We start from the raw sequence: 53581 nt of genomic DNA, 5'->3' as shown, positions 1-53581 counted from the left end.
TTCGGGGGTGAGCAGGAACAGCGCGAACGGCGCGGCGAAGCGCGTACTGATGGTGCGCAGCAGGTGGTCGGCGGGAGCGCTGTGGGCGAGCCGGGCCCAGACGATGCCGCCCGTCAGGCTGCCGAGGGCGAGGGCGGTCGGCAGCGCTCCGGCGAGCCATCCTGTGCCGTGGCGATCGGCGGCGGCCAGCGCGTAGACGTTGAACGATCCCAGGCTCGCGCCCAGCAGCGTGGCGGATCCCAGCAGGACCAGAACACCAGGCGAGTGCAGCGGCCCCATCCAGTGGGCGTCCCGCCGCGCCGGGCTGAGGACGCGGGCCGGGCGGCGGGAGGCGAGCAGCGCGGTGCCCGCCAGACCGAGGACGGCGCATCCGGTCAACGCCGCAGCAGGTGAAAGGAGTTGGCACAGGATGGTGGTCAGGGTGGGCCCGGCGACGTAGACGACTTCCTGGGCGGTGGCGTCCAGGGCGAACGTGGCCTGCTGGTTCTGCGGGGCGACCAGGCGCGGCCACATTGCTCGTAGCCCAGGTTCCAGCGGCGGGGTGGCGAACCCGGCGAGTGCGACCAGGGTCCCCGAGAGGACCGGGTAGCGGCCGATGCCGACAACGGCGAGTGCCGTGAACGCGATGCCCGCAACGGTGGCTGCGGCCAGCGCGACGCTGGCCAGGCGTCGGCGGTCGACGGCCCGGCCGAGCAGCGGCTGGCCGACGGCTCCGCACAGGGCGTAGAGCGCGGCCAGCAGGGCTCCCAGCGTTGTCCCCGAGTGGTCGGCGCGGGCGGCGAGCAAGAGCGTGAGCGGGGCCATGGCGGTGGGCAGCCGTCCCACCAGGGTGGCGGTGAGCAGCACGGTGACGTACGGGGTGCGAAGGACGCTGCGGATCGGGCGATCTGGGCCGGACCGCTGGGCGGTGTCATTGAGGGGCGTGGTGGTCAGGGCGGAGCTTCCGGTCGAGGACGGGCGGTTCAGCGCCGCAGGCCGGCGGCGGCACTGTGCAGGAGTGCCGGGGGCTGGGGGCCGGGCGCGTGGGAGAAGTGGATCCGCAGGGTGTCCCGGCGCAGCCGGGCGGAGTCGGTCCGCGAGGTGGCGGGGCTGGGCGCGGCGACGACCACAACGTCGGTGCCGGATCCCAATGTGATGGAGGAGGTTACCTGCCCGGCAGAGGCCGGGTGGGCGGCGCTGGGCAGGCACCGCTCCGCCCACCCGGACAGCTCGCGGACCATGGCGCCGGCGTGTATGCCGGCCTCGCTGATCCTCCACCGGTAGCTCCGCCGGGTGCCGCTGCGCGAGATCAGGCCATGCTCGGCCAGCATGGACAGGCGGTGGTGAAGGATACTGGCGCCAACGACCGGGAGCCGCTCCGAGAACTGTGGAACCGTCAACGGCTCGCCCGCCACCAGCTCGAACAAGACGGCCCCGGTGTGGGGGAGGGCGAACAGGCTCATGGCGTCGTCGATCGCCTCCGGCGCCTCCAGGTCCGCGCGGCCGACCAAGTGGCGGTCGGCCCAGTCCAGGGCTGCGGCATGGACCGGTCCCAACGTCCGGCCGGCATCGGTCAGAGCCAGCACGGAGCGGGGGCTGCCGGGAACGGGCAGGCGGGTGATCGCGCCCGCGCGCTCCAGCAGACCGGTCACCCGGTGCAGGCTGCCTGCAGGGACCAGGGAGGAATCCGTGATCTCGACCGGGCGCAGCGGGCCAGAGGAGCCCAGCATGCGCAGCACGCGGGTCGACCAGCGGGTGGAGATCCCCTCGGCGGCCAGCTGGGCGCGGTCCAGGACGGTGACGTTGGCGGTGGCGGGCATGGCGAACTCCGTTGTGGCAGTGGGGTCGTGTCGGGATCAGCGCCGGATGGCGGGGGGAGGGGCGGCGACCACGGTGGGTGGGGCTGTGCCGGGGGTGGTCGCGGTGGCCTGTGCCGGGGAGGGCCGGGAGGCGGAGGAGGCGAGGGCGGCCTGGAACCGAGCCGGCATGCTCGGGCGCGGAACCTCCTGGGCGGCGGCCTGCTTGAGTCGTTCGGCCTGGAGCCGCTCGGCCGCCGTCTTGTAGACCTCGATGTTGTAGCGCCGTCCGACGGCGACAAGGTGGATGCCGAGCAGTCGGCGTGGGTTGCCTGGTGCGCGCTGCTCGGTGTAGACGAGCCGGAAGGCGTTGCGGTCGTCGAGGTAGAGCTTGCGGGCTCCGCGCAGGTCGCGGTCGTCCTGCTGGTCCAGCAGCGGCCCGCGGACCTCGGCGCGCAGCAGCCGGTCGAGGTACTCCAGCGCGAGGTCCCGAACGTCCGCGGGTGCGTCGAGGAGGTCGGCGAGCGCCTCCGGGTGGGCGGAGAACCCCACCGGAGGACTGCTCGGCCGCTGCTCGCTCACCGCACGGCCCGCCGCCCGGCCGGTGCCGGGAGGGGGGTGGGGGCGGCCTCGGCTGCGGTGCCCTTGGCGGGCGTTGCGATGATGCGGGCGCGCGCCGCCAGGGCCTTCGGGCTGTAGACGACGGTGGCCTCGCCCTGGGCGACGGGCGGCAGCGCGGTGCGCCGGGTCTCCAGCCACTGCTGGACCTCCTGCGGGCTGGTGAAGCTGCCCTCGCGCAGGGTGTAGCCGCGTTCCGGATCGCCGGTCTCCAGTTGCAGGAGGAACGGGCGAGTGGCACCGGCTGAGGTGGTGTCGCGCAGCATCACCCAGGTTTCGTCCGGCTCGACCACGTGCTCGACATGCTCGTACCGGGCGTGGTCGGCGATGAAGCGGGCGGCGACGGCGGCGCTGCGCTCGTCGACCGGTGTGCCGCCGTGGCCGGCGGGGTGGAGGAAGGCACCCGGGTCGGCGCCGCGGGCAACCAGCCAGGCCGCCGCGATGGCGAAGGTGGGGGCCGGGTGGGTGGCCAGGGCGAAGGTGCCGTCGGTGCCGTAGTGCAGGTGGGCGGCGAGCGCGGGGTTGGAGGTCTCGTAGTAGGCGTCGAGGTTCTCGAACAGCAGGAAGTTGTCGCTGTCGGGCTCGGGGCCGTCGAGGTCTTCGGGGTCGGTCTCGATGAGGAGGTCGTAGACCCCTTCGGCTTCCAGGAAGTGCTGCTGGGCTCGGGCGGAGGCGGTGTCCGCGGGCTGCCACTCGGGCAGGCTGAGGTCGGGCATGTCGGCCTCCGGTCAGGTCGAGGGGGGAGGAATGAGGGAGTCGGGGTCGGTCAGCGCCGGGTGCTCCAGCAGGCGGTGGCTGACGTGGCCGCCGGAGCTGGTGCACGCGCCGAACGGGCCGTCGGCTGAACGGAGCTTGAGCAGCGCGGGCTCGAGGTGGTCGCGCTGCCAGGCACTGGGGCCGTTCGGCCCGGATTCGGGATCGATCGCGGCCTGCCAGGCCAGCCAGAGGGCGTGCAGCCGGGCCACGGCCTCGGGATGCTCAGGCCAGCGCACGCACCACGGCCGCGACGCCGTGGTTTCGGGTCCATAGATCTTCGTGAAGATCTCGTCGACCCACGGGACCATGAGTTCGACCTCTTTTACAGTAGGCCGGGTCCTCGAAGGCGACGATGAACATGGGCTCGACGGCGACGCTGTCGTCCTCGGGATCCAGCGCGGTCGACATGGTGGCCAGCTGTTCGGCCTGCGCGTCGAAGCCCGCGGCCAGGGCGGTCAACTTCGCGGACAGGGCCTCGATCTGGGCGTCGCTGTAGCCGGAGTTCGGCTCGGCGCCCCCGTCGGGCTCGGATGCGGTCAAGAGAGGTAGGGGCCTTTCGGTGCGGTCGCGGGGTCGTGAGACAAGATTCCGCCGCGATCGGCCGGACGCGTCCGGCCGATCGTGCGGTATAAGCGGCGCCCGGCTCACCGCTGCTCGCCACAGCAGGCGGCGGCGAGAAGACCGGGGGCGTCGAGCAACTGCAGCGCCTTAGCTGCCTGCTGGCGGACGACGCCGTTGCCGAGGGCGGTCAGCTGGGCCGAGCGGGACAGGCCGGGAACACCGGTGACATGGCCGGCATCGAGGCCCATGATCCACTCGACGAACTCCGGGGCGAGGCGACCGTTCCTGTCGACCGGCTCCGGGGCGGGCCGGGTGACCCGCTCCCACCGGGCGACGGCCGAGGCGTACGGGCCCCACCGGCTCACTCCTCCGGAGCCCGCTCCCACAGAGGCAGCAGTAGCACCGACAGCGGCGGCCCGAACCCCTGCCCGGTCCTGCGGCCCGGTGTCCCCGTGTCCGAGGTCCGCGGTGTGGGCAGCAGTTGAGCCGCCGCCGAGGGAAGCGTCAGATCGCCTTTGGAGCCACGGGAGTTCGGGCCCCCGTGCGTCCCGTCGCTGGCCTTCGGGGTGGGAAGAAGGTGCTCCACCTCGTCCGACAGGTTCGGGCCGTGCCCACCCGAGCGGCGCTTGTCCGGGTGCTGGCTGCCGCCGATCTGCCCCAGGTTGGAGGTCGGGGTCTTGAGCAGCGACACCGTGTGCCCCAGGTCCGCCCGCCAGGCATCCGGGCCCTTCGCATCGCGTGCCCGTGGTGTCGGCAGTCCCAGCTCCGCCGGGCCAGGCCGCGAGGAACAGGCGCTCCCGGCGGTGAGGGGCACCGACGGCTGCTGCGGATAGCACCGTCCACCGCGCATCCATCCCGAGGTTGGCCAGACTTCCGAGTACCGCGCCAAGTGCCCGCAGAGCAGGCTCACCTCCGCCGTCTCCCAGATCGCACCAGGGGCATTCCAGGTCGCCATCGGCTGGCGAGGCAGCGGCTGCGGAGAGGATTCCGCGTACGTTTTCGATCACCACCAACTTGGGCTTGAGGACGTCGATCGCGCTGGCGATGGTTAGCCACAGTCCGGAGCGGGTGCCCTCCATCAGGCCGGCACGCTTGCCCGCGACCGACAGGTCCTGGCACGGGAAGCCCGCCGTCAGGACGTCGATCGGGGGGACGCTCGACCAGTCAACTGCGGTGATATCGCCGAGATTTGGCGTCTCTGGGCCAGTGGTGGGCCAGGATCTGCGCGGCAGCGGGGTTCATATCGGCGTGCCAGACCACCTCGCCGCCGAGCACGTCCTGAACTCCCATGTCCAGGCCGCCGAATCCCGAGCACATCGACCCGATCCGCGGCCCCGCTCGGTTGGGTGCGCTCATCGGCGTGCCCCGGTGCGGGCGCTGGTGGCGCGGCTGTGCGGCGCGGCGACGACCACGGCACCGGGCCCGGCCGCCTTGCGGGCGGTGTTCGGCTCGGCAGGCTTGGCGATCACCGCGGCCGAGCGGACCATGCGGAAGGCGGCGTCGCCGGTGAATGCCTTGAGCAGGTCAGGCTCCTCGGGGGCCGTCAGGTGCTCCGCGACCTCCCGCAGCTTCCAGACGGCCTCGTCGAGGACCTCCCGGCCGGCGGACAGCGACTTGAAGTAGGCCAGGCGGTGCGGCGAGGCGTAGGCGGGGCCGGGCGTGAGCCGGGCGAGAGTGGCGGAGACGAGGGCGGGCTGCAGGCGCAGGATTGCCTTGGCATTCAGCAGACCGGCGTAGGCGTATGCGACGGTGCACCGCCGCCAGGCGATGTCCGCGGGCTGGGTGGAGTCGGGCGCGACGGTGTCGTACTCGTCGGTGGTGTTGGGCAGCAGCGTCTCCTGCGCCTGGGTCATCCTCTCCAGCAGCGCGCCGAGACGGGCGGTCTGGGGGTCGCGGAAGGTGTACAGGCGCCACAGTTCTTCGCGGAAGGCGTGCAGGTTGTCGGCGGTGCCGTGCAGCCACTGGGACTGGAGTTCGACAGGGGTGGTGTAGGTCATGGCGGGGCCTCGGTTTCAGAGGCGCGGCTTGGCGGCGCTGCGGGGAAGGGCGGTGAGGGGGGTGGGCTCGGCCGGGCGGCGGGTGAGAACACGGCGCAGCCTCTGCGGCAGGCTCACTGCTGCGGGCTGTCGAGCCTGGGCGGGCAGGTACGAGACGCCGGCGGACGGAAGGCGGTCAGCCTCGGTCCGCAGCTCCCGTGCTGCGGCAGCGAGTTGGTGCCGGGCGGCGGCGTAGATCTGGCGGGGGTCGACCGGCTGCGCGTCGGGCACGGCCCACACGTCCGCGCTGACGGAGTGCTGGAACAGGTGCGCGAGGTGCCGAGTCGCCTCCGTGACCCGGGTGTGGGCACCGGCGAGGGCGATGGCGGTCAGCCGCGCGGCGCTGGTGGCGGAGGGGTCGAGCGGAATGTGGTTGGCGTAGTCGGCCGCGCCGAGCGTGCTCGTCTGGACGAACTGGAGGGCGCTGAGCTGTTGGGCGACGACGCGGGCGTCTGGAACACCGGGGTCGGCAGCGAGAGGGCCGGGGAGCTTCTCGGCCAGGGCCTCGGCCTGGCCGGCGACCAGGCGAAGGCGCTGCTGGTAGTCACCCAGAGTCGGTGTGGGTGCTGGTGCGGGCGTGGTGGGCTCCGAACGGTGAGGGTGATGACCGGGCGTTGTCGCCGGGTCAAGGACGGCGGAACGGCAGGACGGTTGTGGTCGGCTGCGGCGCATCGGCGGCCGTGGCGGGCGGTGACACGACAATGAGCAGGTGCCGTGTCCGCTGACGTGCCGCGCCGACGCGTGGCTCGTACTCGCCTGCGGCGGGCGGCGTCGGTGCCGGTTCCGGTGACGATGGGGCGCCGAACGTGACGGCCGCTGCGGGGAGGGGCACACTCGGCCACGGCGGGCCCGCCGTGACGGCCGCGCCGGCGGTGAGGAGATCGGCCGACAGGGCTTGCAGGCCCAGGCGCGTGCTCTCCAGCCCCTGGGCGACGACGCCCTCCAGGACCTTTAGCTGCTGGGAGTTGAGGGACGCGGCGTCGGGGTCGAAGAGGTGGGCCGCGGCCTCCAGGGTCTCTCCGAGCACCGCGCCGACCAGGCCCAGCCTGGCCGCCGCCCAGGCGAACACGAGCGCACCCATACGGGCGGCTGACTGCTCGGGAGACGCCTGGGTGAACCGTGCGACGGCGGCGGCAGCGCGCCGCTGCAGCGCGAGCACCTCTTGGAGCTGGTCGGCGACATCAGCCGGTGCAGCGGGCCCCGGCCGCCCCAGCGCCGCCCGCTCGGCGTCGGACGCCATGTCCTGCAGGAGCCGCCCCACCTCCTGCGGGTCACCGGTCATCGGCGCCCCCGGGTCGCGGGCTCAGCGAGGGGCTGAGCGGCTGGGGGCCCGGCGGCGTCGGAGGCGATCCGGGCGGCGAAGCCGAGGACTTCCTGGTGGCCGCGGTCGGCCTCCTTCTCGGCTGCGGTCAGGGCCTCCCCCGCGGCCTTGCGGCGACGCTGGTGCAGTGACTCGGCCGCACTGCGCGGTGCCCCGCGCACGGTCAGGGCGCACTTGACGGACAGGTCGAAGGCGACGCCGAGGTGCCGGGTGATCGTGGCGGCACGGACGGCCGCCGCAGCGTACGCGACGGCCAGCGGCGGGTCGGCAGCGCTGTCGGTGCTGAGATTCCGCAGGTGCCGGGCGTTGTCCGCGCACTCGCGCTCGAAGGCGAGGGCCTGGGCCATCCGCTGAGAGATGGCGGAGGGGTCAGGAGCCAGCTGACCTGGCCCCGGTGGCGCGACGGTGACGCGACCGAGCAGGCGCAGCATCCCGGCGACGGTAGCCAGGTCGTGCGTGAAGGCGGTGGGTGTGCTGGTCACGGCGACTCCGGGTTCAGCGTCGTCGGCCGGCTGCGTGCGGGGGCAGGTCGGCGGGCCGAGCGGGAGGGGCGGCGACGACGCGGGCTCCGCGAGCGGTCGAACGCGCCACCGCTGCGGGGCCTCGCCCGGCTGGCGTGGCGAGCGACAACCGTGTTGCCTCGGTTCGCAGTTGCTCCGTGGCGTCGCGGAGGGCGATGCGGGTGTGTGAGAGGGACTGGTTGAGGTACCGGGTCGCGTGCTCGCGGGTTGCCTCGGCGCTCCGTCCGCCGACGCTTGCGACGTCGTGCAGTCGGGCGGCCATCTCAGCGGCACGGCTGACCGACGCGCCCGCCCGAGCCAGTTCTTCGGCTGCGGCGGCGAGCGTTCGAGCCTCGGCCCGTTCGGCGGTGGCCGGGTGCGGGCGCGCGGTCAGGACGGCGGTGATGTCCAGGACGGCACGGTGGTGTTCGTCGATCGCCTCGGCGTGACCGGCCAGTTCGGCCAGGTCCGGCACGCCCTCCTCCCGGTAGGCGCGGGGCAGGGCGTTCTCCAGCGACTCGGTGTGGTCGGCCGCACCGCGCAGCCACTGGGCGGCGCTTGAGTTGGGGACGGGTAGAGGCATGGGTCTCTCTGCTGGGTGTCAGCGGCGGGGAGGGGAGGGTGCGGCCTGCTCGGCCTCCAGCTGAGGACTGAGGCCGGGGCTGTCGGCGCTCAAGGGCGCCGCCCGGGCGAGGCGGCGGGAGCGAGGAGCGCGGCGAGCGCCTCCAGATCGCGGGTGAGGGCGTCGTCCTCGATCGGGACGTGGCCCCGGCCGACGGTCAGATGCCAGCGCCCGTCGATCCGCCGGATCGGGAGAGCGCCCGGCACGTCGGTGTCCGTCCCGGGGAGGGGGCGGGGCGGGGCTCCGATGGACAGCAGGGGGGAGTTCATGGTGAACAAATCCGTTGCCAGTAGGAGAGGTTGACGGGCCAGTCGAGGCGGGAGGGTTCAGCGCCTGAAGCGTCGGAGGCAGCGCGCCAGGAGGGGGCGCGGAGGCTCCACGGAGGTCTGCCTGCTCATGCGGAGCGCCTGGCGGATGGCGGCCTGGCGGGCGGCGTAGCGAGACAGCGCGGACTGGTAGGTGGACCAGGCACCAGCGCCGGAGAACTGGTCTGGCACGGCGGGCGGGTGGTCAGGCAGGCGGTCGATGGTGAGGCTCCCGAAGTAGTGGAGGGGCAGTGGCCTCCCCGGCTCCGGCGCGCGGCCGGTACCGGAGCCGGGGAGGGGTCACCGCGGGCGGGCCGCCCGGCTGCGCGCGGTGGGGGCGGCGGCGACGAAGAGGTCGTCGAAGCCGGGCAGCATCTGTACCTGGGCGGTGCCGCTGGAGGTGGCGGCGGTCGCCCGGGGTGACACGGGCTCGGCTGCGGCAGGTGCTGCCAGGGCCCGGCTCTCCGGGCTGTAGATCGTGTCCAGATACTGGGAGACCGGACGCTCCCACTCCTTGCGCAGGATCGCGCCGCCGACCACGCGCGCGGCCTCAGTCGGGATCACAATGTCGGCGAGCTGTTGGCAGGCGGACGAGCGGGAGCCCGTCCACGGGTAGTCGGCCGGCATCGCGACGGTGAGAGCCGCCTCCGGCACCGTGTACTTGCGATCTTTGTCGTCGGCCCAGTACCAGCCGCGGATCTTGCTGGTGGTGCCCGGAGCGGTGCGATCGGCCGGGAACTCGTTGCCGCCGGACGTCCGCCTGGTCCCACGGGTGTTGACCCGTACCCCCTCCGGCCAGCCGAGGGCCTCGGCGAGGGTGCGCCCGGGGACCGGCTCGGAGGGCTGCATGGCCTGCAGGTTGACGTAATGGTGGCGGCCGGCCACGAGGTAGACGCGGCGCCGGTGGGCGGCGACGCCGACATCGGCCGCATCCAGAACCTGGTAGTCGGCCGAGCACCAGTCGGCGATCTGCAGCTCCTCCGAGATGGCGTCCAGCACCACCTCCGGCAGGGCGCTGCTCTGCTCCATCGCCATCCAGCGCAGGTTGTCGTAGCGGGCGGTGAGCGCCAGCGACCAGATCAGTGACTCGGCGATCAGCCCGATGCGCTCGTCACTCATCTGCGGCACCAGGGAGCGGGCCTCGTCGAAGGTCAACAGCGGTCCGGTGAAACCGTTGTAGCCGTCCCAGCCCGGGTCGGAGCAGATGCCGCAGATGTCGGCGTCCTCGCATGCCCCGGTGTCGTGGTAGTGGCCGAAGCTGGCCTCGCATGCCAGGGTGAAGGTGTCGAGCAACAGCTCGATGTTGTCCTCCTGGTGGCCCGCGCGCTTGCCGGCCGGAGACCAGACCTGGCACGGTGCGCTGACCGTGAGACCCTCGACGTACCGCAGCGCGGGGTGGACCGGGTCGAGGGCCCGCACGTCGGCGACGATGCGCCGGTGCCCGGCCGCGACGGCGGTCGCCGAGGCGTCCCAGCCGATCTCGACGCCGACCACGTCGAACCCTGAAGGGTCCAGAACTCGCAGTCCCTGCTCCCAACCACCAGGACCCGCAAACAAGTTGACAACTCGCTGGGGATCGCCAGGGCGGGGCGGGAACAACCAGGCCACGGGCCAGGGGTGAGCGAGCGCGACGAGCTGCTCGTGCGTCCACGGCCCCATCTGCGGGCCCTCGTCGGGCCACCGCAGGTCACCTGCGGTGGACAGCCGCGGCTGGTAGTCGTGCGGCGGGATCTCTGGGTACCGGTAGCTCAGCGCCGTCCCCTCTCCGCCGCCCGGTCCGGCGTAGAGGCGAAGGGTGTGGTGCTGGCGCCCGACCGGTCGGCCCCTGATGTGGCGAGGGCAGTCGGGGACGTGCTCACCGCAGCGCTGGGGCGGGCGCCCTCCGCGGCAGCACGGTCCGCTGCCAGGTCGGTGGTGATCTCGTGGTCGATCCCGTCCAGGTTCGCCGCGTGGCCCCTGAAGATCTCCCCGTAGCCCGAGTGGTCGCCCAAGTCGGCAGAGTGGGCGAGAGCGGCCAGCGCCGTACGCAGCTTGCGGAGATCGGCCAGACCCTCGGTCACCTCGACCGGCGCGCTGTCGGCCGCCTGCCGCTCGCCGGTGAGCGGCAGCAGATCGAGGTGGATTTCACCCGCGACATCCCGAAGGACTTCTGCATGGGCGAAGGCGCGTCCGGCCAGGATCTTCGGCTTGATGGAGCCCAGGTGGTCGAGTCGACGGGCCATGCTGAACAGAGCGCCCAGGTGGGCGGCTGCGGTGAACTCAGGCGCGGGCGGCGGCGCGAAGGCGGCGGTGTACTCGGCAGCCGCGTCCCGGAGGCGGCGGGCATCGATGCCGTCCGCGACCAGCATGACGTGGGCGTTGTAGCGAGCGAGTTCGCCGCAGTCGCGGGCGGACGGTGCGTGGTACCTCCCGTTGAAGACGTCGTACTGGGAGAAGCCGAACCAGTTGGCGTCGACCGCGCCAGCGGATGGGGAAACGATACGGATGCGGATGCCGCTCCAGGTGTCTTCCCGGATGGTCTGGGCCAGTTCAGCAGTGATGACCACGTCGCCGCGGCGAGCCACCTGCCGCAGCCCGACGACGGCGCCGTCCGGCAGGGGGCAGATCAGACGCAGGGCCTTGGCCTGGTCGACGGACTCGATCCGAGCCAGGGGGTACCTCCTGGTGAGTGAGGGCACGGTCAGCGATGGCCGGGTGCGGAGGGTGTGAGGCGCTGGTGGACGGGGCGGTCACGCGACCGCCTCACCGGAGCGGCAGCTGAAGGGGGAACAGCCGTCCTCGGGCCCGTTCTCCAACTCGTCCTCGACCAGCGGGAGCTGCTGTTGCAGGGCGGCCAGTTCCGCGCGGCTGAGCCGGTCGATCGGAGCCTCGGCCAGCGGTCGCCGAGAGCGGTGCAGGTAAGCCTGCCCGAGCAGTGGCCGGCCCTCGGAATTTGCCCGAGCGTTTCCTGCGCGAATCGCGGCGTCGAACTCGACGACGTCCGCCCATTCTTCCGGAGACTCGTCGCGGATCTGCCTCCATTGGGCATTTCCGTGAAATGGGCATCCGAGGCAAGCGGACTTCGGGGTGGATTCCCAGCCGTGATCGGCAAGGAGCTTGAGGCAGTCCTGGCGCGACAGTCCGAGGTCGATCAGCGGAAAGCTGTGACGGGTGTACTTGACGTCCGAGTCCTTGGCGCGATGGAACTCGTCGGTCGAGATGCCGATCCACTGCTCGGCATACACCCCGCGCGGGACTTGCGCCGGATAGGGGTAGCCCAGAATTCGGCGCACTTCCCGCTTGATCGGCTTTATCTTATATTCGCCTGTGCATTGGCGTCGGGTCATTCCCGGGCTGCCGTCCCTGTTCAGGATGTACAGGGGCATCGAAGCGAATCGGTGCCCCGGGTCAAGGGCATCCGACCGTATGTTTCCCGAGGACACCCGAAGAATCGGGATGTTCGCCGGTCGGGCGACTCGGCGCTCCACCTCGTCCAGATGTCGGTAAACGGCTTCCGGTTCCCAACCAGTGTCAGCGAAAATCGCGTAGTCGAGTTTCGGAAGCTCACCGATCGCGGACAGCAGGAGAAGGGTAGTCGATTGCACGCCGGCACCTAGCGACAAAATGCGGTTTGCGGTTTCGGAGGAGTAATTCACTCGGTCTCACCCGCCGCAGCGAGCGCGCGCTCGGTGATGAGATCGGTCTGCCGCGAGGATGCCTTGCCGATTGCTCCCGCGCCGGGCTCCTTGTACCAGGGCCGCAGGTCGAGCATGGCGGGGCGCATGCCAGTGGCGAACAACAGGGCGGTGCCCTTGCGCAGGGCGCGGATCTGGTCCGGCGGCAGGATGCGCTCGTGGCGCATGCTGGTCGAGGTGGACCGTCCGGATTCCGAGGTGGAATGCGAGACGGTTTCCACGTCGTGCTCGCCAACCAGTCGGGAGAGCTTGTCCGCGAAATCCGCGTCGTCGATTCCGGAGCCGACGACCTTGACCGTGGCGGCGGACCACATCGCGTCCATGCCCGCCTCGCCCCAGACTTTCTGGCCCTGACGGTAGGACTGCAGGATGGTGATCGGGATGACACCACGTGATCCGAGGTGGGAATACAGGTCGGGGAGGTCCGAGATTTTGCAGACGTTAGCGGCTTCGTCGAGGATTGCGAGCAGCGGGGGATCGAGTCGTCCGCCGGAGCGTTCGGCCTGGATGACCGCGGTGCGCATGACGGAGTCGGCTGCTGCCGCGATCAGGGCACCCGCAGATCCACCGCCGTCCTTGGACAGCAGATAGAGGGTGTCTTCGGCGGTGACGAATTCCTCGGGCTTGAACTGCGGCAGGTCGGGATTCGGGGTGACCCATCGGGATATCTTCGGGTCGAGCAGGCATGCCGCGTACTGGCGGGCGGTTTCGTAAATTCCGTCGCGAGTTTCCACCGCTCCGGAGACTGTGCCCTGCAGTTGGTCCGCGATGGCGATCAGCTTGTGGTCGCGGAGAATGTCGATCGGCGTGCGGTTGGACGGCACGGCAAGCCACGTCAGAACGTCCGTGATCGGGCGGCGGTCGCATCCGGCGGCCAGGAAGAGAGCGCAGAGGGTGTTCTGGGCGGCGGTGCTCCAGAAATCCCCCTGGGAGCTTTCGTCAACTGCCGCGGCGACGAAATGGCCGGCAAGGCGGCGGGCGCCGGGGAGGTCCTTGGCGTCGGCCAGGATGTCCCACCACATGCCCTGCGGGGTGTGCGCGATGCCCTGCGGGTCCATGGTCCAGACGCGGCCGGCTTCGGACCGCGCCTCCAAGGTCGCGGTGTAGGCGTCTCGGGCGGCCTTGTTGCTGGTCAGAAGAACGGGGCCGGGTGCGCGCAGAATCGCGGGGACGGCCAGACTGGTGGTCTTGCCGCTTCGCGGCGCCATGATGGCGACGCACACGTCCTCCCAGGAGGCGCGGACCTCCGGGCCGGACGGGGCGAGGTTGCCGAGCAGCAACCCGCTGTCATCGGGGCCGATTGCCCGGTCTTTTACAGTCCGCGAGGCTCGGCCGCAGGTCGCGCGCCTTGGCGGTGATCTCGGCGGGCAGCAGCGGGGAGAGGTCGCGGGAGGTCGCCAGGCCGCTGGGCTTGCTCCGGTGCCGGGACCACAGCCACAGGCCGGCGGCGGCCAGGGCGAGAGCGGAGATCGTGGGGATGACGCGGGTGGCGATCAGCAGCGCCAGCGACGGCAGGTGCGGGTACAGCTCAGCGGGATGCAGCGCGGCGGTGACCGGTTCGAACGGGGTGCGCCAGGGACCGTTACTGGTAAGGGAGTTGGCGGTGTTGCCGCCGATCCAGGCGAGGGAGCCGAAGATGGCGAGAGCCGAGCCTGCACCTATGAGGGCGTAGAGCAGGGCATCGGTGCCCGGACTCGGTGAGGGGCTTTTCGGGGTGGCGGGCAGGGGGTGGTTCCTAACGGGGGAGTTGACGGCGGGCGCGGCCAAGGCCGGCGGCAGGTGGCTGCGGTGTGGTCGCCGATGGGCATCGGCCGAAACCTGGATGTCCGCCTGCTGAGGCCGGCGTCAGGCGGGCTGCCTCAGCGCGAGGCCGCGCTGGCGAGGCGGGCCGGTGCTGGGGGTACGGCTGCCGGTGGGGGCTGGCGACTGTGGCCGGGGGCGGTGGTTCGGGTGTGAGGGCGGCGACCCGCCGGGAGGTGGCTGGTTCCTCGGCGACCGGGTCGACGGCGGAGATCTCGCTGAGCCGCTGGGAGGTGGTGTTCAGCAGCGCGGTCATCCGCCCGAACAGGCTGTACTCCGGGTCCATCAGCGGGCGGACGAGGAACTCGTCCTCGGCTGTGGGGGGGTATTCGCTTCTCCGGAGTCAGCGGTGGGGCGGTTCGACGATCCGGGAGTGCGGGGTGACGGCGGTGGGGGCGGCATGGATCTGCGGGCCTGGGCCGGCAGCCCGGATTGCTGGGGAGTTGGAGGTGGCCGCGTGGTGGCGGGCGGCTACGTCCACGAGGCCGTCGGTGGCGTAAGCGACTGGAGCGGCGGCGCGGTACCCGGCGGCGGCGAACCGGGCACCCGCGTCCAGGACGGGCTCCCAGACCTCGGGCTGGTCGCCCAGTTCGGTGCCCAGCTGGTTGCCGAGGGCGGTCATGGCGGCGGCGAGCCGGTGGGCCGGTCCGGGCCGCAGTCCGATCCACTGCACGACGTTGGCGGCCTCTTCCGCGGTCAGTTCGGGGGCGAGCTTCTCGATCTGCCGCAGCGCGTCGCTGGCGCGGGCGACCGCGGCCTCCACGAGGGCGAGGGTGGGGTCGTTGGGCACGGGGCTCCTACGGAGAACGGTGGAGGGGGCGGGCCGCCTGCGGAACGACGGCCGGTGGTGCGGCGACGACGGTGGCACGCTGGGCGGGGGCCGAACGGGCAGCCGTGAAGCGCGGGTTGCGGTCCTCGTGCTCGGCCAGCTGGCACACGGCCAGGGCGAGGGACCGGTCGCGCGAGGTCGCGGCAAGGGTCTGGTCTGCACGTACCAGCGGGGCCAGGAGGCGGGCCTCGTGCGGGTCGGTGCGGATGAGGACCCAGCGGCAGGCGGCGGGGTCGCCCGGTGCGGCGATCCCGGTGGCGGCCAGGATCCGCCGGGCGACCTCGGCGAACCGGTAGTCGGGGGCCGGGGCCCGGTCGGGGTCGGTGCGCAGCGTGCACTGCCACACCACCCGGGACCTCATCGCCTGGGCCGGGTTTGCCGTCCGGGAGAGGTGGGCGGTCAGCTCGGCGACGAACGCCTGTTGGCCAAGCACGGAGAGTTCGGGGACCGGCCGCCAGGCGTCCAGCAGCCGCAGCGGCTGTCCCCGGTTGGCTGCCGCCGTGACCAGGCTGGCGATCAGGTCCTGAGCCGAGAAGTAGCGGGAGATCACTGGGTACACGGTCACCTCCCCGGCGCGGTCGCGACGGGCGGGGCCGCCACGACCGGAACGGGTTCTGCGGCCGGCGGCGGGGCGGTGGCAGGCCGGGCGGCCGATCGGGCGAGGGCCGCCTGGTCGCGCTCGGCGGCTTCGAGGGGGCCGTCGTAGTCCCAGGGCCAGCGACCGCCGATCCGGTAGAGCCCGCGCTCGTCCGGGGCGACGATCTGCTCGGCGGTGCGCCGGGAGAAGGCGGGAGAGCAGTAGGGGCCGATGTGCCCGAGAGTGTCGCGGGGGTCGGCCAGGCCGGGGTAGGGGCCGTGCTCAGAGCCCTCGACGTAGAAGTGGAAGAGACGCTCGGTCACGCGGCTCAGTACGGGTTCTCGGTGGTGCGGGCGTCGTGCGCGGCGGCCACCAGCTCGGGCAGATCGCCGGGGGCGGCGGCGCGCTGATCGATCCACCAGGTCGCCGTGTCGAGCAGGCGCACCTGGTCCTCGATCTTCTGCCAGTCGGCTTCGTCCAGGTCGCCCTCCTCGACGAGCACCCGGTAGGCGCCGGTGACCAGTTGGTGCCGACAGCGCTCGCCCCACGGCACGGCCTTGGGTGGACCGTCCAGGTCGGGCATGCGGAACTGCTCGGCCCACTCGGTGGCAGCCTGCTGCTCGGCGGCGCGGCGCTCGGCCAGCCAGGCTTCGCGGGAGGCGGTGTCCGATTGGCGCTCGGCCAGCCAGCACTCCTTGCAGGAACGTTCCGCCAGCCAGCGGGCGAAGCCCGCGCGCTTGTCGGCGGGGCGTTCCGACAGGTCGTGGTCGACGCTGTGGCCGCAGGAGTGCTCCACGGACCAGATCTTCTTGACGGCCAAGTTGGCTCTCCTTAACGCGAGTTCGAGTGGCCGGCAGCCCACTGGATGCGCGGGTCGACGGCGGGGACGGCAGCAGCGGCGGAAGCGGCGCCCTGCGCGTGGAGGGCGGCGCTGGAGCGAACCCGGCCGCTTGTCGCGAGCGCGGCGCGGGTGCGGGCGCTGGTGGGACCCGGGCGGGAGGCGGCGGTAGCGGGCCGGGTGGCGACGGCGGCGAGGTCCCGGCTGTTGCTGGCCAGGACGGTGTCCGCCTGGGCGATCACGGATTCCACGCGGGAGAAGTCGACGCCGGCGGGGTCGGCGCGCAGTTGGGCGTCGATGGCGCGCAGGCTCGCGGCGACCTCGCTGTTCATCGCCACGCGGTCGTGCAGCAGCGCGTCGGCGCCACGGTCCTGGGCGCTGGGCCCGGTGTGCACGACGGTGCCGAACGGGTCGGACTGGGCAGCGGCGCGGGTGAGTGATGCCGGAGTGCGGTCCTGCGGGGCGATGGGCCGAGTGGCGAACGGGTCCGTGTGCTCGGGTGCCGGGCTCTGTGCCGGGGACTGCGGGGTGCGGTCCATGGCCGCGATGAGCCGGGTGGCGAACGGGTCGGTCGGTACGTACGGGCTGCCAAGCGGCTCGAAGGCGAGGTCGGTCGCGACACGCACGCTCTGGTTGCGCAGCTGGGCGACCGCGCGGGTGGCACGGAGATCGCCTTCGTGTTCTGGCTCGTCGAGCGCGAACAGGTCGGAGGTCGGCGATGTGCGCACGAACCCCGCCTCGGTGAGCGCCTGCCGCATGTGCGGCTGGACGAAGGGGATGCGGGCGATGATGCCCAGTTGTGGATGCCGACCGATGGCCACCTCGGGCGCCAGGGGCTCGGCGGGCGGCGCGAGGCGGACGACAGGGTCCGCACCTGCGGCTGCTTGTGCCTGGCTCGGCAGCGGGGGTTGGCTGGCGGCGGTGTAGTCGAACTCCGGGGCGGCCTCGACCTGGACTCCGCTGTGGCGCAGCAACGCGACGGTCTGCCGCACGTGGAGGAACAGGTTCTGCTGGTCGGGTGCGGTGTCGATGGTCAGACGGCCGTCGGCGAGCGGCCGGAACCCGGCGCGGAGGAGGACCTCGCGCGCGGCCGGGTCGGCGTCGGCGCCCAGGGAGGCGGCGACGCCGTACTGCGGGTCGCGGGTGATGGCGATGTGATGGGGGTTGATGCGCAACTCCTGTTGGCGGTGCGGGGGAGGTTCAGCGGCGGCGCCTGGTGCACCACCTGGTCCCGGCTGGCCGTGGTGGCGGTGACGACGGCTTTCCGGCGCCGGAAGGTGACGCGTGAGGGGAGGGCCGATTCGCCGTCTTCGTGCACGAGTTGGCTCCGTGGGCTCGATGCTCAGCGGGTGCGGGACACCCTGGGCAGTGGGTCCGGGGGTACTCGCGGCGGCGGAGTGGACGGGGCCGCGCTCATCCGGGCCAGCGGAGTGCGGACCGCGGCGGCGGCGCGCAGGCTGGCTTGTTCCGGACGCGCGGTGTCGCGCTGGTAGAGGAGGCGGAAGTCCCTGCGCGGCAGATCTCCGTAGGAGGGGTTCCACCGGTCGGTCTCAGACAGGTACCGGTCGCGCGAGTTGTAGCGGATCATCACGAACGGCCGCTCTTGGTCGGGTTGTTCGCCGAGCCGGGCGAGCCACCAGTGGTCGTCGTTGAACCTCTGGATCGCCTCGACGACGATCCGACCGGCCTGGACATCGGCTGCGATCTCGCGGCTGAGCGGGTTCGTCAGACCGGCGCGCAGCTCGTGTTCCGCAGTGCTGCGGGCGGTCACGGCAGCCAGGTCGGCGTCCGGGAACGGCTCGGCCGACTGGAGCCACTCGTAGTACGCCAGGACCTGCAGCGGCGTCTGCTCCGGCCGGTGCCAGTTCGCCACCTGCACGCCGGTCTTCATCAGAGCCCGCAGGGCCTCGGCAGCGGTGCTGGACCTGGTCGTGTGCTTCGACGCCGGGGTGTTGGCGCCAGGCGTTGTTCTCGACGTCGGCCGTGTGGTACCAGAACCCCGACTGGTAGAGGATCTCCCCGGCGGCCTGCGGGTTCTGTCCGCGGATGACGACGAATTCACCCGCGTCGTAATCTCAGCCGAAGGCCACGTGGGGCGTGGTCATCGCCGCCGGGGTGCGCCCTGGATCACCAGGACCGCCCGGGCCGGGGCGTTCGCCGCCGCCCGTTCGCGTTCGGCCGCGCGCCCGGCCTCCTCCTCACGGGCCTGGATCAGGAGCAGTAGTTCCTCCTCCAGCCGGTCGCGCTGGTCGGCGGCGGTCTCCAGGGCCTCCAGCTGGGCGTCGAGCTGGTCGAGGACGGCGTCGTCCACCCGGCGGCGCGCCGCCGCGACGTTGATCAGCTTCACGCGCAGGAAGGAGACGCGGGTCTCGGCCGCGACCAGGGCGCGGTGGGCCTCGACGAGGCGGGCGGTGGTGGCGTCGGCACGGGCCTCGCTGGCGGCCAGCGCGGAGAGCGAGTTGCCGGCTGCGGCCTCCAGGCGCTCGTCCAAACGGGTCAGGGTGTTCGGCATGGATCTCCAAGCAGCGAAGAGAAGTTGAGAGCTGGGCCGGTCAGAAGGGGCGTGGTACATGGCCGCTGGTAGGCCGGGGCGGGCGCTGTGGTGCCGGACCAGCGGAGGACGGCGCCGCAGAGGTGGCCTGCGGTCGTGAAGGCGACGAGCTGAGGGCCGCGTTCCGGCGAGCGCCGTCGGCGGGAGGTTGTGTGGCGTAGCCGGAGGCCGTCCACGTCGTGAGGGCCGAGTCCAGGTCCTCGTGCCGGTTGACCTTGTAGTAGGGCCGCCTGCCCTTGTAGAAGATGGCGCCTTCCCCGGTGGCGGCGTAGAGGCCGAGCAACTCGCGGCCCCCGTATGGTGAATGGTGAGAGGCCAGCAGCGTGAGGTGTCCGTTGCAGATGTCAGCGGTGAGCATGTCCCCGTAGACAATCCTGTCCAGTGCAGTCCGCACCCCGCCGTCACCGACCCACGAGGGCCGGTCCTCGATCCGCGCACGCTGCTCGGCCTCGCTGAATACCCTGGTGACGCCGTACTCGGCGGCGGTGAGCAGCCGGATCGCATCCCGCAGCTGCCGCTCGACGGTGGCGGGGCTGTCGTGGCGCGGGCGGTGAAGGTCGAGCGCGTCGTCGCGGACGAATCCGGCCTGCTCCAGCCACTGGGCGCTGCGGCGGTCGACTGCCGCAGCGACGAGGAAGCCCAGGTCCGGCCGGTGCCCGACGGTGACCGAGGGGCGGCTCACGCCGGACGCCCCGGATCGTGCATCCGAGCGTCGGTGTCGAACAGCTCCAGCTCGGCCTTGTGGAGAAGATGTTGAACAATGAACGAACGGCCGGCCACCTTCCACAGGCCGCGCCCCCGGCCGAGCTGGGAGATCGCGGCGGTCTCCACTCCGGTCAGGCCGAGCAGCCCAGCGGTGGCGGCAAGCTGGTCGGCCTCCTGCCGGTAGATCACGCGGGTCGCGCAGTCGGTCATCAGACCCTCGGCCAGTGCGCGGGCGCGGGAGCCCTGGTCGCCGGCCGACAGCAGATCGCTGAGCCGGTGAATGATCAGCATGTTCGCGATGCCGAGGCCACGGGAGAGCTTCCACTGGGCCTGCATCCGCTCCAAGAGCGCGGCGTGCCGCATGATGCGCCAAGCCTCGTCGTAGATCACCCAGCGCCGACCGCCGTTGGGGTCGCTGAGTGCGGCCTCCATCCACGCGGACGCGCAGGTCATCGCGAGCGTCAGCGCCGTGTCGTCACCGGTGGACCCGAGCCGGGACAGGTCGATGGTCAGCATCGGACTAAGCGGATCGAAGACGGCGGTGGACGGTGCGTCGAACATCCCGGCGAGGTCGCCGGTGATCAGACGACGGAAGGCGTGGGAGAGGTCCTGGGAGGCTTCGCCGACGCGGCGGGACGGGTCGCCGAGCGCCGAGTCCAGCAGGTCGGGCCGGCCGAGGACGGCGGCCACGTCGCCGAGCAGCGGAACCCGGCCCGCAGCGGCGGCCTGCCGGACAGCGGTGTCCAGCGCGACGTCGAGACCGGTGTACTCCATCGGCCGCATGTCACGGCGCAGGACGGTCCGGGCGAGACTGCCGAGGAGCAGCAGGCGCCTCTTGCGGACCTCGCCGGCCCACGCCTCCTCGTCGATGCCCTCCGGCGCGGCGGTCGCATCCAGCGGGTTGAGGCGGCCGGGAAGTCCGGGGCCGAGAGCGATCGTCGTGCCGCCGACTGCCTGCGCGACGCTCGTCCACTCGCCCTTCGGATCGGACGCGACGTAGACACGGTAACCATGGGCGGTGGAGCGCAACGCGATCGACTTCGCCAGCGCTGACTTGCCCTGGCCGATCACGCCGGCGATCAGGCAGTTGGGGTTCGTGAAGTTCTCGACCTTGCCGTACAGCGCGAAGGGATCGAAGACGAACGACGCCTCGGCGTGGACGTCGCGGCCGACAAGGACACCGGAGCTGCCGAGGCCGCCCTCGGCCAGGAAGGGGTAGGCCCCGGAGGCGGTCGCGGTGGTCATCCGGTGCGCGGGGAGCTTGAGCTTTCCGCCACGCAGGGAGGCGGGACCGGGGCGCCCCCCAGCCGGGTAGAACGGGCGCAGCTCCTCGTTCTCTTCGCGGCGGGTGCGGGTGCGCGTCGGCCGGGAGTTGTCGCGGGCGGTGCGCCGGGCGGCGGTCAGGTCGCGGCGGGCCTGGCGGCGGGAGGCCCGGTCGGAGCGGCTGGGCGTGAACAGAGGTGAGGCGGAGGAGCGCAGGAACTTCTCCCGTCAGGATCGGAAGGCGGGGGCGGGGGCGCCGCGCAGCTCGGCGGGGGTGGAGATGCGCCGCATGCGGGCGGAGGCGAGGGTGTGCCGCTGGCAGATGACCAGGTCCGGGGTGCCCTCGGGCAGTCGCAGAGCGCAGGCTTCGCGGGTGGGGGCGCGGCCGTCGGCCCGGGGGGCGCGGTGGTAGGCGAAGTGGAGGGCGTCCGCGGTCTGCCACAGGCGGATCCGTGCGGCGTGGAGGTGCTCGGCCTCGGCGGCCTGGTGTGGCCGGGCGGTCGCGGTGTGGGTGTCGAGGAGCTGGAACAAAGCGGTGCAGTGCGCGTGGAGCGCATCCAACTCGGTTCGTGACGCCGGTAGTTGGTCCGGTGCGCTGGTGTGATGGTGGACGTCCACGGCGGCGGTGGCGAACCGCAGCAGCCGGGGGCTGTCGGCCGGAGGGTGGTGCACGTGGTCTCCCGTCACAGACGGGCGAGCGGGAGGGCGGCCCGGGAGAACGCCTCGGCCTGCTCGAACTTGAGGAGGCGCAGGTCCAGGCTGGTGCTCGCCGCGGCGGTCTCGATCGTGGCGCACTGGCGGCGCAGGTCCTCGGGGGTGTCGGCGCTGACGACCACGAGGCCGGTGAAGTCCACGTCGGCATGGCCGGAGATCAGCTCGCGCTCGTGCTCCTTGGCGTCGGCGTACTCCATGGAGTCCGCCTCACTGTCCACCTGGCCCTTGCGGACGCGCTCGGCCGCGTCGGCGACGATCGACGCCTTGCGCCGCTGGACGGCCTTGAGCGCGGCGTCGAGGTCTTCGGGTCCGTAGTGGAGGGACAGGGTGCGACGCACGCCGGCGGAGAAGACGAGGCTGTGGAGGAAGCCGTGGCTCACCTCGCTGCGGGGCCACTGCTCGATCCAGTAGACGGCGTGGCAGGCGGTGTCGCTGGTGATGCGCTCGCTCTCCTCGACCAGGACGACCGGTCCGGCGGCGGCGGGGTCGGCTTCGGCGCGGCCGGTGTCGGACCACTGGTCCATCGCGGCAAGGGACTTGGGGTCGTAGGCGCTGCGGATCACGGCGGCGAACTCGCGGCCGGTGAGCCAGCCGGAGGGGGTCAGGCCCGCGTTGCGCAGGGACTGCTCGAAGCCGGGGGTGAGCTGGGACAGGACGGTGAAGGCTCCTGTGAGTCCGCCGCCGGCCTCGCCGATCAGTCGGCGGGCGGCCTTGAGGTCGAGGGCGATGGCGATGTACGCCTCGTGCGGAGCGGCGGTCGGACCGGCGGCGTCGAGGAGTTCCTGGTAGACGGGCCCGGCGACCGGGGCGTCCGGGTCGCCGTGCTCGGCCCAGTAGCGCTGCAGCGCGTCGCCCGAGTCCGGCACCGTGCGCTCGATGACCTGGACCGCGCTGATGTAGCCGGTGCGGGCGAGGGCTGCCAAGGCACGGCCCCAGCCGCTCACGTTGGCGGACTGTGCGGGAGCATCCAGGAGAGCGAAGGCGCGGGAAGTGACGCGGACGGCGGCGATCAGGGTGCCGTGCTCGGGGTCGTGGACGGCGCCCATGGTCCCGCCAGGGGCGGTGACCGCGCGCAGGCTCGCCGTGGTTCCGGGCAGGTGGAGGAGGCCGTCGCGGCGGGGCCGGGAGCTGGGGCGGGCGAGCCAGATCAGCTGGCCCTTGGCCCGGCGCAGGTAGTAGCGGATGACGATGGGGGCCCAATCTGCCACGGAGCGGCTGTGGAAGCGGATGAGGACGAGTGCGGCGGCCAGCGCCCATACGGGCGTCAGGAGGACGGCGCCGACCAGGCCGCTGGCGACCATGGTCACCAGCAGCAGGGCGCCGGCGAGGCCGACGACGGTCAGCTGGGCGGGGCTCAGGCCGAGCAGGATGCCGCGGCGGGAGCGGGTCGGGAACCGCACGGTGGAGAGGAACTCGGTGGACAGGGGCGCCTCCTGGCGTGGGAGCCCGGCCGGGGCGATGGGGTCGGCGCCCCGGCCGGGGCGGGATCAGACGAGCGGCGTGGACGGCGGACCCGCCGCCGGGGCCGAGGGGCCGGTGACCGGTGCGGTGGAGGTCGCCGGACCGGCCGGTGCGGGCGAGGAGGCGCGCGGCGCGGCCGGGCGGACGCCGCGGACGACCGGAACCGGAGCGCCAGGGCTGCCGGCCGCTGCGGCAACGGCCGCCGAGGGGGACACCCCGCCGGTGCTCTCTCCGCCCGAGGGAGATGCAGACCCGCCGCCCGCCGGGCTGCTCGCGGAACCGGCTGGGCGATTGATCAGCGGCTGTCCGGTGCCGGAAGCGCGGCGGGTGATCAGCGGCTTGGAGACGGCGCCCTTGCTGCCACCGCCGGTGCTGGTGCCGGGGTAGGCGAAGCTGGTCTGCGCCGTGGTGTCGGAGGGGGTGCTCGATGGGGAGGAGGTGCTGCCGATGGCGCTGTCCTGGCCGGGGATCTTCGACGGGCCTTGCGGCGCGGCCGTTGCGGCAGCTCCGGCACCGCCGGTGCCCGCACTCATGGCCATGGTGCCGGCCTTGCGGGCGGCGCCCGCAGCGGTCTGCATGCCCGCGTTGACGGTGCGGTGCAGGTCGGCGGCACTGCCGTCGGCGGCCCAGTGGATGAACTTGTAGGTCATCATCGGGCAGAGCAGGACCAGGATCATGACGACGATGCCGGCGAGGATGTCCGACAGGGCGGCCAGGCCGTCCTTGCTGTTGGTGTTGCCGATGGCGCTGATGCCGATGAGGAAGACGACGGTCATGATCAGCTTGGAGAACACCAGGGCCGCGGTCGCCTCGATCCAGGCGCGCCGCCAGCGAGCCGCCGGTTCCCAGCCGCCGCCTGCTCCTGCGAAGACCGCCAGGGTGACCAGGACCAGGATGGCGACCTTGCGCAGCACCATCGTGCCCCAGTACATGACGGAACCGACCACGCAGCCGAGAGCGACAAGCGCTGGAACGGCCCAGCCGAGCTGGGACGTGCTGGCGATCATGCCGACCTTGATGACGCGGGTGACGGCATCCGAGGTGCTGGTGTTGGCGACCTTGAACAGGCCGTTCGACAGCGCGTCCACCACGCTCAACGCGATGCCCGTACCGGCGACGGCGACGAACGAGAACAGCACGCCTGAGATCGTCCCGGTCACGGCCTGGGACAGGGCTTGGCCGTCGCGCCTCCAGGCCGCGCGCAGGAGCTGCAGGCAGAAGGTGGCGACGATCGCGACCAGGCCGATCGGCAGCATGATCGCGTAGTTCTCGCGGAACCATGAGGCGCCGAGGTCGACCGACGTCGTGGAATCCACGGCCTGGGAGGCGAGGTTGGCGGCGCTCTGGGCGAGGTCACCGCAGGAGCGGGCGATCCAGTTGCCGATCGAGCCGGTGATCGAGTCGGTGATGCCGCCGGGGGTGACGTCGCACAAGGCGCCTGCGAGAGGGAGGTCACAGAAGCCGATGAGGCACCCCCTCCTTTCTTATAGGGGGCAGGTCAGGGGTAGACGGTCGGGGCGATCGACGCGAGCGCGCAGTTGTGGCCGGGACGGCACTGCACGGCGAGAGTGATCGCCCGCTGCTCGTCGCCCCGGCCGCCACCGGTCCAGGTGATGGACTGGGAGCCGTTGACGGTGACCGCGTACATGTAGGCGACGGTGAGCTTGGTGGGGTCGGCGGCCACGGCCTGGTTGAACGCGGTCGGCAGATGCGCCTCGTTGACCTTCCCGGTGGCCCGCTGGCCGTTGTCGCGCATCCGGTCCCACAGGGTGGGGTCGGGGACCTGGCCGGCGAGGGCGGCCGGGTCGGCGTACGTGCTCTCGCTGGTCAGCCAGGCGCGCAGGCCGGCGAGTTGCTGCGACTGGGACGTGGTGCGGGTGTCGTAGGTCCACAGGACCTGCGCGAACGCCTTCGCGAAGACGACCGGGTCGCTGGTGTGAGGCGGCGGGGCGACCGGATTGGTGGTCGACGTCCCGGGCTGCGTGGTCGGGTCGCTGCTCGCAGCGGCGGTCGGCGCGCTGCTGGGCGTGGAGCCGGGGGCGGCGGTGCTGGTGGCGGAGGGGGCTGCCTGGCTGCGGTGGCCGCCGCCGGTGAACCGGGCGATGAGCCCGGCCACCAGGGCGACGACCACGAGCGCCCCCACGCCGACGAGCACGCGGCGGACCATGAGGGACTGGCCGCCGGGCTTGAACGGCTGAGGTGAGGAGGACATCAGTGAACGCTCGTCCCGACGTTGGAGAAGAACGTGACGATGCCGTTCGCGGCGCCGAGCAGAAGCGCGCAGCCGGCCGCGACCAGCGCGCCCTGCTTCCCCTTCTGCTCCGAGCCGTGGGAGCCGGTGTGGTGGCCCCACGCCCACACGATGCCGGAGACGCACAGCGCGCCCACGACCGCGATGATCGCGAAGAGGTTGATCGAGCCGACGGTGCTCTTGAGCACGTTGAGGCCGGGCAGGCCGCCCTCGGAGGGCTTGATGCCGGGGTCGAACGCCAGCTGCTGGACCTTGGCGGCGGCGTTGGCGAGGTAGGTGGTCAATCACACTCCACGAGCTAGGGGGCGGGGTAGACGCGGCCGGGCCGCGGCAGGGCGAAGGAGAGAGAGGCGCGCGAAGTGCGCGGAGAGGGGGCGAGTTGGCGAAGCTCGGTGTGCCGCCCGCCGACCAGGGGTAGCCTGCCGAAGAGGCAGGATGCCCAGGTGGTGGACCGTCCCGAGTCAGAAGGGCGGGGCAGCCAGCGGCGTCCCCAAACCGACGAGTTGCCGGCAGAATGCTCGGACACCGACAACTTGAATTGGAACCTGCAGCGTCAGGGGACGATGCGGCGGGCGGCGACGATGTCGGACCGCCAGGAGTCCAGGGTCGAGATCTTGACCACGTCGCCGGTGTGCGGAGCCTGCGCGATCAGGCCCTGCCCGATGTACATCCCGACGTGTCCAGGTCCCTCGGGCCCGGGTTCGGTGAACAGCAGGTCGCCCGGCTTGAGGGCGTCGACCGAGACGGCAGTGCCCTCGGTGACCTGGGTGTACGTGGTGCGAGTCAGCGCGATGCCGCCGGCCTTGTAGCTCTGCTGCATCAGGCTGGAGCAGTCACAGCGGCCCATCGGGTCGGGGCCGTGCGGCGCGGTGCAGGAGCCGCCCCACTGGTACGGGGTGCCCAACTGCCCGAGCGCGTACCGGATCGCGGACTGCACTGCGGGCGGCGCGTCGGTCGGGATCACGTACCCGGCGGGCAGTGTGCCCGGCGGGATCGTCCCCCAGTCGATGCCTGAACCGTCAGTCCCGCACCCGGTCGAGGCCGGAGGCGGTGAGTCGGGTGAAGGCGATGGTGACGGGATGGCGGAACTCCCGCCCAGAGCCCTGGAGACGGCCTGCTGCAAAGCGGCGGCCAGGCTCTCCCACTTGGCGTAGGCGTCCGGGTAGCCGGACTTCTGGACGGCCTGGGCCGCCTCGGTGAGCGGTAGCTGCTGCCACCCGTCCACTTGGAGCAGCGCCTTGTAGAAGGCGGTGCTGGCGTAGACGGGATCCTGCAGCTGGGCCGGGGTGCCCCAGCCTTGGCTGGGACGCTGCTGGAACAGGCCCAGCGAGTCCCGGTCCCCGTATCCGAGGTTCTGGAGGCCGGACTCCTGCAACGCGGTGGCCAGGGCGATGACTTGGCCGCGAGCGGGAACCTGCATCGCGATGCCGGTGGCCACGATGACCTTGGCGTTCGGGATCTGGGTCGTCGGCTCGTCCAGGCCGGACACCGGTGCGGTGGGCCCGGCCTTGCCGGAGAGGATCTGCTGGACCTGAGCGGCGACGGCTGCGGCATCCACCTGCTGGGCGCCGGTGTTGCAGCTGGCCTTGGTGGCGGCGTCGTTCGCCATCACCGCCACGGCCGGGAAGCCGATCGCGATGGGAACGCCCAGAATGAACGCGGCGCAGCCGCACGCCACCTTCTGCCAGCTCATCGGACGGCCGGCTGACCGCCTTCGACGGCGGCCGGGAGGTCGGTCGGGGGTCGGGGCAGGCAGGGGTTCAGGGAGCTGATGGGGGTCTCCATTTCAGGTGGGAGCGGGGGCGCCGTTCCGGCAGCGAAGGCGGGGCCGGGACGGGGCGGGAGCGGCAGCAAGCCGCCCTCGTAATCTGCGAAAAGGCATGGCGGTGTCCTTTCCGTGGCATGACGGAATTCGGCGGACGTGGTTTTTCAACCGTAGGATCGGCTCGGCCGTTTTCCTAAAAATCAGGGTTCGGCCTGCCCGAGGGCCAGGTGTACCCGGCAAGCCTGGACCCTCTCCGGCCATTGGTGGTAAGTGCCGTTACCTGGCGCGGAGGGGCCCGGTCCTGCCGGGGTGTCACACAGTAGGAGCCGGGCAGCCGGAAACCTAAAAAGGGATCTGGTGACATCGGTCCGGGTTCGCCGTGCGACGTGGAAGACGCTAGACACCGGGCGGCCGGAAACCTAAAACGATCATGACCCGGTGGAAAGCAAGGCCCTTTTTAGGATTCCGGCCGGAGAACGCCTAGCGTGCCATTTCCGCCCCGCGAAAGCCTTTGACCCGAACGGTCCGCGCTTCGCGCTGCCACCCCGAGCACCCGGGCGGCCGAGGGCGACGACACCCTGTCCCCCATTCCGCAGGAGCCCCCCTGAGCTACAAGATCCACCGCGGCGACGCCCTGCTCCGGCTCGCCGACATCCCCTCGCAGTCCGTCGACTGCGTCATCACCGACCCGCCCTACAACAGCGGCGGACGCACGGCCAAGGAGCGCACCGCCCGCACCGCCCGCGAGAAGTACACCACCGCAGGCAGCGCCCACACGCTGGAGTCCTTCCCCGGCGAGAACAAGGACCAGCGCTCTTACACGTACTGGCTCTCCCAGCTGCTCGCCGAGTCCCACCGTGCCACCCGCGACGGCGGCACCGCGCTGGTCTTCACCGACTGGCGCCAACTCGGCGCCACCGCCGACGCCCTGCAGGCCGGCGGCTGGATCTGGCGCGGCGCACTGGCCTGGTACAAGCCTGCCGCCCGCCCGCAGCGCGGGAGGTTCACCCAGCACTGCGAGTTCGTGCTGTGGGGTTCCAAGGGCGCGATGGACGCCGACGCCAACCCCGTCTACCTGCCGGGCCTGTACACGGCCAGCCAGCCCAAGGGCGCGGGCCGGGTGCACATCACCCAGAAGCCCGTCTCGGTGATGCGCGAGCTGGTCAAGATCGCCAAGCCCGGCGGCACGATCTTGGACTTCTGCATGGGCAGCGGCTCCACCGGAGTGGCCGCACTGCTGGAAAACCGGAGCTTCGTCGGCATCGAGGTCACCGACCACTACGCCGGCGTTGCCGAGAAGCGCCTGGCGGAGGCCGCACGGCAGGCCCGCGAGGGCACCGCCGACACGGAGCCCTCCCCCTGACCACAACCGCCGCGTACCGGGTCGCTGACGTCGGCGACCCGGCCAACTCCCCCTGTGCGGAGAGCACATGAACCCCGACACCCCTGTCACCGTCACCCCGGGGCACCTTGCCGGGCCCGAGGATGCAGCCCCGGCCCTCGAAGTGCTCTACAAGAAGCGCAACTGGCCCATCCACGAGGACCTCGACGCGGGCAACACGTTCGTCCACAGCCCCTGTGGACGAGCGGACGCGGCCTTCATAGGCGACTACCTGTCCCCGTGGCAGGTCCGAGTGAGCCGCGAACCCATGGAGGAGCCGGCCTGGTTCGCCGCATTCGACGGAAACACCCCGCCGGAGATCATCGCGGCCTTCTTCGAGATCCTGGCCGACACCCTCGAGAACCTCCCCGACCAGCTCACCCAGAGCCGCGCCATCTACATCACCGAGGCCGTCCACCTCCTGGAGCAGGCCGGGTGGGACAAGGAGGTCACAGCCACCCACACCCGTATGACGCCGAAGGGCGAGCATGCCGGGCTAGCCGGGCTGTCCATCCAACAGCGGCCCGCAGCTTGGGAAGACGAGGAGTTCGGCCCCTACGCCGAGCCGATCACAATGTGGGGCAGGCCGAAGGGCAGCGACGACCGCTGGGAAGCCAAGTTCACCCGAGATGTGCCGATGCACCTGGTAGCCGCAGCCACCCGCTTGCTGATCACCACGGCACCGGTCGAACGCTACGAAGAGGGACTCGACCCGGCTGTCCTGCCGTACATCACCGGCCCGAACACCGCGCCCTCCACCCGGGCAGCCGTCGCCCGCGCCGCCAGCCCCGCCGCAGCTGCCGCTGGCCCCGGCAGCGCTGGCGCCGTCTCTGTCCCGGCCGCCGTTCAGCGCGACGCTGCGGCTGCCGCGAAGAGGCACTGAGCCCACCCACGACCCGGATCGCAGGGCCTTCACAGATGGGTGACGGTGAAGCCGCTCTTAGTGAGCGCGTCCGTCCACACATCGCGGTCGAACCACTTCGTGATGTCCGGCTGGAGCCGGGTGACGGCCTGCATCCGGGCGTCCCAGTCATGGCCGGAGGGACCGCGGGCTCCCTCGCAGCCCGGACAGCCGTCCTCTCCGTGAATGTGACCGGCCTGCCAGGCGTTCACCGCTACATTGATGATCACGGAGAACAGGTCACCCCCGGTCTGGGCAAGCGTATCTGGCACGCTCGCGAGGATGACCGCGAGTTCGGGGTTGTCCACCGGCGGCATCGGAGCCTCCCCCGCATCTTCCTTGTCGCCGCCCTCCTCGAACTTCCGCAGACTCGCCGCGAGGCCCTCGGCGAGCGTCGCCGCGTCGAAATACCGCCACGCCGACCGGACCTGGATACCTAGTTGGTTCGACACCACGCGCATACTGCGCTCGACGGAGTCCTCCACGGTTGCCGGCCCGATGGTCACACCCCGACGGGCCAACTCGGCAAGCGTCTGAGCAACCGCATCCTTGAACGCCTTCGTGTTCCTCATGACCGCATCCTAGAGATTCACCACCCCGCCCCGACGGCTACCGCGCACGGGCTCGTCACCCGCTGTAGATGCGGACGACTTCTGTGCCCGGGCATCCAGTTGGGCCGCGGACCGAAGCGACTACACCTGGGGTCGGTTCGCCGAGACCGCCGAGGAACTGCGCGCCCGAGCCGCGCTTTCCGCCACTGCCCCGTACACGGCGTCGCGCGTGAGCGCCGTCCGAGCGCCAGCGACCCGCCATGGCCCGACCACCGACATCCGCGCTCACCCGCTCGTCGACGCTAATACGGGCATCGCACGAGCCCACCTGCCTACACGAGGGCGGGCCGGACAACCGAGTTGTCCGGCCCGCCCTCGTCGATCAGGCTGCCGCAGCGAAGCTGGCCGCAAAGAGAGGCTCGGCTCTGTCCAACTCGGCCGCCGAGGCGATCCGCACCTCCAGGTCGCCGGTTCCGAGATGACCGACTCCGCGAAGGTCTCGGGTGAATCCCGAGGCCAGACGGACAGTCGAGGGGTCGACGTTCAGCACCGCGATCAGAGCCTCGCGGGTGAGGCGCACGCACGCGAAGTTCCGGCGGCGCCGGAACGCCAGGTAGTGCTGCAGCTCAATGCACGTGCCGTCGCCCAGGTCCAGCAGCCGCTCCTCCAGCTCGGAGAACAGGTCCCGAAGCTCGGTCGACGCCGAGTCCAGCGCCTGGCGGACACCCTTTCGCCCGGTGCCCTCGGGGTGGCTCGACGAGCCCGCCCGGCCCGCCCGGGTGCCGCAGCCCCCTGCGACCGAGGCCACCAGCTCCAACGTCACCAGATCCTGCGCGTACTGCCGGTACACCAAGAGGTCGACCCGGTGGTGCGACATGCCGGCCGCCACGGTGTCGTAGCGAGTGAACTCGGTCGCCACGCAGACGATCCGCGGGTTACTCCAGTCGACAGCCCGGCCGGCTTTTTCGCCCAGCCGCTGCACCACGAGCGCCTCGAACTCCTCGCGGTGCTCCACGAGCCAGGCGAGGTAGAAGAGGCCCTGCGACAACACGCTGGCGCTGCCCGTCCGTTTGTACTCCACGATCACGGGTGAGCCGTCCTCGTCCAGAGCCAGGGTGTCGATCCGCCCACGATGAATGGGCCCGGTCGAGTACTCGTGCGCCAGGAACCGCATCCCGAGCATCTCTGGCATGTTGGCCTCGATCAGCACCTGCAGGTGGCGCTCCAGCTCCGCCGCCCCGCCCTCGATCCTACGAACTGCTCCATCCGTCACCCGGAAAACCTGCAGCAACAATCCCCCTCACGCAGCGGCCCATGATCCGCAAGCGGGTTATTCTGCATGAACAGGCGATCCACCGTCTAGTGAATGTTGCACACATCACATGGGTGCAGTTTGGTGGTGACGGCCTCCGCGTCCAGGCCCGCGTCTTGAAGCGCGGCCACGACGCGCGCCGTGGTGGCCGGCAGCTGGTCCGTGCGGTCGAATGGCGTGAACAGGTCGACGTCGTCGCTGACCGGTTGACGATCTGGTGGCCTGGACGGCGTAGCCGCCCGCGAAGGCGAACTCGAAGTCGTCGGCGAGGGCGGTGAGGCAGATCCGGATCAGGCGTACGTGCAGCTCGTCCGCTACGCGGCCGTCGCCTGCCGACGGAGCTGAGGGAAGCACTGCTCCCAGCGGGCCCGAGCGGGCATAGGGATGATCAGCTGTGGCCACAGCCGCTGAAGAATAGCGCCGTCGAGGTGATTCCGCAGGTCTGCTGCTGACTGCGCTTCGCGGACCACGCGTTCGTACATGACGGCGAGGTCTGCGTCGTCGTCGAGGTCGTAGATGTACGCCGGGCCCCAGTCGAGACGTCGGGGCAGGCGGACGAGGCCGTGGACCGGGCCTGCCAGCTCCGACAGGGTGCCTGGGACGGCGTAGGGCTTGGCCTCGGCGTACCTGCTCACCTCACCAGGATGTCCTATCCGGCACTGGGAAGCTGATCTCCTGGCCAATGCGGCGCGCGGCAGGAGCGAGTCGAGAAAGTCCCCTAACCCGTATGTGAACTCCGCTGTGACTGGTTCGGTCGCTTCGGGCAGGGAGGGGTGGCTCGGGCCGTTGCGGTTCAAGGTCGCGCTCATGGGTGAAGCTGACCCGGAGATGTCTGGGGCGATCCTGTCGTCCGTCGATGTGGAGGGCATGCGGGAGGAGGCGCTGGACGAGGCCGGGCTGGAAGCGCTGATAGCGCGGTTCGAGCGATACGTGACCGAGCTGAGAGAGTTTCCAGTGTCGCTACGCCGTGATCGCGCGTGCCGCCCACCGTCACGCAGTGTGACTGATCGGGGAAGCCTCCAGCCGGTCACATCGAACACACTGAGTAACTGACCCTGCGCTGGCCGGGCAGGAGGAAACAGGGAGAGGTCATGGGATTCCTCTGGCGCAACTTGCCCGGAACTTGCCCGGGAGTATCTATAACCGTTTGGGACTGACCGAACCGACTGGGACTAGCTGTCACGGTTGGATGTGCCCTGACCAGGCAAAACTGGGACGGGAGGCCGCCGGTTGGGACTGGTCGGCGGATGATCAAGTGTCCTCGTAATGCGTAGGTCTCGGGTTCGAATCCCGAAGGCGGCTCAGATCAAGCCCAGGTCACAGGTTCTGTGACCTGGGCTTTTCGCTGTTCAGGACGTCGTCCACGTCTGGTTGTCCCGTCCGTTGCATTCCCACAGGACCGCTCCCGTCCCGCTCGCGCCGCCGAAGATGTCGACGCACTTCGCGGACTGGCCGGCGATGAGCTGTGTGCCGGTGAGGCGGAAGTGCTGGGCGGTGGAACCGGTGCAGGTGGAGAGCTGGATCTCGGTGCGGTCCTCGGAGGAACCGCCGGCCACGGTCATGCACTTGCCGGCGGAGCGGGCTGTTCCGTCGGTGAACTGCCAGCGCTGGGCGGCGGAACCGTCGCAGGGGGACTGGAAGAGCTGGAGGCCCTCGGTGCCGGTGCCGCTGCTGAGGCATTGGCCTGAGGCGGCGACTTTGAGGGGGCGGCCGGGGGTGTTGGGAGATGTGGGGGTGGGGGCCGCTACTTCCTTGTCGCGGGTGGGGGGTTGCTCGTTGTTCTTGGGGGGTGGGCTGGCCGATGGGGTGGGGGTCGAGGTGGGGGGTGTGGGGCTCGACGGGGAGGCGGTGGGGGAAGGAAGTCGTGTGGTGGGGGTGGGGGGCGCCGTGGGGGCGGTGGTGGGGAGGGGGTCGGCTGTTGCCTTCTCCGGTTCCTGGGACATCGTCAGGAGGAAGGCGGCTGTGGCCAGGGCAGCGGTGGCGGCTGTCACGGCCAGCAGGAGGGGGCGGCGTTTCGTAGCCCTCTTCGGGGGCGGGGACTGAAGGTCGGTCGTGGCGTTCAGGGGTTTGGGTGGTGCGGCGGGAGACGTCGGGGCTGGGAACGCCGGGCCTGAGTACGCTGAGGCCGTGAACGCCGGGTTTGAAGGCGTCACGTCAAGAGGCGCCTGGCCCGACAGCGCCGGGTCTGACGGCACCGGACCCGACGCCGCCGAAGCAGAAGGCACCGCGCCCCCAGGCGCCGCGTCGAAAGGCGCCCGCCCCTGCAACGCCGTGCCACCCGCCCCCGTACCCGAACCCCCCGTCGCGGCCCCGGCGTCGTACACACCCCCCGCCCGCAGCACCCCCTCCGCCTCCTCCGCCGTCATGCGGTCTGTCGGCTTCGGGGCCAGGAGGCCCCGGATCAGGGGGGTGAGGGGGCCCGCGTCCCGTACCTCCGGTGGGGGTTCCATGGCGATCGCGTACATCGTCTCCGTCACCGAGCGGCGCAGGAACGGGGAGTGGCCGTCGACGGTCTGGAAGAGGGTCGCGCCGAGGGCCCAGAGGTCGGCCTCGGGGCCGGGGGGTGCGCCGACGAGGCGTTCGGGGGCCATGAAGTCGACGGAGCCGACGAGTTGGCCGGTGCGGGTGAGGCCGGGGGTCTCCACGGCCTGGGCTATGCCGAAGTCCGTGAGGACGACGCGGCCGTCCTCGGCGAGCAGGACGTTCGCCGGTTTCACGTCGCGGTGCAGGACGCCCGCTCGGTGTGCGGCGCGCAGCGCGGTGAGGACGCCGAGGCCGATGCGGGCGGCCTGAGGGGGCGGGAGGGGGCCGTCGGTGCCGATGCGTTCGGCGAGGGTGACGGAGGGGACGTACTCCATCACTATGACGGGGCGGCCCTCGTCGTCCACGACGTCGTGGACGACGACCACGTTCGGGTGGCTGACGCGGGCCGCGTTGCGGGCCTCGCGGCGGGTGCGTTCGTAGAGGGTCGCGAGGTCGGTCTCGTCCAGATGCGGCTGGGGGTGGAGCTGCTTGACGGCGACGATCCGCCCGAGCCGCTCGTCGCGCGCACGCCATACGGTGGCCATGCCGCCACGGCCGATGCGGTCGAGGACTCGGTACCGGCCGGCGATCAGCCGTCCTTCGTCGGACACCGTGGTTCCCTCATCAGGTCGGGGGTGCGTGGATCGTCCAACGCCCCTTCGCCCACTGTCTGTTGAGGAGCGTGCTGCCTGTCGATGGAGGTGATCCTACGACGCTCGCACCGGACTCACGGAAGTGTCCCGCCGCTGTGGGGGAGGCGAGTGGCCGGCCGCCTGAATTCGTTCGCCGATCCAAACCCGCGCAAAAAGGAGGTAAAGCAAGCCGCTCGTCCGACAACGCGCACCCTTGAGGCAACATCTTGGTGAACGGTGAGCGCCGATGGTGAGAGCGGGTGCTCGTCCGGGTGGATCAGGACAGGGATGTCGGACGACAGGGGAGTGCAGCCGTGGTGGAGCCGAGGATCGCGGTTGCCGTGGTGACGATGGGGAACCGGCCCGACGAGGTCGACGCCCTGCTGGAGTCCGTGGCGAAGCAGAGCCTGGCGCCCGCGAGGATCGTGATCGTGGGGAACGGCTGCCGGCTGCCGGAGTTCACGGACCGCCTCGCTCTTCCGGGTGAGGTCACGCTGATCGAACTGGACGAGAACCTGGGCTGCCCGGGTGGCCGCAACGAGGCGCTGACGCGGCTGCGGGAGTACGGCGACGTGGACGTCGTCGTGGACCTCGACGACGACGGTCTGCTGCCCGACCCCGACACCCTGCGCGGCGTACGCGACCTGTTTGCGGCGGACGACGCGCTCGGCATCGTCGGGTTCCGCATCGCGGACGAGCACGGCGAGACGGCCCGTCGGCATGTCCCGCGTCCCGGGAAGACGGATCCCCTGGACGGCGGGTACGTCACCGGGTTCCTCGGCGGCGGGCACGCCCTCAGCATGCGGATGCTCGCGCAGACCGGTGACTGGCCCGCCGAGTTCTTCTTCGCGCACGAGGAGACGGACCTCGCGTGGCGGGCGATCGACGCGGGCTGGAAGATCCTGTACGCCCCCGAGCTGCTCCTCCAGCACCCCAAGACGTCCCCGGCGCGGCACGCGATCTACTACCGGGTCACCGCCCGCAACCGCGTCTGGCTGGTCCGCCGCAACCTCCCCCTCCCGCTGATCCCCGTCCACCTCGGCATCTGGCTCGCCGTCACCCTCCTGCGCACCCGCTCCCTCGCGGGCCTGCGCGCATGGTTCGCGGGCTTCGCGGAAGGCGTCCGCCAGCCGGCGGGGCCGCGGAGGCCGATGCGGTGGGGGACGGTGTGGAGGCTGACTCGGTTGGGGCGGCCGCCGGTCATCTGAATGCGGGGTGGCTGGGCGGGGGGCGTCTGGAGGTGGGGTGGCTGGGCGGGAGGCGTCTGGAGGTGGGGTGGCTGGACCCTGGGCGGCTGGATGCGGCCTGACTGAACGCGGGGTGACTGGGCGGGGGATGACCGGGTTCGGGGCGGCCGGGCGGGGGTGACTGGGTGCGGGGTGCCTGGACACCGGGCGTCTGAACGCGGGGTGGCCGGACGTGGGGTGGCCGGACGCGGGGCGTCTGCGCGGGGCGACCGAGAGCCAGGCGTTCGCGCGCCTGGGCGGCCGAGCGGTGGGTGATCTGCGGGTGGGCGCCTGTGTGCTGAGAGTTCGGGCGGCAGGTGCCTGAGGGGTGGGTGGGCTGACGCAGGGAAACCGAACACCGGGCGTGCGAGCGCCGGGTGACCGGGCACCGGGCGTGCGAGCGCCGGGTGACCGAGCACCAGCCGTGCGAGCCCGAGGCGTCCGCGCCCATACCGCGCAGGTCCCCGCCGCGAGCACCCCAGCCGTCGGAACCCCGCCCCCCAGGACTCCGCTCACCTGGACTCTGCCCACCCAGACCGCGCCTGCTCGGACTCCGCTCACCCAGACCGCGCCTGCTCGGACTCCGCTCACCCAGCCCCCAGCCCCCGGCCCTCCGCCACCCCGGTCGCCCAAACCTCCGGCCCTCCAGGCCCCCGCCCTCCACGCCCCGGCCGTCCCACCCCCCGGCATCTGCGAGCCGTTCGCGCCGGACCCCCGGCGTTCGTCCCCCCGCCCCACCCCCTCACTTCGCGTCCGCATAACACTCCACCACCGCCGTAGTGAACGGAAACCGCACCGGCGTCTCCCCGAACGTCAGTCGTGCCGCTGTTGCCGATGCCTCCCGGATCGCTGTCACCACTGTCTCCGCCTCCCCCTCCGGGCAGTGCACGATCACCTCGTCGTGCTGGAAGAAGACCAGCTCAGCCGAGAGGCCCGCGCACGCCTGCCGGAGGGCGGCCAGCATCAGCAGGGCCCAGTCCGCCGCGCTGCCCTGGACGACGAAGTTGCGGGTGAAGCGGCCTCGCGCGCGGGCGTTGGTCGAGGCGTAGCCCGGGACCCAGGCCGAGGGGGGGTCTTCGGGGGTGTCGACGGGGATGCCGGCCTCGTCGTCCGTGTCGTCGCCGGTCACCGCGGGCGGGCAGGTGCGGCCCAGCCACGTGCGGACGAGCCGGCCCTCCTCGCCCGCGCGGGCCGCCTCGTCGACGTACTCCACCGCGCGCGGGAAACGGCGGCGCAGGGCCGCGAGGTTCTTGAGGCCGTCGCCGGAGGTCTGGCCGTACACCGCGCCCAGGACGGCGAGTTTGGCCTGGTCGCGGTCGCCGGAGAAGGCGCGGTCGGACACCGCCTGGTACAGGTCGCTCTCCCGGCCGGCCACCTCCATCAGCCCCGGGTCGCGGGAGATCGCGGCGAGGACCCGGGGCTCCATCTGGTCCGCGTCCGCGACGACGAGCCGCCAGCCGGGGTCCGCGACGACCGCGCGCCGGATCACCTTCGGGATCTGGAGCGCGCCCCCGCCGTTCGTCACCCACCGGCCGGTGACCGTGCCGCCCGCGAGGAACTCGGGGCGGAAGCGGCCGTCACGGACCCAGTCCTGGAGCCAGCTCCAGCCGTGCGCCACCCAGACGCGGTACAGCTTCTTGTACTCGATCAGCGGCCCTACGGCCGGGTGGTCGATGGTCTCGATCTCCCACCGCCGGGTCGACTTCACCTTGATCCCGGCCTGCGCGAACGCCTTGACGACGTCGGCCGGCAGGTCGGGCCGTACGCGCCTGCCGAACGCCGCCGACACCTGGTCCGCGAGTTCCGCGAGGCGCCGGGGCTCGCCCCCGCCCGCGTACCGCTCGCCCAGCAGTTCGCCCAGGACCTGGCGGTGGACGTCCGCCCGCCAGGGCAGGCCCGCCGCGTTCATCTCCCCGGCCACCAGCGTCCCCGCCGACTCCGCCGCCGTCAGCAGGCGCATCCGCGCGGGGTGCTCGGCCCTGTCGTGGCGGCGCAGCTGGTCCCGGTACACCTCCACCAACTCGGCGACCGACAGGCGCGCGAGCGCGTCCCCGGGCTCGAACAGGGAGGGCTGGCCGCCCGGGTCCACCGCCCGCACGGGCGGGTCGGCCGGTACGGCGGTCCCGCGCAACCGCGCGAGCGCGGCCCACGCCGACCTCGGCGCACCGAACCTGCCCTCGTGGCCGAGCAGCAGGTTCTCGGCGACCTCCACGTCGTAGCACCGCTCCACGCGCGCGCCCGCGGCCAGCACCCCGGCGTACACCTCCGCGCTGCTCCGCCACACCCACCGCCCCACGTCCCCCCGCTTGCGCACCGCCTCCGCCACGCTCGCCTCCCGCACGACGTCCCCCGCCACCGCACCATCACCCCCGAGGGGGGCCACCTCCACGCCACCCCCCTCACCCGGCACCAGAACCCACCGCTCACTCATACGCCGAGTGTCGCAGGCGGCACTGACAACGCCGCGAAATGGCGATCAGCGGGAGGAAACGGAAGGGGAGCGGGAAGCGGGGGAGGGGGAGCGGAAGGAGGGAGGGAACGCAGGGGGGAGCGGGCGGGCGGGGAGGCCGCCGCGCGGCTGCCCGGCCCGGGCCGTCGCCCTCCTTCTCACCCCCGCTTCCGCACCGTGACCACCGCCAGCGCCTCCGCCACGAACGTCTCCGCGCCCTCCTTCGTGACGCCCAGGCCGCTGAGGATCCCCTCGCCGTTCTCGTGTTCGAGGAGCGCCAGCAGGATGTGCTCCGTGCCGATGTAGTTGTGGCCCAGGCGGAGGGCCTCGCGGAAGGTGAGTTCGAGGATCTTCTTGCCGGCCGCGCTGTACGGCATCAGCGAGGGGGAGCCGGTGGCCGGGGGGAGGGCCGCGAGGGCGGCGGCGCGTACGGCCTCCGGGGTCGTGCCCTGTGCCGTCAGGGCCTTCGCCGCGATGGCCTCGGGCTCGGACAGCAGCCCGAGGACGAGGTGCGCGGGGAGGGTCTCCGCGGCGCCGGTGTCCTTCGCCTCCGCGTCCGCCGCGACGAGGACGTTCCGCGCGCGGGGGGTGAAGCGGGCGAAGTCGATGTCCGGGGCCGCGGTGTCCTTGGGGACGAAGCGTTTCTGGGCGGCCTGCCGGGTGACACCCATGCTGCGGCCGATGTCGGTCCAGGACGCGCCGGAACGCCGTGCCTGGTCGACGAAGTGGCCGATGAGGTGGTCGGCGACGTCCCCGAGGTGCTCGCCGGCGAGGACCGCGTCCTGGAGCTGGTCGAGGGGTTCGGGGTGCACTTTTTTGATCGCGTCGATGAGGTCGTCGAGACGGACGGAGGACGTGATGTGCTCAGATTCCGACATGCGTCAACCGTAGGTTGACACCCGTCGAGCGTCAACCCTGGGTTGACAGTGAGGTGCCTCCGTACGCGCGCGCCCGCAGAAACCCACCCGTGACACCATCACCCCGTGAGCCAGCCCCACCCCACCCTCGCCCAAGCCCTCAAGACGGCCCTGTACGCCACCACCGACGCCACCCTCGACACCGCCGCCTCCCTCCTCGCCGCCGACCCCACCACGGACCCCGGCCTGAAGGACAAGGGCGAGGAACTCGTCGCGACGGCCTGGACGCGCGGCTGGCAGCCCGCCGACCTCGTCCGGCTCACCCGCCGCGACCTGGACGACGTGCACGTCCGCCACCTCACCGCGCTGATCCGCGCGCAGGCGGGGAACGACCGGGCGCGGGGGCGTCGCTGGAAGGACCAGCTCGACGCGCTCCCGGAGGATCCGCCGGCCGTGACGGACCGTTTCAGCCGGGCCACGGCGATCCTGGAGCTGTACCGGCTCCTGCTGCGCCTGCCCACGCTGGAGCCCCTCGCCGAGCCGCGCAGGCCCACGCGCGCGGGCGCGGACCGTACGCTCACGAGGATCCGCGCGCTGCTCGCGAAGGCGGAGGCGACGACGTACCCGCAGGAGGCGGAGGCGCTCACCGCGAAGGCGCAGGAGCTGATGGCCCGGCACAGTGTGGACGAGGCGCTGGTGGACGCCGGTGCGCCCGCGCCGGACGCGCCCGGGGCCTGCCGTATCGGCGTGGAACCGCCCTACGAGCAGGCGAAGGCGATCCTCCTGGACGCGGTGGCTGACGCGAACCACTGCAAGTCCGTCTGGAACGAAGGTTTCTGCTTCTCGACGGTCGTCGGTTTCGAAGCGGATCTGGAGGCGGTGGAGCTGCTCTACACCTCGCTGCTGGTCCAGGCCCAGACGGCGATGACCCGCGCGGAGGCGGCCCAGCGGGCGTCCGGCCGCAAACGCACGAAAACGTTCCGCCAGTCCTTCCTGGCCGCGTACGCCCACCGCATGGGCACCCGCCTCACGGAGGCGACCCGCACCCAGATCCCCGACGACCTCCTCCCGGTCCTCGCGACCCGCGACGTCGCCGTCACCACCGCCACGGACCACCTCTTCCCGCACACGGTCAGCACCCGCCTGCGCGGCATCACGGACGAGGCGGGCTGGGTGGAGGGCGCCCAGGCGGCGGACCGGGCGAGGGTGGGGGACCGCCGGGGGCTGCCGGGGGCGTGAGCCCCGACACGGGCGAGCCCCTCGGCCCGGCCCGCCCTTGCGCGCCCCCGAGCCTCGACTCCGAGCCTCAGCCCTGGCTCACCCGCGCCCCACGGCTCCCGAGGCCCGGCTCACCTGATCCGCCCCGCCCCTCAGTCCCCCGCCTGCTGGAACCCGCTGACCGTCGCGTCCGGCGTCTTCTCGTCCTTCAGGACGACCGCCCCGTACGACCAGTCGAGCTCCTTGCCCGACGTCTCCGCGAGCCCGAAGCCCAGCTTCGTCGCCGTGATCGCCTTGTCGCCGTCCCCGCGCGTGTAGGTGATCGTGAAGGAGGCGGTGCCCTGCGCGGGGAGGGTCACCGTCTGGGCCACGGCCGCCGGGTCCTGCGGTACGGCGACGGCGGTGCCGCCCGCCTTCAGTTCGAGCTTGGGGAAGCCGGCGAGGGAGCACTCGTCGCCGGTGTTGGTGATCGTGAAGGTGACGTTTCCGCTGTCCCCGACGCCGGGTGCCGCGTTGACCGGGCCGGCCTGCGTGTCCAGCTTGTCGACGGCGCAGGTCGAGCCGCCCCCGGCGGCGGGCGCGGAGGGCGTCGTACCCCCATCGGCGTTCTTGTCGTCGTCACCGCCCCCGGAACACGCGGAGAGCAGGAGGGCCGCGGAGAGTGCGGCGACGCTGAGGCGGAGCGGAACGGCGCGCATGAACTGATCCCTAGGAACGAGTGACGTTGCTCAGGGGGATCATCCCCTACCCGAGAGCCCCGGTCGGCACACCCGACGGCAGCACGCTCCCGTCCGCCTTGGTGTATGTCTCCTTCCCCACACTCCCTGTCCAGGTCACGACCAGTTTCTCCGCATCGACGGAGTCGACCATCCCGGTCGTCCGGTCCTTCTTCCCGGTCGGACAGGTCAGGTGGATCATCTGCATCCCGGCCTCCTCCCCGGCGGTCCCGTTGCACACGGTGCCCCCGGTCGCGTACAGCGACGCCTTGCCGCCCTCGACCATGAGGACGACGGCCTGCCCGCCGTCGGTACCGAGCCAGCTCCCGGCGAGGGGAGCGGCCGACGCGGACGCGGATGCACTTGCGGACGCGCTTGCGGAGGCCGCCGTAGGGCTGGGCGAGGGCGACGAATCCCCCTCACTGCTGCACCCGGCCAGCACGACGACCCCCGCAAGGACGGCAACCCCAGACAGCCCCACCGAACGCACGGCACACTCCAAGCGCTAGAAGCCCGAGAACGACGGCAAGCTACCAGCCGCGTCGGGTAGGGGACTTGGAACTGACTGTGAGCTGAGGTCTTTCAGGGGCGCGGGGAACTGCGCGACAAGCCACGACGCGCCCGCACCCGAAGAACCGCCTACCAGGAACTCTTCCGAACCCCCGGCAGATACCCCGCGTGCGCCTGCTCCCGCAACCCCACCCGCGACAGCCCGAACGCCCGGAAATACCCCCGGGGCCGCCCGTCCACCTGATCCCGGTTCCGTACCCGCGTCGCGCTCGCGTCCCGCGGCTGCCGCTCCAACTCCCGCTGGGCCGCGACCCGTTCATCGTCCGACGACGACGGCCGCCGGATGATCTCCTTCAACTCGGCCCGCCGCTCGGCGTACCGGGCAACTACCTCCTGCCGCCGCAGATTCGCCGCGATCTTGCTCTTCTTCGCCATCAGACCCGCACCCCCCGAGCCCGGATCCGGGCGACCGCGGCCTCGACCCCGATGGTGTCGACCGTCTTGATCCCCTTCGTCGACAACCGCAGCCGTACGTACCGCCCTTCGCTGGGCAACCAGTACCGCTTCGACTGGATGTTGGGGTCGAACCGCCGTGAAGTCCGCCGGTGGGAGTGCGAGATGCGGTTCCCGAACCCCGGCTGCGCCCCGGTCAGCATGCAATGCGCCGACATGAGTGACCTACCTCTCTCGATCGACTGTCGCTAATGGAATTCATTTTCAGTAAGATACCAGCATGGCACGCAACGAACTCCGCCCGGTCATCAAGCTCCGCTCCACGGCGGGGACCGGCTACACCTACGTGACCCGCAAGAACCGCCGCAACGACCCGGACCGCATGACCCTGCGCAAGTACGACCCGGTCGTCGGCCACCACGTCGACTTCCGAGAGGAGCGCTAGAGCCATGCGAGAGGGAATCCACCCGGCGTACGGGCCCGTCGTCTTCCGTGACCGTGCCGCCAACTACGCCTTCCTGACCCGCTCGACGATGACGAGCGAGAAGACGATCGAGTGGGAGGACGGCCACACCTACCCGGTCGTGGACGTCGAGATCTCGAACGTCAGCCACCCCTTCTACACCGGCACGGCCCGCGTCCTGGACACCGCCGGCCGCGTCGAACGCTTCGAGAAGCGCTACGGAAAGCGGGCCGGCGCGTGAGCCTGTCCGTGGCGATCGTCGGCGGGCTGCACACCGCGGCCCGCAAGGCGACGGTCGCGCAGCTCCTGAGAGACGTACCGGACAGCGTCGTCCTCCACCACGACCTCGCCACGGCGACGGCGGGCACGGTCGTCCGTACGATCCACGACGCGACCGGCCTCGTGGACGCGGGCGAGGCCCCGCTCTCGAACGACTGCGCCTGCTGCGCCCTGCGCGAGGACCTGGTCCCGGAACTGCGCCGACTGTCCGACGCCGGTACGACGGCCCTGGCGATCGTCGAACTCTGGGACTCCGTGGAACCGAAGGCGATGGCGGAGGTGGTCGCGGCGGCGGGCCTCACGGTGACGTCGGTGATCACGGCGATAGACCCCGCGCTCCTCCTCCCCTACCTGGGCAACGGCGACGACCTCGCGGACGTCGGCCTGGCCGCGGCTCCCACCGACCAGCGCACGGTGGCGGACACGTTCGCCCGCCAACTGGAGTACGCCCCGGTCCTGGCGATCCTCGACTCCCCCCAAGCGGACGACGAGGACCGCGAGTTGCTCACCCAACTCCACCCGACTGCCCGCCAGGTCCCCGTGTCGGGCGGCCACCTTGATGGGGACCTGGCGGGCGCAGACGAAATGGAGCTGGACTGGGACGAGTTCCTGGCGAATGCGCAAGCAGATGCACCTGCGTCTTTCAGGGGCGCGGGGAACTGCGCGAGCAACCACGACGGCGCCGCACCCGGCACCCAACCGCAATCCCCCCTCTCCGTAGCCGCACTCGCCGGCTTCGACGTGGAAGCCGCAGCCGCAGCCCAACACCCCGCCTGCGCCCTCCTCCCCTCGGAAGCCGACAACCACGGCGTCACCACCTTCGTCTGGCACTGCGCCCGCCCCTTCCACCCGGAACGCCTCTACGAAGCCCTCGAAGACCTGACCTGCGCGGCAGCGCGCAGCCGGGGCCGCTTCTGGCTGGCGGACAAGCCGGACACCCTCCTCCACTGGGACGCGGCAGGCGGAGCCCTCTGCGTAGAGGCCGCAGGCCCTTGGCTCGCGTCGCTCCCGGACGCCGCCTGGGAGATGGTCCCCCCGGTGAGACGGGCGGCCGCGGCCCTGGACTGGCACCCCGAACACGGCGACTGCTGCCAGCACTTGGTGTTCACCTCCCCCGGCCTGGACCGCGACGGCCTCGAACGCCTCCTGGAGCACTGCCTGTTGACGGATGCCGAGTACGCGGCGGGCCGCACCGCCTGGAAACACCTCCCGCCCGCCTTCGACACCCTCCTGGAGATCTGATGCCGCCCCGCAAGTTCGACCGCAAGCCCCAGAAGCCGCGTCCCAACCCCCTGGACCAGGCGAAGATCACGTACATCGACTACAAGGACACCGACCTGCTGCGGAAGTTCATCTCGGACCGCGGCAAGATCCGCAGCCGCAGGGTCACCCGGGTCTCGGCCCAGCAGCAGCGCGCCCTGTCCCGCGCGATCAAGAACGCGCGGGAGATGGCCCTCCTGCCGTACGCGGCGAAATAGTTCGCGCGAGAACCGCCCAAGGGGCGGGAGGCTTACGGGAGTTGTCCCGGCGAGCCTCCCGCCCCTCGCGTCATTTCCGGGTACGTCCGCCCCGACGCCCGCGGCCGGTGAGGGCCCCGTCGCCCTCGGCCAGCCGCCCGATCCGCGCCCCCGGCATCGGCCGTAGCCCGCGTCCGTCCACACAGCACCCGCACCACGTCCGCACCCAACCGCACCCCCTACCCCGGCCGGGGCGCCGTATGGTGCCGCAAGCGGAGCCCGCCCGTCCGCCCGACGGTCGCGATCCGGCCAAGAACCGGACTGGACCAATCGGTTGAACACAGGAACACCGAGGCCCCGGCGTGCGTCTTGATAGGTGCACGGGCTTCGGGCACGGGCTGTGTACGGGGGACCAGTGGGCCAAGCGCCCTGGAACGCGCTCGGCAAAGCGTGCGTCAAAACCTGTAACCGCGGCGGCACGCCGCGTGCACGTGCATCTGCTCATGCAACTGCACATGAACGGAGTTATGATCCGGACAGTTGACCACTGCACCAATGGCCACAAGAGCCAGTGCACCATCAGGGAGCGACCTGTGGACCACGACGTTGACGGGGGACGCGACGTGTACAACGGCATGACGGCCACGCAGTTGCACGGGGTGGCCTGGCAGAAGAGCAGACACAGCAACTCGCAGGGAAACTGCGTGGAGTTCGCCCGCCTGCCCGGCGGCGACGTCGCGGTGCGCAACTCGCGCTTCCCGGACGGACCCGCGCTGGTCTACACGCGCGCGGAGATAGAGGCGATGCTGCTCGGCGTCAAGGACGGCGAGTTCGACCATCTGATCGCGGGCTGAGAGCGGCCGTTCGTCCAGGGAACGGCCGCCTCCGTATACGAAACGCCGGTGACGCGCGTAGAACTCGCGCGCCCGGCGTCGTACCTGTTCAGCACGTCACTCGGCGGGTGTGCCCAGCCCGAACAGGGCCCACACGACCTTGCCGCCGAGGGCGCCGGCCAGGGGGTGCCAGCCCCAACTGTCGGCGAAGGAGTCGACGAGGAAGAGGCCGCGCCCGGACTCCGCCGCGTAGTCGTCGGTCTCGCGCGCCTCCGGGGTGGTGCGGCCCGGGTCGCGTACCGCGCACACGAGCCGGCCGGTCCACCGCATCAAGTGCAGCCGCACGGGCGGCTGGTGGTCGCCCGAGCCGTTCGACTCCGCCTGGGCGGGCGGCAGTCCGTGCCGCAGGGCGTTGGTGACGAGTTCGGAGACGACGAGGCAGATGTCGTCGAAGCGGTCGCCGACGTCCCACTGTCCGAGCGTGCGCCGGGTGAACTGCCGGGCCTCGCGCACCGCTTCGAGGCGGGCGGGCAGAGCACAGGACGCGGCGTTGGACACGGCCGCGGGATCCAGCGGCGGAAGGCCCTGCCGTAATGGCTTGAGCATGGTCGATCCATTCGTCCCCATGCGAGGCACTCCCGGAATTCGCGGTCGTTGCGATGCGATGCAGCGGTGGCGCGAGACCATGGTTTCGGATGCGACCGACGGATGCAAGGGCAGATGCACGTGCACGTGACCGAAATGAGTCGCCCGTGGGGGTTGTTGGTCATTTTTTCCGCCAACTTCTCGCACGTCTCTCCTGCCTCTCTTGCTTGAGCTTTGGCTTCTTTCCGTCTCTGTAATCAGGTGAGTACTGCTCGGAGTGTTTTAGTGGCAGACTTCGGCCCCTGGAGACGGTTGGGGAGGCTTGGCGAACGTGAGCGCGGGAGAGCCCGGATCGGTGGTGCGACGCATGCTGCTCGGCTCGCAACTCAGGCGGCTGCGTGAGTCGCGCGGCATCACACGCGAGGCCGCGGGTTACTCGATCCGCGCCTCCGAGTCCAAGATCAGTCGGATGGAGCTGGGCCGGGTGAGCTTCAAGACGCGGGACGTCGAGGACCTGCTGACGCTGTACGGCATCACCGACGACACCGAGCGCGCGGCCCTCGTCGGCCTCGCCCGGGAGGCCAACGTGGCCGGATGGTGGCACAGTTACTCCGACGTCCTGCCGTCCTGGTTCCCCACCTACGTCGGCCTCGAAGGCGCCGCCTCCCTGATCCGGTCGTACGAGGTGCAGTTCGTCCCCGGCCTCCTCCAGACCGAGGCGTACGCGCACGCGGTCGTCGCGCGCGGCATGAAGAACGCGTCCGTCGCCGACATCGACCGCCGGGTCGCGCTGCGCCTGGAGCGCCAGAAGTACCTGGTCTCCGAGAACCCGCCCGACGTCCACATCGTCCTGGACGAGGCGGGGCTGCGCCGTCCCTACGGCGACCGCGAGGTGATGCGCGGCCAGCTCCAGCACCTCATCGACGTCTCCGAGCGGCCCAACGTCCGCCTCCAGGTGATGCCGTTCAGCTTCGGCGGGCACGCGGCGGAGTCCGGCGCGTTCAGCATCCTCAGCTTCCCGGAGTCCGACCTCTCGGACGTCGTCTATCTCGAACAGCTCACCAGCGCGCTGTACCTCGACAAACGTGAGGACGTCGCGCAGTACGAGCAGGTTCTGCGCGAACTCCAGGACGACAGCCCGTCGCCCGCGGAGAGCCGCGACCTGCTGCGCGGGTTGCTGCAACTCTCGTAACTCGCCTGTCAGTTGAACCGTCCGGCACCACTCTCCGTGCGATAGGGAAAACCCTATAAACACCGCGTGGTTGCTTGCCTGTTGAACATCTGCCACTCCAACGGCCCGTATTCGTCAGTACGATGACGTTTGATCAGCTTGAACGGCTGTTCGGAGACGGATCGCGGGGGTCTGCCTCCACCGCTTCGGCACTGCTTCGGCGGCAAGGGATTGAGGGATCACATGTCGTCCTCCGACTTCACCGACCTGGCACGGCAGTTCATCGACGGCGAGTGGCGCGTCGGCACCGGCTCCTGGGACATCATCGACGTCAATCCGTACGACGGTGTCAAACTCGCCTCCATCACCATCGCGACGATCGACGAGGTCGACCAGGCGTACCGCTCCGCGGAGCGCGCGCAGCGCGAGTGGGCCACGACCAACCCCTATGCCCGCCGTGACGTCTTCGAGCGCGTCCTGCGCCTCGTCGAGGACCGCGAGCAGATCATCACCGACTTCATCGTCTCCGAACTCGGCGGCACCCACCTCAAGGCCCGCTTCGAGATCGGGCTCGCGAAGGAATTCCTGCGCGAGGCCGCGCAGTTGACGCTCCGCCTTGAGGGCCGTCTGCTTCCCTCGCCCATCGAGGGCAAGGAGAACCGCCTCTACCGAGAGCCGGTTGGCGTCGTCGGGGTCATCAGCCCCTTCAACTTCCCTTTCCTGCTGTCGATCAAGCCGGTGGCGTCGGCGCTTGCTCTGGGCAACGCCGTCGTACTCAAGCCGCACCAGGAGACGCCCGTCGTCGGCGGCACGCTCATCGCCAAGTTCTTCGAGGACGCGGGGCTCCCGGCCGGCCTGCTGAACGTGGTCCTGACGGACATCGCCGAGATCGGCGACGCGTTCATCGAGCACCCCGTCCCCAAGGTCATCTCCTTCACCGGGTCCGACAAGATCGGCCGCCACATCGCGACGGTCTGCGCGGCTCAACTCAAGCGGACAGTGCTGGAGTTGGGCGGCAACAGCGCGCTGGTCGTGCTGGACGACGCGGACATCGACTACGCGGTCGACGCGGCGGTCTTCAGCCGGTACGTCGACCAGGGCCAGGTCTGTATGGCCGCGAACCGGGTGCTGGTCGACCGCTCGGTCGCCGAGGAGTTCACCGAGAAGTTCGTCGCGAAGGTCAAGACGCTCAAGACCGGCGACCCCAGTGACCCCCAGACCGTCATCGGGCCGGTCATCAACTCCCTCCAGGCGAACGCGGTCACGGCGGCCGTGGACCAGGCGGTCGCGGAGGGCGCCACGGTCCTGGTCCGCGGCGAGACCACCAACAACCTTGTCGAACCATCGGTGTTGACGGACGTCCCGAGCCACTCGGCGTTGTTGCACAAGGAGATTTTCGGCCCCGTCGCGCTGCTCGTCCCCTTCGACGGGGAGGAGGAGGCGATCCGCATCGTCAACGACTCTCCGTACGGGTTGAGCGGCGCTGTCCATACGGCCGACGTCGAGCGGGGTGTGGGTTTCGCGAAGCGGATCGATACGGGGATGTTCCACGTCAACGACGGGACGATCCACGACGAACCCTTGATCCCGTTCGGCGGCGAAAAGCACTCGGGGATAGGCCGCCTGAACGGCGAACCGACCCTCGACGCCTTCACCACCCTGAAGTGGATCTCGGTCCAGCGGGGCCGGAGCAAGTTCCCCTTCTGAGCGCTCAGTTGTCGCCGTCGGCCTCGTAGGTCACCGGGATCCGCTCGCCCCGGCTCACGGCGATCCGGCGCAGGTCGGTCATCGACTCGCCCATCCGCGCGATGAGAAAGCGCAGCTGGTCCTCGGTGACCTTCTCGCCGTCCAGCAGGTCCTTGGCGTGCTCCAACAGGTCATCGGCCATGCCGAGTTGGGCGGCCTCGATACGGTCGGCGAGGCGGGAGACGTAGCCGCCCCGGGGGCTGGTGACCAGGTAGCAGGGGTGGTTGAGGTCGTTGGTCCAGGGGAGGAGACGGCGGATGGGCTCTTCGGGGGTGGTGGACATGGGGATCTCGCTTTCTGTGGCGAACTGGTCACACTGTGCGGCTTGGGGGGCTAGCCTCGCCAGTCAAAAGGCGGTGACCTGTTTTCTGTCACAAAGGGGGCGAAGGGGATGGACACCAAGACGTACGGCCACTGGATCAAGGAGCGCCGCGAGGAACTGGGCCTGACACAGCAGCAGGTGGCGGACATGGCGATCATGAGCCGGACGCACATCGCGCATATCGAGGCGGGCCGGAGGGTCCCGTCGGACGAGGACGCGCGGCGCCTGGACAAGGTCCTGGAGATGAAGGGGGCGCTGGTCCTTTTCCGGCCGGGGAGGGAAGAGGAGGAGGCGGTCGCCGACTACTTCAGCGCGGTGCTGGTGCTGGAGCAACAGGCGGTGCAGATCCGGGAGTTCGGGTTGGCGTACTTTCCGGGGTTGTTGCAGACGGAGAGGTATGCGCGGGCGGTGCTGGGCACGGCGTTCCCTCCGATCAGCGACGAGGAGCGTGACAGGCGTCTTGTCACACGCCTCAAGCGTCAGCGGCTCTTCGAGCACCCTCAACTCCCCGTCCTGTGGGCGCTGCTCGACGAGACGCTGCTGCGACGCCCTGTGACCAGCGGGGACATCATGGCGGAGGAGATCACCCACGTCGCGGATCTGGCGGAGAGCGGGCGCATCCGGGCCCACGTACTGCCGTACGCCGCAGGCCATCACCCGCTGGTGAGCAGCATGCTCACGCTGATGTGGTTCGATGACCAGCCGCCCCTTGCCTACAGTGAAGGCGGCCTCGCGGGGAAGCTGCACGACTCCCCGTCCCTGGTCCGGCAGTGGCAGCATCGCTACGATCTTGCCCTGAGTGATGCCCTGCCGCAGAAGGAGTCGCTAGCTCTACTCAGGGCCACCGCAAGGGAGTACGAGGACCGATGACCGACCGCACCACCTGGCGCAAGTCGACCTACAGCGACAACAACGCCGGTTCCTGCCTGGAAGTCCTCGACGGCCACCCCTCCTCCGTCCCGGTCCGCGACTCCAAAACCCCCCACGCCCCCACCCTCCTCATCCCGGCCCCCGCCTGGACCCCCTTCATCGAAGCCGTCAGGACCTCCCGCCTCCACCCCTGACCGCACACGCCCCCGTCCCCCCGGGCATCCGCTGCCGGTTCCGCGCCACCCACCCGTACACGACCCGCGCACACCCCCGCACCCCCGGCAGCCGCACGACAGCCCCCACCACCCGCCACCCCACGGCCCCGGACGACCCCACGTACCGCCCCAACGCCTCGGCCCCACCCGCGAGAACCACACCCCCGCGCAGCAACAGCACCTCCCGGTCGAGCCGTTCGAGATGCGGCGCGGTCAACTCCGCGTCCAGGAACTGCCACGGCACAGCCTCGACCACCGGCGAGGCCACCCTCCGTATCCGATCGACGGCGGCCTGACAGAACCCACAGTCCCCGTCGTACGCGAGCACCGGCACCGGCATGCTCCCGCCCCTCACGCCGCGTCGGTCCGATGCGCGGTGAACGTCACCTGCGTGTCGTCATCGTCGAGCGCGATGTTGAGGGTCGCGTCCAGAGCCTTCGCGAGTTTGGCGAGCAGCGGCAGCGTGGGAACCGTGTCGGACCCCTCGATGCGCGAGACCTTCGCCTGGCTGAGCCCCGACCGTTCGGCCAACTCGCTCTGCGTGAGCCCGAGTTCGATACGCCGGTCGTACACGGCCTTCGCGAGTGCCATGGACATCCGGATCTCGTGCCGCGCCTCGGCCACGTCCTCGGCCTCGGTGAACCCTTCGGCGAGCTTGCGTTCCCGCAACGTCTTCCAACGGCTGTGGCTCATCGCTCGACCTCTCCTCTCTCGATGACGCGGACGAACTCCTCGTGCGCGGGCCCATGCTCCGCCTCGCAGATCTTCTGCGCGAGCTTGGCGCGCTCGACCTCGGTCTCCTCCCGCATCCGCGTCTTGCGGAAGACGGTCAGCAGGACGGCGGTACGGGCGGGCGTGAGCCAGTAGGTGATCCGTATGGCGGCGCCGTCGAGGGTGGGCCGCAACTCCCGGACGCCGCCCCCGAGATGGCGTTCGTAGGGTTCACCCGGTGCGGCGGCGTGCTCGGCGAGCAGCCCCACGTACTCGTCGACCTTGAGGAAGTGCTTGGCGGGGAGAGGTTCCAGCCAGTCCCGCACTTTCGGTTCCAACTCGATGGCGAAGAGCGCATCCACATCGCCACGCTATATGTCGTTGACGACATGCTCACGGTGCCTGAGCTCAGGTCGGAGCATGGCGGCCAGCATCTGACCTACATCCCCCCTACCTTCAGAGCTGTCAGCACAACCGCCCCCGGCGAAAGGCACCCCCATGGTCACCCACGTCCCCTCCGAAGCCCCCGGCGACGAGCTCGGTGCGCTGCTCGCGTTCCTCGATGAGCAGCGGGGCGGCATCCGGCGGGCCGTACTCGGGCTCACCGAGGAGCAGGCCGCGTCGAAGCCCAGCGCCAGTGAGCTGTCGCTCGGCGGCATCGTGAAGCACGTCGCCGAGGTCGAGCAGAGCTGGCTCGCGCGGGCGAAGGGCGAGGAGCCCGCCGTACACCGGGAGCCCTCGAACTGGCACGAGTGTTTCCAGCTGGTCGGGGACGAGACGGTCGAGGGGCAGCTCGCGTACTGGGAGAAGGTCGCGGCCGAGACGGAGGCGTTCATGCGGGCCGCCGACAGCCTGGACGTGACCTTCGCGCTGCCGGACCAGCCCTGGTTCCCGCCGGAGGGCCGCGTCTCGCTGAGGTGGCTGCTGCTGCACCTGATCCGGGAGACCGCGAGGCACGCCGGCCACGCCGACGTCGTACGCGAATCCCTGGACGGCAAGACGGCCTTCGAGCTGGTGGCACTCGCGGCGGAGAGCGGAAGCTGACCCCATAACCTGGACCGCATGTCAGCGATCCGCCTCCTCGTGCTGAACGCGGTCCGTCAGCACGGCCGGGCCCACGGCTACCAGGTGCGCAGCGACCTGGAGTACTGGGGCGCGCACGAGTGGTCCAACGCGAAGCCCGGCTCGATCTACCACGCCCTGAAACAGATGGCGAAGCAGGGTTTCCTGCACGAGCACGAGATCGCCCCCTCGACGGCCGGCGGCCCCCCGCGTACGGAGTACGAGATCACGGCCGCCGGCACCCAGGAATACCTCCGCCTGCTGCGCGAGGCCCTGACCGCGTACGACCAGAAGACGGACGTCAAGTCGGCGGCCCTCGGCGGCATGGTGGACCTGCCGAGGGACGAGGTCGTCGCGCTCCTGGAGGAGCGGATCCGGCGGATCGGCCGCTGGCGGTCGGCCGTGACGGACTACTACGTCCCGGAGGACGGCCCCGAGAAGCTCGGCCACATCGGCGAGATCATGCACTTCTGGATCCATACGGCGGACGCCGAGGCCGCGTGGACGCGGGGGCTGATCGCGCGGATCGAGGGGGGCGCGTACGCGTTCGCGGGGGAGGGGGAGCCGTTCGTGGGGGTGCTGGCGGAGGGGCAGACGAACCCGTACGCGACGGGGGAGAAGCATCCCGGGGACGACCGGTAGGGGCGGATCGGCAGGGGGACACCGGTACCGGTCTCCCACCAGGCATCCGCGCGCGGCGTAAGTAATCAAGTTTGACCAATCATCCGAACGCCGCTACCTTCACTCGTCGCCATCTAGTCAACTTTGACTATCAAGGAGGCCCCGTGACCGACCCGGCGATCACCGTCGACTCCGCCCGCAAGACCTACGGCACGAAACCCGCCCTCGACAGCCTCGACCTCACCGTCACCCGCGGCGAGGTGTACGCGATCCTCGGCCCCAACGGCGCCGGCAAGACCACCCTCGTGCGCGTCCTCGCCACCCTCCTGCGCCCTGACTCCGGCCGCGTCGAGGTCGCGGGCCACGACGTCGTACGCCACCCCCGCGAGGTCCGCCGCCGCATCGGCCTCCTCGGTCAGCATGCCGCCCTGGACGAGGAGTTGGACGGCCGGCAGAACCTGGAGATGTTCGCCCGCCTGCACCACCTCGGCGCCCACCGCGCCCGCGCCCGCGCCGCCGAACTCCTCGCCCGCTTCGACCTCACCGACACCGGCCGCAAACCCGTCACCGCGTACAGCGGAGGCATGCGCCGCCGCCTCGACCTCGCCGCGTCCCTGATCACCGATCCCGAGATCCTCTACCTCGACGAACCCACCACCGGCCTCGACCCCCGGGGCCGCGCGGAGGTGTGGGCGTCGGTGCGCGCGCTCGCCGCCGGCGGTACGACGGTGTTGTTGACGACCCAGTACCTGGAGGAGGCCGACCAGCTCGCCGACCGCATCTCGGTCGTCGACGCGGGACGGGTCGTCGCCCAGGGCACGGCGGACTCCCTGAAGGCGGCGACGGGAGGCGACCGCATCGACGTCGTCCTGCGCGACGCGGGCCGACTCGCGGACGCGGTCGCCGTGTTGCCGCTGACCGGCGTCACGGTCGACACGGACCGCCGCTCGCTGAGCGCCCCCGTGACCGACCGCATGTCCGCACTCGCCGGCGCCGTACGCGCCCTGTCGGACGCCGGCATCGAGGCGGAGGACATCGCGCTGCGCAGGCCGACGCTCGACGAGGTGTTCCTGCACATCACGGGGGAGGGGAGGGGGACGCCGGGTGGCGGGGCCGGGGGTACGACCGCTGCGGGAACGACCGCGGGTACGGCCGGCCGCGACTCGGGTGCGCTTGCCTCGGACTCCGGCGTGCTCCCTTCGTGCTCGGCGCCCGGCGATCCCGGCGCGCTTGCCTCGGACCCGGGCGCACTCGCTTCGGACTCGGGTGCGCTTGCCTCGTGCTCGGCGCCCGGCGATCCCGGTGCGCTTGCCTCGGAGTCGGGTGCGCTTGCCTCGTGCTCGGCGCCCGGCGATCCCGGCGTGCCCGCCTCGGACCCGGGCGTGCTCGCCTCGCGTTCGGTGCCTGGCGATTCCGGCGTGCTCGCCTCGGACCCGGGCGCGCTCACCTCGCCCCCGGCGCCCACGGCCCCCGGCACACCCGCTCCCCGCCCGACGACCACCCCCGACCGCCCGGAGGCCGCTGCCTAATGCTGAAGTCAAGCCACGAGACGAAGAGGTGGCCGGGCCTCGTAGGGGCGGCGGTCACGCAGGATG

The 53581-nt window shown here is 71.2% G+C and carries 63 protein-coding genes, 1 tRNA gene and 3 pseudogenes (1 of these 67 cut by a window edge); 18 read left to right on the top strand and 49 right to left on the bottom strand.

From position 1 onward, the window contains the following. The 34 genes and pseudogenes from ACLZOT_RS26680 to ACLZOT_RS26515 form a co-directional block, all read right to left on the bottom strand. Window positions 1-846: the 5' portion of an MFS transporter gene (locus tag ACLZOT_RS26680; protein ID WP_416971606.1), read on the bottom strand. The gene continues 264 nt to the left of window position 1, outside the view; the window shows 846 of its 1110 coding nt (coding positions 1-846); its start codon is at window positions 844-846; its stop codon lies beyond the left edge, outside the window. Window positions 847-962: 116 nt separating this feature from the next. After that, on the bottom strand, window positions 963-1799 hold the full coding sequence (locus ACLZOT_RS26675) for a winged helix-turn-helix transcriptional regulator (protein WP_416971605.1): 837 nt from the start codon (window positions 1797-1799) through the stop codon (window positions 963-965). 36 nt (window positions 1800-1835) lie between these two features. Next, window positions 1836-2357: a hypothetical protein gene (locus ACLZOT_RS26670; RefSeq protein WP_416971604.1), complete on the bottom strand. Its 522-nt coding sequence runs from the start codon at window positions 2355-2357 to the stop codon at window positions 1836-1838. Beyond that, window positions 2354-3109: a hypothetical protein gene (locus tag ACLZOT_RS26665; RefSeq protein WP_416971603.1), complete on the bottom strand. Its 756-nt coding sequence runs from the start codon at window positions 3107-3109 to the stop codon at window positions 2354-2356. Before ACLZOT_RS26665 ends, ACLZOT_RS26670 begins: the two co-directional genes overlap by 4 nt. Before the next feature lie 12 nt (window positions 3110-3121). Further along, window positions 3122-3457, bottom strand: a complete 336-nt coding sequence (locus ACLZOT_RS26660; protein ID WP_416971602.1) for a DUF4913 domain-containing protein — start codon at window positions 3455-3457, stop codon at window positions 3122-3124. Then, entirely contained in the window at window positions 3372-3689 is a 318-nt protein-coding gene (locus tag ACLZOT_RS26655) for a hypothetical protein (protein WP_416971601.1), read from the bottom strand. The genes ACLZOT_RS26660 and ACLZOT_RS26655 overlap by 86 nt, the downstream gene beginning before the upstream one ends. A 104-nt stretch (window positions 3690-3793) precedes the next feature. Next, window positions 3794-4075 carry a hypothetical protein gene (locus ACLZOT_RS26650; protein ID WP_416971600.1) on the bottom strand — a complete coding sequence of 94 codons (282 nt, stop codon included), beginning with the start codon at window positions 4073-4075 and terminating at the stop codon, window positions 3794-3796. Further along, window positions 4072-4560, bottom strand: coding sequence for a hypothetical protein (locus ACLZOT_RS26645; RefSeq protein ID WP_416971599.1), 489 nt, complete (start codon window positions 4558-4560; stop codon window positions 4072-4074). The genes ACLZOT_RS26650 and ACLZOT_RS26645 overlap by 4 nt, the downstream gene beginning before the upstream one ends. Then, window positions 4547-4846, bottom strand: a pseudogene (locus ACLZOT_RS26640) (DNA cytosine methyltransferase); the annotation flags it as partial. The gene ACLZOT_RS26645 and the pseudogene ACLZOT_RS26640, both read right to left, overlap by 14 nt. Window positions 4847-5062: 216 nt before the next feature. Then, complete coding sequence (locus tag ACLZOT_RS26635) at window positions 5063-5707, bottom strand: hypothetical protein (RefSeq protein ID WP_416971598.1); 645 nt, start codon at window positions 5705-5707, stop codon at window positions 5063-5065. A 15-nt stretch (window positions 5708-5722) separates the two neighbouring features. Beyond that, window positions 5723-6418 (bottom strand): hypothetical protein, encoded by a 696-nt coding sequence (locus ACLZOT_RS26630; RefSeq protein ID WP_416971597.1) that lies wholly within the window; start codon window positions 6416-6418, stop codon window positions 5723-5725. After that, window positions 6372-7028, bottom strand: a complete 657-nt coding sequence (locus ACLZOT_RS26625; RefSeq protein WP_416971596.1) for a hypothetical protein — start codon at window positions 7026-7028, stop codon at window positions 6372-6374. The genes ACLZOT_RS26630 and ACLZOT_RS26625 overlap by 47 nt, the downstream gene beginning before the upstream one ends. After that, window positions 7025-7549, bottom strand: a complete 525-nt coding sequence (locus tag ACLZOT_RS26620) for a hypothetical protein (protein ID WP_416971595.1) — start codon at window positions 7547-7549, stop codon at window positions 7025-7027. The genes ACLZOT_RS26625 and ACLZOT_RS26620 overlap by 4 nt, the downstream gene beginning before the upstream one ends. 13 nt (window positions 7550-7562) lie before the next feature. Further along, window positions 7563-8150, bottom strand: coding sequence for a hypothetical protein (locus tag ACLZOT_RS26615; RefSeq protein WP_416971594.1), 588 nt, complete (start codon window positions 8148-8150; stop codon window positions 7563-7565). 89 nt (window positions 8151-8239) lie between these two features. Continuing rightward, window positions 8240-8458: a hypothetical protein gene (locus ACLZOT_RS26610; protein WP_416971593.1), complete on the bottom strand. Its 219-nt coding sequence runs from the start codon at window positions 8456-8458 to the stop codon at window positions 8240-8242. A 336-nt stretch (window positions 8459-8794) separates the two neighbouring features. After that, entirely contained in the window at window positions 8795-10153 is a 1359-nt protein-coding gene (locus ACLZOT_RS26605; protein ID WP_416971592.1) for a DNA cytosine methyltransferase, read from the bottom strand. Between the two features lie 89 nt (window positions 10154-10242). Then, the gene (locus tag ACLZOT_RS26600; RefSeq protein ID WP_416971591.1) at window positions 10243-11172 is read right to left on the bottom strand and encodes a hypothetical protein; all 930 of its coding nucleotides are present in this window, start codon (window positions 11170-11172) and stop codon (window positions 10243-10245) included. A 51-nt stretch (window positions 11173-11223) separates the two neighbouring features. Next, window positions 11224-12078 (bottom strand): hypothetical protein, encoded by an 855-nt coding sequence (locus tag ACLZOT_RS26595; protein WP_416971753.1) that lies wholly within the window; start codon window positions 12076-12078, stop codon window positions 11224-11226. 47 nt (window positions 12079-12125) lie between these two features. Next, a pseudogene (locus ACLZOT_RS26590) lies at window positions 12126-13893 on the bottom strand (type IV secretory system conjugative DNA transfer family protein). Between the two features lie 418 nt (window positions 13894-14311). Further along, on the bottom strand, window positions 14312-14758 hold the full coding sequence (locus ACLZOT_RS26585; protein ID WP_416971590.1) for a hypothetical protein: 447 nt from the start codon (window positions 14756-14758) through the stop codon (window positions 14312-14314). A gap of 7 nt (window positions 14759-14765) precedes the next feature. After that, complete coding sequence (locus tag ACLZOT_RS26580) at window positions 14766-15356, bottom strand: hypothetical protein (RefSeq protein ID WP_416971589.1); 591 nt, start codon at window positions 15354-15356, stop codon at window positions 14766-14768. 2 nt (window positions 15357-15358) lie between these two features. Next, window positions 15359-15697 (bottom strand): hypothetical protein, encoded by a 339-nt coding sequence (locus tag ACLZOT_RS26575; RefSeq protein WP_416971588.1) that lies wholly within the window; start codon window positions 15695-15697, stop codon window positions 15359-15361. A gap of 5 nt (window positions 15698-15702) precedes the next feature. Beyond that, window positions 15703-16194, bottom strand: coding sequence for a hypothetical protein (locus tag ACLZOT_RS26570; protein ID WP_416971587.1), 492 nt, complete (start codon window positions 16192-16194; stop codon window positions 15703-15705). 11 nt (window positions 16195-16205) lie between these two features. Next, window positions 16206-17387, bottom strand: a complete 1182-nt coding sequence (locus ACLZOT_RS26565; RefSeq protein WP_416971586.1) for a hypothetical protein — start codon at window positions 17385-17387, stop codon at window positions 16206-16208. A gap of 167 nt (window positions 17388-17554) precedes the next feature. Continuing rightward, window positions 17555-18103, bottom strand: coding sequence for a hypothetical protein (locus ACLZOT_RS26560; RefSeq protein ID WP_416971585.1), 549 nt, complete (start codon window positions 18101-18103; stop codon window positions 17555-17557). A 210-nt stretch (window positions 18104-18313) separates the two neighbouring features. Further along, window positions 18314-18724: a hypothetical protein gene (locus ACLZOT_RS26555; RefSeq protein WP_416971584.1), complete on the bottom strand. Its 411-nt coding sequence runs from the start codon at window positions 18722-18724 to the stop codon at window positions 18314-18316. 40 nt (window positions 18725-18764) lie between these two features. Beyond that, window positions 18765-19445 carry a hypothetical protein gene (locus ACLZOT_RS26550; protein WP_416971583.1) on the bottom strand — a complete coding sequence of 227 codons (681 nt, stop codon included), beginning with the start codon at window positions 19443-19445 and terminating at the stop codon, window positions 18765-18767. Next, on the bottom strand, window positions 19442-20947 hold the full coding sequence (locus ACLZOT_RS26545; protein ID WP_416971752.1) for an ATP-binding protein: 1506 nt from the start codon (window positions 20945-20947) through the stop codon (window positions 19442-19444). Before ACLZOT_RS26545 ends, ACLZOT_RS26550 begins: the two co-directional genes overlap by 4 nt. Window positions 20948-20959: 12 nt before the next feature. After that, window positions 20960-21403, bottom strand: a complete 444-nt coding sequence (locus tag ACLZOT_RS26540) for a DUF6238 family protein (protein WP_416971582.1) — start codon at window positions 21401-21403, stop codon at window positions 20960-20962. 11 nt (window positions 21404-21414) lie between these two features. After that, entirely contained in the window at window positions 21415-22845 is a 1431-nt protein-coding gene (locus tag ACLZOT_RS26535) for an SCO6880 family protein (protein ID WP_416971581.1), read from the bottom strand. A gap of 87 nt (window positions 22846-22932) precedes the next feature. Beyond that, window positions 22933-24372, bottom strand: coding sequence for an SCO6881 family protein (locus ACLZOT_RS26530; RefSeq protein ID WP_416971751.1), 1440 nt, complete (start codon window positions 24370-24372; stop codon window positions 22933-22935). Window positions 24373-24404: 32 nt separating this feature from the next. Beyond that, window positions 24405-25118 carry a hypothetical protein gene (locus tag ACLZOT_RS26525; RefSeq protein ID WP_416971580.1) on the bottom strand — a complete coding sequence of 238 codons (714 nt, stop codon included), beginning with the start codon at window positions 25116-25118 and terminating at the stop codon, window positions 24405-24407. Further along, a complete protein-coding gene (locus ACLZOT_RS26520; protein ID WP_355880384.1) occupies window positions 25118-25441 on the bottom strand; it encodes a DUF6112 family protein in 324 nt (107 codons plus the stop codon). Before ACLZOT_RS26520 ends, ACLZOT_RS26525 begins: the two co-directional genes overlap by 1 nt. Window positions 25442-25710: 269 nt before the next feature. Next, window positions 25711-26850 (bottom strand): C40 family peptidase, encoded by a 1140-nt coding sequence (locus ACLZOT_RS26515; RefSeq protein WP_416971579.1) that lies wholly within the window; start codon window positions 26848-26850, stop codon window positions 25711-25713. 676 nt (window positions 26851-27526) lie between these two features. Here ACLZOT_RS26515 and ACLZOT_RS26510 point away from each other — a divergent pair. Both ACLZOT_RS26510 and ACLZOT_RS26505 read left to right on the top strand, forming a co-directional pair. Beyond that, the gene (locus ACLZOT_RS26510; RefSeq protein WP_416971750.1) at window positions 27527-28285 is read left to right on the top strand and encodes a DNA-methyltransferase; all 759 of its coding nucleotides are present in this window, start codon (window positions 27527-27529) and stop codon (window positions 28283-28285) included. Window positions 28286-28352: 67 nt separating this feature from the next. Then, window positions 28353-29186, top strand: coding sequence for a DUF317 domain-containing protein (locus ACLZOT_RS26505; RefSeq protein WP_416971578.1), 834 nt, complete (start codon window positions 28353-28355; stop codon window positions 29184-29186). A 29-nt stretch (window positions 29187-29215) separates the two neighbouring features. Here the strand turns inward: ACLZOT_RS26505 and ACLZOT_RS26500 are convergent, their stop codons facing one another. From ACLZOT_RS26500 to ACLZOT_RS26490, 3 genes are all read right to left on the bottom strand, one after another. Beyond that, window positions 29216-29776, bottom strand: a complete 561-nt coding sequence (locus ACLZOT_RS26500; RefSeq protein WP_416971577.1) for a hypothetical protein — start codon at window positions 29774-29776, stop codon at window positions 29216-29218. A gap of 361 nt (window positions 29777-30137) precedes the next feature. Further along, complete coding sequence (locus ACLZOT_RS26495) at window positions 30138-31046, bottom strand: DUF5655 domain-containing protein (protein ID WP_416971576.1); 909 nt, start codon at window positions 31044-31046, stop codon at window positions 30138-30140. Between the two features lie 335 nt (window positions 31047-31381). Further along, the gene (locus ACLZOT_RS26490) at window positions 31382-31702 is read right to left on the bottom strand and encodes a hypothetical protein (protein ID WP_416971575.1); all 321 of its coding nucleotides are present in this window, start codon (window positions 31700-31702) and stop codon (window positions 31382-31384) included. A 172-nt stretch (window positions 31703-31874) separates the two neighbouring features. Here ACLZOT_RS26490 and ACLZOT_RS26485 point away from each other — a divergent pair, with 172 nt between their 5' ends. Further along, window positions 31875-32120, top strand: a complete 246-nt coding sequence (locus ACLZOT_RS26485; protein WP_416971574.1) for a hypothetical protein — start codon at window positions 31875-31877, stop codon at window positions 32118-32120. Window positions 32121-32289: 169 nt separating this feature from the next. Next, a tRNA-OTHER gene (locus ACLZOT_RS26480) sits at window positions 32290-32369 on the top strand. A 47-nt stretch (window positions 32370-32416) separates the two neighbouring features. On the opposite strand, the gene ACLZOT_RS26475 is transcribed toward ACLZOT_RS26480, so the two are convergent. Next, window positions 32417-34201: a serine/threonine protein kinase gene (locus ACLZOT_RS26475; protein WP_416971573.1), complete on the bottom strand. Its 1785-nt coding sequence runs from the start codon at window positions 34199-34201 to the stop codon at window positions 32417-32419. Window positions 34202-34536: 335 nt separating this feature from the next. Between ACLZOT_RS26475 and ACLZOT_RS26470 the strand changes: the two genes are divergently transcribed. Beyond that, the gene (locus ACLZOT_RS26470) at window positions 34537-35430 is read left to right on the top strand and encodes a glycosyltransferase family 2 protein (RefSeq protein ID WP_416971572.1); all 894 of its coding nucleotides are present in this window, start codon (window positions 34537-34539) and stop codon (window positions 35428-35430) included. Between the two features lie 760 nt (window positions 35431-36190). Here the strand turns inward: ACLZOT_RS26470 and ACLZOT_RS26465 are convergent. Beyond that, window positions 36191-37879, bottom strand: a complete 1689-nt coding sequence (locus ACLZOT_RS26465) for a bifunctional 3'-5' exonuclease/DNA polymerase (protein WP_416971571.1) — start codon at window positions 37877-37879, stop codon at window positions 36191-36193. 176 nt (window positions 37880-38055) lie between these two features. Continuing rightward, complete coding sequence (locus tag ACLZOT_RS26460; protein WP_416971570.1) at window positions 38056-38775, bottom strand: Clp protease N-terminal domain-containing protein; 720 nt, start codon at window positions 38773-38775, stop codon at window positions 38056-38058. A 105-nt stretch (window positions 38776-38880) separates the two neighbouring features. Between ACLZOT_RS26460 and ACLZOT_RS26455 the strand changes: the two genes are divergently transcribed. Continuing rightward, complete coding sequence (locus tag ACLZOT_RS26455) at window positions 38881-39993, top strand: DUF2786 domain-containing protein (RefSeq protein ID WP_416971569.1); 1113 nt, start codon at window positions 38881-38883, stop codon at window positions 39991-39993. Window positions 39994-40124: 131 nt separating this feature from the next. Here ACLZOT_RS26455 and ACLZOT_RS26450 read toward each other — a convergent pair whose 3' ends face one another. The 4 genes from ACLZOT_RS26450 to rpmB all read right to left on the bottom strand — a co-directional run bounded on the left by ACLZOT_RS26450 (window position 40125) and on the right by rpmB (window position 41869). Further along, window positions 40125-40670, bottom strand: a complete 546-nt coding sequence (locus ACLZOT_RS26450; RefSeq protein ID WP_416971568.1) for a DUF4232 domain-containing protein — start codon at window positions 40668-40670, stop codon at window positions 40125-40127. Between the two features lie 46 nt (window positions 40671-40716). Next, window positions 40717-41169, bottom strand: coding sequence for a hypothetical protein (locus ACLZOT_RS26445; RefSeq protein ID WP_416971567.1), 453 nt, complete (start codon window positions 41167-41169; stop codon window positions 40717-40719). A gap of 158 nt (window positions 41170-41327) precedes the next feature. After that, a complete protein-coding gene (gene rpsN, locus ACLZOT_RS26440; RefSeq protein ID WP_416971566.1) occupies window positions 41328-41633 on the bottom strand; it encodes a 30S ribosomal protein S14 in 306 nt (101 codons plus the stop codon). After that, on the bottom strand, window positions 41633-41869 hold the full coding sequence (gene rpmB, locus ACLZOT_RS26435) for a 50S ribosomal protein L28 (protein ID WP_055721790.1): 237 nt from the start codon (window positions 41867-41869) through the stop codon (window positions 41633-41635). The genes rpsN and rpmB overlap by 1 nt, the downstream gene beginning before the upstream one ends. Before the next feature lie 62 nt (window positions 41870-41931). On the opposite strand from rpmB, the gene rpmG reads away from it, so the two are divergent. The 5 genes from rpmG to ACLZOT_RS26410 all read left to right on the top strand — a co-directional run bounded on the left by rpmG (window position 41932) and on the right by ACLZOT_RS26410 (window position 44704). Continuing rightward, a complete protein-coding gene (gene rpmG / locus ACLZOT_RS26430; protein WP_416971565.1) occupies window positions 41932-42096 on the top strand; it encodes a 50S ribosomal protein L33 in 165 nt (54 codons plus the stop codon). A 4-nt stretch (window positions 42097-42100) separates the two neighbouring features. Next, window positions 42101-42355 carry a type B 50S ribosomal protein L31 gene (locus ACLZOT_RS26425; protein ID WP_416971564.1) on the top strand — a complete coding sequence of 85 codons (255 nt, stop codon included), beginning with the start codon at window positions 42101-42103 and terminating at the stop codon, window positions 42353-42355. Continuing rightward, the gene (locus ACLZOT_RS26420) at window positions 42352-43635 is read left to right on the top strand and encodes a CobW family GTP-binding protein (protein ID WP_416971563.1); all 1284 of its coding nucleotides are present in this window, start codon (window positions 42352-42354) and stop codon (window positions 43633-43635) included. Before ACLZOT_RS26425 ends, ACLZOT_RS26420 begins: the two co-directional genes overlap by 4 nt. Further along, window positions 43635-43871, top strand: a complete 237-nt coding sequence (gene rpsR / locus ACLZOT_RS26415; protein ID WP_416971562.1) for a 30S ribosomal protein S18 — start codon at window positions 43635-43637, stop codon at window positions 43869-43871. Before ACLZOT_RS26420 ends, rpsR begins: the two co-directional genes overlap by 1 nt. A gap of 572 nt (window positions 43872-44443) precedes the next feature. Then, window positions 44444-44704, top strand: coding sequence for a DUF397 domain-containing protein (locus ACLZOT_RS26410; RefSeq protein ID WP_010351418.1), 261 nt, complete (start codon window positions 44444-44446; stop codon window positions 44702-44704). 96 nt (window positions 44705-44800) lie between these two features. On the opposite strand, the gene ACLZOT_RS26405 is transcribed toward ACLZOT_RS26410, so the two are convergent. Next, complete coding sequence (locus ACLZOT_RS26405; protein WP_416971561.1) at window positions 44801-45289, bottom strand: ATP-binding protein; 489 nt, start codon at window positions 45287-45289, stop codon at window positions 44801-44803. Between the two features lie 346 nt (window positions 45290-45635). Here ACLZOT_RS26405 and ACLZOT_RS26400 point away from each other — a divergent pair, with 346 nt between their 5' ends. Both ACLZOT_RS26400 and ACLZOT_RS26395 read left to right on the top strand, forming a co-directional pair. Further along, on the top strand, window positions 45636-46460 hold the full coding sequence (locus ACLZOT_RS26400; RefSeq protein WP_416971560.1) for a helix-turn-helix domain-containing protein: 825 nt from the start codon (window positions 45636-45638) through the stop codon (window positions 46458-46460). Between the two features lie 222 nt (window positions 46461-46682). Then, window positions 46683-48146, top strand: a complete 1464-nt coding sequence (locus tag ACLZOT_RS26395; RefSeq protein ID WP_416971559.1) for an aldehyde dehydrogenase family protein — start codon at window positions 46683-46685, stop codon at window positions 48144-48146. A 4-nt stretch (window positions 48147-48150) separates the two neighbouring features. Here the strand turns inward: ACLZOT_RS26395 and ACLZOT_RS26390 are convergent, their stop codons facing one another. Next, complete coding sequence (locus ACLZOT_RS26390; RefSeq protein ID WP_416971558.1) at window positions 48151-48468, bottom strand: hypothetical protein; 318 nt, start codon at window positions 48466-48468, stop codon at window positions 48151-48153. 108 nt (window positions 48469-48576) lie between these two features. Here ACLZOT_RS26390 and ACLZOT_RS26385 point away from each other — a divergent pair, with 108 nt between their 5' ends. Continuing rightward, complete coding sequence (locus tag ACLZOT_RS26385; RefSeq protein ID WP_416971557.1) at window positions 48577-49377, top strand: helix-turn-helix domain-containing protein; 801 nt, start codon at window positions 48577-48579, stop codon at window positions 49375-49377. After that, window positions 49374-49571 (top strand): DUF397 domain-containing protein, encoded by a 198-nt coding sequence (locus ACLZOT_RS26380; protein WP_416971556.1) that lies wholly within the window; start codon window positions 49374-49376, stop codon window positions 49569-49571. Before ACLZOT_RS26385 ends, ACLZOT_RS26380 begins: the two co-directional genes overlap by 4 nt. Here ACLZOT_RS26380 and ACLZOT_RS26375 read toward each other — a convergent pair. The 3 genes from ACLZOT_RS26375 to ACLZOT_RS26365 are packed head-to-tail and all read right to left on the bottom strand — an operon-like array spanning window position 49546 to window position 50665. Continuing rightward, complete coding sequence (locus ACLZOT_RS26375; RefSeq protein ID WP_416971555.1) at window positions 49546-49932, bottom strand: thiol-disulfide oxidoreductase DCC family protein; 387 nt, start codon at window positions 49930-49932, stop codon at window positions 49546-49548. The two genes, ACLZOT_RS26380 and ACLZOT_RS26375, sit on opposite strands and share 26 nt — an antisense overlap. An 11-nt stretch (window positions 49933-49943) precedes the next feature. Further along, window positions 49944-50285 (bottom strand): helix-turn-helix transcriptional regulator, encoded by a 342-nt coding sequence (locus ACLZOT_RS26370; protein WP_416971554.1) that lies wholly within the window; start codon window positions 50283-50285, stop codon window positions 49944-49946. After that, entirely contained in the window at window positions 50282-50665 is a 384-nt protein-coding gene (locus ACLZOT_RS26365) for a type II toxin-antitoxin system RelE/ParE family toxin (protein ID WP_416971553.1), read from the bottom strand. Before ACLZOT_RS26365 ends, ACLZOT_RS26370 begins: the two co-directional genes overlap by 4 nt. A 136-nt stretch (window positions 50666-50801) precedes the next feature. Here ACLZOT_RS26365 and ACLZOT_RS26360 point away from each other — a divergent pair, with 136 nt between their 5' ends. From ACLZOT_RS26360 to ACLZOT_RS26350, 3 genes and pseudogenes are all read left to right on the top strand, one after another. Then, window positions 50802-51347, top strand: a complete 546-nt coding sequence (locus ACLZOT_RS26360; RefSeq protein ID WP_416971552.1) for a DinB family protein — start codon at window positions 50802-50804, stop codon at window positions 51345-51347. Window positions 51348-51365: 18 nt separating this feature from the next. Continuing rightward, the gene (locus ACLZOT_RS26355; protein ID WP_416971551.1) at window positions 51366-52007 is read left to right on the top strand and encodes a helix-turn-helix transcriptional regulator; all 642 of its coding nucleotides are present in this window, start codon (window positions 51366-51368) and stop codon (window positions 52005-52007) included. Between the two features lie 143 nt (window positions 52008-52150). After that, window positions 52151-53068, top strand: a pseudogene (locus ACLZOT_RS26350) (ATP-binding cassette domain-containing protein); the annotation flags it as partial. Window positions 53069-53581 lie beyond the last annotated feature (513 nt).

The sequence above is a fragment of the Streptomyces sp. 4F14 genome, assembly GCF_048159485.1.
Classification (GTDB): domain Bacteria; phylum Actinomycetota; class Actinomycetes; order Streptomycetales; family Streptomycetaceae; genus Streptomyces.
This window is presented reverse-complemented; position numbering and strand designations above follow the sequence as displayed.

Excerpts from the sequence above, each read along its gene's own strand:
- ACLZOT_RS26660 (WP_416971602.1), bottom strand. The coding sequence starts at position 3,457 with ATGGTCCCGTGGGTCGACGAGATCTTCACGAAGATCTATGGACCCGAA.
- ACLZOT_RS26525 (WP_416971580.1), bottom strand. The coding sequence starts at position 25,118 with ATGTCCTCCTCACCTCAGCCGTTCAAGCCCGGCGGCCAGTCCCTCATG.
- ACLZOT_RS26560 (WP_416971585.1), bottom strand. The coding sequence starts at position 18,103 with ATGAAGACCGGCGTGCAGGTGGCGAACTGGCACCGGCCGGAGCAGACG.
- ACLZOT_RS26555 (WP_416971584.1), bottom strand. The coding sequence starts at position 18,724 with ATGCCGAACACCCTGACCCGTTTGGACGAGCGCCTGGAGGCCGCAGCC.
- ACLZOT_RS26505 (WP_416971578.1), top strand. The coding sequence starts at position 28,353 with ATGAACCCCGACACCCCTGTCACCGTCACCCCGGGGCACCTTGCCGGG.
- rpsR (WP_416971562.1), top strand. The coding sequence starts at position 43,635 with ATGCCGCCCCGCAAGTTCGACCGCAAGCCCCAGAAGCCGCGTCCCAAC.
- ACLZOT_RS26675 (WP_416971605.1), bottom strand. The coding sequence starts at position 1,799 with ATGCCCGCCACCGCCAACGTCACCGTCCTGGACCGCGCCCAGCTGGCC.
- ACLZOT_RS26375 (WP_416971555.1), bottom strand. The coding sequence starts at position 49,932 with ATGCCGGTGCCGGTGCTCGCGTACGACGGGGACTGTGGGTTCTGTCAG.
- ACLZOT_RS26395 (WP_416971559.1), top strand. The coding sequence starts at position 46,683 with ATGTCGTCCTCCGACTTCACCGACCTGGCACGGCAGTTCATCGACGGC.
- ACLZOT_RS26425 (WP_416971564.1), top strand. The coding sequence starts at position 42,101 with ATGCGAGAGGGAATCCACCCGGCGTACGGGCCCGTCGTCTTCCGTGAC.
- ACLZOT_RS26485 (WP_416971574.1), top strand. The coding sequence starts at position 31,875 with ATGGGTGAAGCTGACCCGGAGATGTCTGGGGCGATCCTGTCGTCCGTC.
- ACLZOT_RS26665 (WP_416971603.1), bottom strand. The coding sequence starts at position 3,109 with ATGCCCGACCTCAGCCTGCCCGAGTGGCAGCCCGCGGACACCGCCTCC.
- ACLZOT_RS26465 (WP_416971571.1), bottom strand. The coding sequence starts at position 37,879 with ATGAGTGAGCGGTGGGTTCTGGTGCCGGGTGAGGGGGGTGGCGTGGAG.
- ACLZOT_RS26380 (WP_416971556.1), top strand. The coding sequence starts at position 49,374 with ATGACCGACCGCACCACCTGGCGCAAGTCGACCTACAGCGACAACAAC.
- ACLZOT_RS26460 (WP_416971570.1), bottom strand. The coding sequence starts at position 38,775 with ATGTCGGAATCTGAGCACATCACGTCCTCCGTCCGTCTCGACGACCTC.
- ACLZOT_RS26630 (WP_416971597.1), bottom strand. The coding sequence starts at position 6,418 with ATGCGCCGCAGCCGACCACAACCGTCCTGCCGTTCCGCCGTCCTTGAC.
- rpmB (WP_055721790.1), bottom strand. The coding sequence starts at position 41,869 with ATGTCGGCGCATTGCATGCTGACCGGGGCGCAGCCGGGGTTCGGGAAC.
- ACLZOT_RS26500 (WP_416971577.1), bottom strand. The coding sequence starts at position 29,776 with ATGAGGAACACGAAGGCGTTCAAGGATGCGGTTGCTCAGACGCTTGCC.
- ACLZOT_RS26625 (WP_416971596.1), bottom strand. The coding sequence starts at position 7,028 with ATGACCGGTGACCCGCAGGAGGTGGGGCGGCTCCTGCAGGACATGGCG.
- ACLZOT_RS26370 (WP_416971554.1), bottom strand. The coding sequence starts at position 50,285 with ATGAGCCACAGCCGTTGGAAGACGTTGCGGGAACGCAAGCTCGCCGAA.
- ACLZOT_RS26605 (WP_416971592.1), bottom strand. The coding sequence starts at position 10,153 with ATGGGGCCGTGGACGCACGAGCAGCTCGTCGCGCTCGCTCACCCCTGG.
- ACLZOT_RS26405 (WP_416971561.1), bottom strand. The coding sequence starts at position 45,289 with ATGCTCAAGCCATTACGGCAGGGCCTTCCGCCGCTGGATCCCGCGGCC.
- ACLZOT_RS26385 (WP_416971557.1), top strand. The coding sequence starts at position 48,577 with ATGGACACCAAGACGTACGGCCACTGGATCAAGGAGCGCCGCGAGGAA.
- ACLZOT_RS26515 (WP_416971579.1), bottom strand. The coding sequence starts at position 26,850 with ATGAGCTGGCAGAAGGTGGCGTGCGGCTGCGCCGCGTTCATTCTGGGC.
- ACLZOT_RS26360 (WP_416971552.1), top strand. The coding sequence starts at position 50,802 with ATGGTCACCCACGTCCCCTCCGAAGCCCCCGGCGACGAGCTCGGTGCG.
- ACLZOT_RS26390 (WP_416971558.1), bottom strand. The coding sequence starts at position 48,468 with ATGTCCACCACCCCCGAAGAGCCCATCCGCCGTCTCCTCCCCTGGACC.
- ACLZOT_RS26615 (WP_416971594.1), bottom strand. The coding sequence starts at position 8,150 with ATGCCTCTACCCGTCCCCAACTCAAGCGCCGCCCAGTGGCTGCGCGGT.
- ACLZOT_RS26635 (WP_416971598.1), bottom strand. The coding sequence starts at position 5,707 with ATGACCTACACCACCCCTGTCGAACTCCAGTCCCAGTGGCTGCACGGC.
- ACLZOT_RS26450 (WP_416971568.1), bottom strand. The coding sequence starts at position 40,670 with ATGCGCGCCGTTCCGCTCCGCCTCAGCGTCGCCGCACTCTCCGCGGCC.
- ACLZOT_RS26355 (WP_416971551.1), top strand. The coding sequence starts at position 51,366 with ATGTCAGCGATCCGCCTCCTCGTGCTGAACGCGGTCCGTCAGCACGGC.
- rpsN (WP_416971566.1), bottom strand. The coding sequence starts at position 41,633 with ATGGCGAAGAAGAGCAAGATCGCGGCGAATCTGCGGCGGCAGGAGGTA.
- ACLZOT_RS26645 (WP_416971599.1), bottom strand. The coding sequence starts at position 4,560 with ATGCGCGGTGGACGGTGCTATCCGCAGCAGCCGTCGGTGCCCCTCACC.
- rpmG (WP_416971565.1), top strand. The coding sequence starts at position 41,932 with ATGGCACGCAACGAACTCCGCCCGGTCATCAAGCTCCGCTCCACGGCG.
- ACLZOT_RS26610 (WP_416971593.1), bottom strand. The coding sequence starts at position 8,458 with ATGAACTCCCCCCTGCTGTCCATCGGAGCCCCGCCCCGCCCCCTCCCC.
- ACLZOT_RS26400 (WP_416971560.1), top strand. The coding sequence starts at position 45,636 with ATGCTGCTCGGCTCGCAACTCAGGCGGCTGCGTGAGTCGCGCGGCATC.